The following is a 57671-nucleotide window of genomic DNA, read 5'->3' as shown; positions in this document are numbered from 1 at the left end:
TGGAAAATGAGTGGTTACCAGCAGTAACTGGACTTGTCTCGCTCATCTTCGGTGTGATGTTGATTATCTGGCCTGTCGCTGAAGCATTAGCTATTTTATGGTTGATTGCTGCCTATGCCATTCTATTTGGCACACTGCTGTTGATTCTGGGCTTCAAGTTACGTAGTTGGCACAATCAGCACCAGATTTCTTAGTTTTGCTAAGAGGATGTTTGAAAAGTATGGGGCGAATATAATTCGCTACTACACAGGCAAAGTCTGCCTCCGCAGACTAAGACAAAATCAAGGATTTCCAACCCACGGAGGTGGGTTTTGTCTGTGTAGACGCGATTTCTAATCGCCCATAAGAGTAACATATTAGACTTTTCAAACAACCTCTAAGAACAAGACTGCTGCCAAGTCTGTTTTTTCTCAACAGTTTGCTTTTCCCCTGGTGGAACTGTGCGTTCATCCATAAAGTAAACATCAAAACTCTTGAGACTTTGCTCACCAGGATGTTTAGCATTCCAAGTACGGCAGAGATATTGACCATAGAACGGATAAAGTCGCTGACCGATCGCCCGATTCAAATTGATAAAATAGGTACGCCACTGCATATTGTTGTATATCGTTCCCCGTAATCCCAAGCTAGGCTTATCCCAACTCACAGGATTACCACTCCGGAAAATATCTACTTCACTACCATTTTGCAACCGACCGGGAATTACATACCAACCATCATCTCTAGGGGGGCCAGGAGCAAATATACTCCACGATTGGTCTAGGCGTGTAGCCCTACCCACGAATTCTGTACTTTGCCACACCTTGCGCTTAAAGGCATCGGGAGCATAACTACTCACATTCCAAACAAAGGTGTATAGCAGCAACAATAACGCCAGAATATTTAATAATCGTGATGGACGTACTTGAATGGGGCGAAATTTAAAAGGTTTGGTGAATCTACCAGCAATTTTGCGGTTAGTAGCCACAGCCTCATAAAACTTTGTCCCCGCAGCCATGACAGGTTTCCAGTTCAGCAGGGGAACTAGGAAGAAAAATACCGGTGAGAGGCTAACGATATAGACAATCCCAGCAAACTTAAAATGTCGTTTACCTTGCCAATCTTCCACGACCCAGGAGTTATAAGCCTGCATATCAGCGTAGATATCGGGGTATTCTTGCGCCATCAGTAGCGGCGTTCCGGGCAAAATTAAGAGTGTTCGCAACAGATGCACCACTTTTTTACAAAAGCCACAATCAGCATCAAAGTAGATTTTCAATCCTTGACGGGCTGGAGTTTGCAGGCGTTTGTGCAGCGCATGCCAAAAGGAACTGGGGAGGAAGGCTAACCAACTGAAGATACTTAAAAATGGGAAGATGCCTAAATTCAAAGTCAAGCCAAATCCAGCGTGCAGCATGACAAAGGTAATCACGGCACACATCCGAAAGAAGCTATTACGAACGGGAACGAACAGTAACAAAGGGGCTACCCATTCCAAAACCAGGGTAACGTAGGTAAACAGTGTTAAAAGTGCGGGAAAATTCAGAAGGAAATGACCGATTGGTGTAGCATACTGATCAAAACTCAGGGAATAGTAAACAGCAGTGCCTTCAGTCCAAACTGGGCTTCTGGTTTTGAAGGCGGCAGAGAAAATGTAGATAAAACACTGCTGAAATATCAACGCCACTGTCGCACCAGAAACAACTCTGGCTGGTAGCTTGTGGTTAGCAGAGTTGAGGGCGCTTTCAATCGAGTAACTTGCACCCAAGGGCAGAAACATTGCCCAAAACATCAAGGCACGTAGAACATCATCGGCAGCAAAAATGAGCGACGGATTGCGGTTATGTAGGGAGATCAGCAATACCCAAGAAGCGATGGTAGCGATGCGGGTATGATACCCAACTAACATGGCGATCGCCATCACCGCCGCAATAGTAAATAACAGCACTTGGAAAATCGGCTCACCACTGATAGCATGAAGTGACCAATGCCAAGGTTTACTAATCTGGGCTAGCAAGCTGCGAGGCATCACCCCTGCATCAGTATAATGAGCTACGACATCACCAAAGCGAATCCCCAAATCAGCCAGCAAAACCAAGGCTATACCGATGCGAAACGCCGCTAGCGATCGCAAATCTAATCCAAACACTTCATCTAGTTTTTTTGCCCAAATGCTCTTGGGTATTTGCTCATTAGCAACCATAACAGTATTTATTTAATTAGTTTATTGATTTTCGCTGATGTCTTTGTCGTCGCCAATACGACCGGAGCAACCGTTTTATCCCACTGGGCAATCGTTTAAAAATACCATTGATTAACCAACGCATCGCCACTTGCAATTGATGTTTGAAAGTTGGCAGACGTTGGATATATACTCCTCTGCGGATAATTCGACCGAGATGACCATCAATAGTGATGCCAAAGCTAGAAACTACAGCATTATTTGTCCCTAATGTCAACATCTCACCTAAATGCAGGTAACGGAATGATTTCAGGGGACGACCTCTGAGCATTGCCCAGAGATTACGCGCTGCATGAGGTGCTTGTTGAAAGGCTACTTGGGCGGTTGCGGGGATGGGGTTGCCTCGGTGGTCACGAATATCAGCTAAATCCCCTAAGACCAAGACATTGGGATACTCGACTAGTTGCAAAGTTGGGGAAGTGATTAACAGTCCTTGGGGATTGTGTTGACAATCTAGTTCACAAATCCAAGGAATAGACTGATTCCCAGCCGTCCACAAGACTAAATCTGTTTTCAGTTTGCGAGTGTTGCCTTGGGTATTGAGAGTGATAGCATCAGGAGCGATCGCTTCAATGCTAGTGTCTAATTCTAAATGCACACCGCGTTTTGCCAAAGCTCGATACGCTGCAACTTGACTACCTTGAGAAAAAGTTTTGAGAATTCCATCACCTCGGTCAATCAAGTGAATTTTACCGCGATGTTTCAAGCGATCGGCTAGTTTACAAGCCAGTTCTACACCATTAGGCCCAGCTCCCACAATCCCCACACTGATGACTGAACGATTTGATACTGCCAAAAACCTCAACTTTTCTTTTAAATGTTCCGCATCCGCCAAAGTCCGAAAGGTTTGCGCATACTCCTTTGCACCGGGAACACCATCTAACCAAGTCTGTTTACCAACAGCCAACACCAAATAATCGTAAGTGAGTGTACGATTATCCAACTGGACTAATTGCTGTTTGAGGTCAACACCTTGAATTTCCGTCTGACAAAATTGGACATTGGTGTTTGCCAAGAGTTTTTTATAATCAGGGGCAATTTCCCAAGCTTGCAATTCTCCTGTTACCACTTCGTAGAGTAGGGGCGTAAATAAAAAATGATCCCGTTGTTCTACTAAAGTGATCTCATATTTGACAGACGGCAATTTGCCAAACTTGCTCAATGCCAACGCCGTATATAATCCACCAAACCCACCACCTAAAATACAAATCCGGACTGGATGTGGACTGCTAGATGCGGATTGTCTCAGTCTACCCTGGTTGCGAAATTCGTCGTCTAGCTGATACATGGTTTTCGTAATTCGTAATTCGTAATTCGTAATACCGCTACGCGGAAGCAAGCTACGTAATTCGTAATTGACAACCGAATGGCGAATTATGTGATATTTATATTTTTTATTAGGTATTATAAATTACTCTTGTGATCTCAACATCTTGCCTCTTTCCCTACTCCTTTAAATTCAAGGCTCTGAATTGCTCAACCAGTTCAGTTGTCCGAGTGCGACGACCGGGGGGATTCAAGTGATAATGGGTGTCAGCAAACAAACTAGAGTCGGTTTTCACATTTAAGGTTTGTTTGTCATAAAGCACAGGAGCGATTTCTCCCAGCTTTTCGGCTGTCTTACTGATGTTATCTAGAGTTTTAGAGTCAGTGCTGGCATAAATCCACGACAAGCCTAAAACTAAAGTTCCACCTTTAGCTTCTACCTGCTCTTTAAACTCCTTGATACTGCGTAAAGCATGACGAGAAACTGGGGCTTTAATTTTCAGTTGCCACCAAGGTGTTTTGAGGCGTTGCTTCATGACGGTGGGATCGCCGTTAGCCGTGATGGGGTCAGAGTAATACCCAGTCAAGCGACCCTTTTGTGCAAATTCTACAGAGGACTTAGTAACAGCGCGTAACGTCGGCACACCCAATAACATAATGTCTTGAGCCAGTTGTTTAGCAGGCACACCACCCAACCCAGGCTTACCAATAGCGACACCAAACTGACCAGAGCGATCGCCCAATCCATCATCCTCTAGTAAAATTAAATACTCTGGAATCAGGACAACAATATCGCCTTTTCTAATCACATCATCCATGCTGGCTAAAATGACATCTAAACCGACTGGCCCGTCTGTCGCCATATTAATCGTCGGGATACCCAATTGTTGTTGCATCAATCCAGCGTCCACCGTGTAGTGAGCGCCAGAACCACCAACAATCAAAATCCGTTTGGGCGATTTCACCTCACTAGCAATCGCTTTTTTCTGCTCATACATTATCCTTAACCAGCTCAATTCACCCCCATAGCGAGCATTGTATAAATAACCAACCCCCCAAGCAACAGCAGCGATCATCAACCAACTAGAAAGCTGTAAAAACTTCTTCATAACAAAAAAAGAAAAATATTAAACCAGCAAAATCTCACCAACTCCCAACCTCCGCGTCCCTCCGCGCTAACCTCCTCTTCCCTCTGCGTTCAAAAAAACTCCCTAAAACTCAAAATAAATAAACGGAGAAGGCGTATTTGCCGCCAGCAAAATCGTTAACGCCAACAACACCCGCGACACCCAAGGAGACAGCAACAAATCATATTCACACGCACGCTGCTGCCAAACACCGATATGCTCCATCAACAACACCGCCGAGGCTAATACTAAAGTAAACCCCAAAGCGATCGCCTCATTACCTTGGAAGAAAGTCAAAGCTTCCCCCAGATTAGATAGAGAATATGCCCAAGGCGTAACGATTGTCTGTAACTTTTCCACAAGACGCGGTGTCTTGGTTTCCATAAAGAACAGACAACCCAAAATCACCGAACCAAAAGTCAATGCCCAAGAAATAAACTGCGGCATTAAGAACCGTTGCTGTCCCACAAACTTATAAAAAGGTCGTCCAGCATAACGCAGTACCAGCAACAATAATCCGTGGTAAGCTCCCCAAAGAATAAAATTCCAAGCAGCCCCATGCCAGAAACCAGAGAGAGTGAAAGTAATAAATAAATAAAATGGGGCCCACTTCATGTTTTTACCCATGAGTGGCAAAAAGACATAATCTCGGAACCACGTACTAAGAGTAACGTGCCACCTCCGCCAAAACTCGTTGATGCTTTGGGAGGTGTAAGGCGCAAGGAAATTAATCGTTAAGTTAACACCCAAAAATTTGGCTAAACCCAGAGCAATAAAACTATATCCACCAAAATCAAAGTAAATTTGTAATGTAAATAAGAAGGCAAAAAACCATACCAGCCAAGGATTCTGAGCTTGATCAATTTTGATGTAAGGGGAAATATTATCGGCTAGGACAAACTTCATAAATAGCCCTAGAGATAGCCAACGAAAACCTGCTTCAAAGTTGTCTAGAGTGAATTTAAACCGGAATGATTCAATTTGCGGAAACAAATCTCCCCGGCGTTCAATGGGACCGGCGACAACTTGCGGGAAGAAGGAGACAAAGTTGACATAATCTAATGCACCAATGGCACGTTTTTTCTTACTGGTGTAGGAGTCAACGACAAATGCCACCATTTGGAAGGTGTAAAAAGACAATCCAGGCGGGATGGAACCCATACCAGGAATACTTTTAGATTGCCAACTGGCTGATAATCCTGGGACTATTAGCCCTAAAACATCTTCGACAAAAAAGTTTAAATATTTGAAGTAAGCGAGAATAACGATATCAATGATGATGACAGTAGAGGCGATCGCTTTAGCTTTCCAGCCTTGTTGGCGCAGCATCCACCACACCATAACGTAGTTGAAAATAATTTCACAGACGAAGATGGCAAAGCTAGAACGAGATGCGTTGACAAACAACAGCAAAGACATCGCCGCCAAGCCAATCGCATCAAAGGAGCCGCGCCAAAGTTGCATGGACTTGGCAACATAGCGGACTGTAAAATAAGGGATGCTAAACAGCAACAGCACCCACCAGAAGGAAAACTCTGAGAAATTCAATTAGCCCCCCCAAAATAATTACTAATTGCTAATTCGTAATTCGTAGTTAAAGACTCAATTACGAATTACGAATTACGAATTACTTAACTGCCACTAATTTTGTTCCAAAGACCACCCCAAGCTTTTTCTTTGGGGGCTTCTTGGGGTTTGTTATTCACCGCAGGTGCTTCGGTGGCGCTTGTTTGGGCAGGTGAGATACCTAGCTCATTCACCAAATAATTAGCCGCTTTTTCAATAGTGGGGTAGTCCCAAAGTAAGGTGGGGGGCAGTTCGGCACTCAACCAATCTTCCAATTCACCCACAATTGTGACTGAATCGATGGAATCTAGTCCGTAGCGGGTTAAGGGTTCGGTAACTTTGATTGTTTGGGCATTGATGCCCAATTGTTTAGCAATCTGGTTAATAATCCACCCTTGGATGGTGTCAACAGCGTTGGCAGTATTAGGCTTGGAGTTGGAGTCTTTGAGTTGCATCTGTTGTTGTCTCTTGTTGTTGAGGTTTGGCTAATTGGAAAGGAACGATGGAAAACATCCGACTGTCGTTGTACAATCGGACTAACTCTTGGGCTACTGCCTCGTCGTCGATGCGTCCGGGCAATGCTTTGGCGGGGCGGAAGGTGAGCATCAGCTGGCGCAGGCTTAAGGCTAACCACTCTCCCTTGGCAAAGAAGTCTCCTAGATGGTGGCGATTGTAGAGCCACATATATATACAGCTAGCCGCCGTGTGGATTACGCAATATTGTTTGGCTAAGTCGAAGACTTCTGGTGCTTGCTCATGCCCAAATTGGAAGGTTGATTCTGTGACTTGGCAATCCAGATGATTCAACTCTTCTTGCACCATTTGCGTCAGTGTGATGATTTGCTGTAACACATCAGCATTGAGGCTGGCATCTGCTGGTAAATTTTGCAAGGATGTCAGCGCTAGTTCTAGCCCTTGTAGAACATCATCTCCTCCCCGGTTCACTAGTTCGAGTTTTTTGCCATCAAAGGTGGGCAAAGGTTGAGTTAGGTCAAAGGTGGCTGCAAGTCTTGCTGGCAGTGCATCTTGGTTGCGTCCTGCATTTTTGATCCGCGACTTGGTGAGCTGACGTAGCTGCAACAGCAGGGCATGGAGGTTAACAACTGTACTGCCATCAAACATACTGATGATGGAGTTGTCCCGTAACACCTTTTGAAAAATGCCGTAGTCGTGTTCTTCACGCATATAGAAGCGTGACCCCAAAACGACTGAGACGTTCTGCACGACTGTTTCTAAGGTGGTGGTGACAAAATATTTCACCACTGCTGACCAAACACTGATTTGCTCTGGCATGGTGTTAAACCCACGAGCCACGCCGATGGTGGCACAGTCGCAAATCAAGATATTTAAAAACGCATCTGTTAAGGTGCGTTTGGGTTGGGGCATATCGAAGACTGTCTTGCCGTATAACTGTCGTCCTAAAGCAAACTTCAGGGTAGTACGCAAGGCAGTGTCAGCAGCTCCTTGAGAAAAGGCAGCACAGAGGGCGCGGGTAATTTGGAAACCTTTGAGGGCAAGTTCTAATCCGGCTCCTTCTGCCCCCAATCGCATAGATTCGGGGATGAAGCAGTCCTGAAAACGGATGCCACTCATGTCAGAACCGCGAACTCCGTGGGTGAAAATTTTCGGCAGGTGGCTATAGTTGGCTGGGTCAATTTTGCTTTTTTCTACCATGAATAGGGAGAGGCTACGCGCACCCCCTACTTCGTCTGTTTTGGCGAGAACAAAGGTAACGCCAGAGATGGTAGCGCGGTTAATCGGCCATTTCTCTCCATTGAAGATGTAGCCACCAGGAACTTTCTTGGCGCGGACATCACTAGCCAGTAAGTCACTACCGTGGGCTTTCTCTGAATAGGCAAGGCACATAGCACCGTTAGCATCTTTCATGAAGCTGGCTAGGGTGCGCTTTTGTTCCTCTGTGCCTGCCATCCAGGTGAGGTATGACCAAAACATTGTGGTAAAGGCGATCGCACTCGTTTGATCTCGTCGGGATAGTACCCGCACAAAGGAGATAAACTCATCAAAGCAGGTAAATTCGCCACCGCATTCAGTCGGGATGTAGTAGTGTTGCAGTTTCCAGTTGTAGAGCCAGTTAATGATCTCGTGGGGAAACTCTTCTCGTTCATCTAGGTCGATGACTTGTGGGAACGACATGATATTTTCTGGATTACCTGGGTCGCCTAAAGCTTTTTCTAGTGCTTCCGCAACCCAATATTGCTTTAGTGGCTGCATGATATTCTCCTTAGTGAGTAACTTGCACCTTTTGCAGCAAAGAGTCTACTTCCCCTTGCAGTTGCCGATAACTGGCTGTAAATTTGGGGCTTTCGCTCCAATCTGCTAACACTTCCAATTCACCAGTGAGGAAGCTAGTTTTACAAGCGCGGCGTTGAATTTTGCCACTGGAAGTTTTCAGGACATTTCCTGGCTTCACTAGGGCAACAGCGTAAACTTGCAGTTCGTGGATTTCGGCGATCGCTTGTTTAATACTGGTGAGTATCTCATCTGGATCAAATGCTTCTGGGTTACGTTTCACTTCTTGGACAATCACCAGTTGTTCTACTCCATCCACCTCAATGGAGAACGCCGCACCGTAATCGGGACGGAGGGCAGGATGAATTTGCTGGACTGTCCACTCTAAGTCTTGAGGATAGTGGTTTGTACCCCGGATGATGATTAAGTCTTTAATCCGTCCGGTGATGAACAACTCACCACCCCGCATAAAGCCTAAATCCCCTGTTCGTAGGTAGGTTGTTGTATCTGTTTCCCTGGTAATCTTGGCGCGGAAAGTACTTTCACTTTCTTGGGGACGATGCCAGTAACCGCCTGCTACGCTGGGATCTGCTACCCAAACCTCTCCTACTTCATCAGGGGCGCAACGAACCAGGCTATCAGGGTTGACAATTGCTACTTGAGTGTCACACACTAACTGACCACATCCCGGTATGGCTCTGACTCCTTCATGCCAACTAGTCGCCTCGACAATCTTGTTCTGCTCAATCTGGGACTTTTCTACCAAGCAGAGTACAGGTGATACTTGTCTAGGGCTGGTGGATACTAACAGGGTATTTTCTGCCAATCCATAGGCGGGAGCAAAGCTTTCCCATCGGAAACCACAGTCGGCAAATTTCTCAAAAAATTCTTCTAATACTCTGGGATTAATTGGTTCGGCGGCATTACCTGCCGCTACCCAACTGCTCAGATCCAGGGTAGCTTTTTGCTCCTCAGTGACACGTCGAACGCACTGTTCGTAAGCAAAGTTTGGTGCTTGGCTGTGAGTCCCCCGATAATTAGCGATCGCTTGTAACCAGCGCAACGGCTGTTTAATAAAAGCCATTGGGGACATGACATAACAAGGATGTCCGTTGTAAATGGGTACAGTTAAACCTTCTACCAACCCGTAATCATGGAAGTAAGGCATCCAGGTGACAGAAACACTCTCGGCATCATAACCACAGGCTTTTTGTAGATACCCACAATGATGCATGATGTTGTGGTGGCTGATCATCACACCTTTTGGGGTGGAAGTGGAGCCGGAGGTATATTGCAGATATGCCAGGGTTTCTGGGCTAACTTGCGGATCTTGCCATTGGTCTGCTAGGTCTAGGTCTGTATCTTCAATGGCAAACCAATTCATCTCCTCAAATTCGGGAAAATCTTCTTTGGCTGCTTGCAGTGTACTCAGCAAGTGCTGATTCGTCAGGACAAATTTAGCGTCGGCATCCTTGACAATTGCCCTTAAACGTGGTAATGCACGTTTTAACCTCCCAGCATCAGGGGGTGGGGCGGGTATGGCAATGACTCCAGCGTAGAGACTACCCAGAAATGCTGCCATCACTTCTAAACCTTGGGGATAAAGCAGCAACGCTCTTTCGCCTTTGGCTTTGTGTTGCTGCAATTGTGCGCCAATGGCACGGGCTAGACGATCTAGTTCTCCATAGGTGAGTGTGGGGCCTGGTGTTTTCCCATCAACGAGGAACATATAAGCAAGCTTGTCCGGCTCATGAGTAGCACGAGAGCGTAGTAGTTCGACCAGGGTGGAAACGTTTGTCATTGGTAACTTCTGGGTAGTTAGGCACTGAGTCATTGAACAGACCCGAACACAGTAAGTGATCGGTTCGGCGTGACACATATCTTACTGAGATATGAGCTAGCCAGAGATTTTTTTACCTATTGATCAGTAATCTTGACACACTGATCTATCTAGTGGAATATATTATTCGGTGTTTTCACTAAAAAAATAAATTTAGAGTACAGATGTTATTGGTGTGTTGGGCGTGTTCAAATTAGCGAAAGTACTAATTTTCGTGTGTTCGCGCTACATTTAGGTATGTATGTGTAAGTAATGATTGTGAATTTACTATAAAATTTTTTTGTAGAGAAAAGGCGAGGGGCGATCGCCTACAACTCACTAACAGTTCCCTTCACCAGTATTTTTAGTAGAAAAATTGTTTATCTACACCACGCGCAGGTATTGTGATCATCTTTGTGTCTCCGTGTCTTTGTGGTAAAAAGCAGTATATTTTACCACAAAGATACAAAAGTACACATTTAATTACCAATCAAGGCATTACTGAAAAATTTTGTCCGCTTATGCACAATTACAGCTATCAGGTTACTTGCTAAACAAGTCACTGCTAAACCCAAGAGAATGTACGTAGGAGCCATGATGACACCAATGGCAAACCAGGTGTAAACGTGGAGTATCATCAAAAAAGCAAAAATACTGGCTACGCTGATAGATTGCCACATTTGGTGGATGGGACGATTTAACACAGCCAGAATAATTGTCACCAATGTAGCTAGTAAGTTGGCTGGTATGAGGAACGCACAAATCCCCGCGCAGTTAGTACGGGAGAATTCAAACAAGGTGTGAAAATCGAGCATTAATCTGTAGGGATAAAGTTACTATCTAAAAACTCAATATATTTTTAGATATATCAACTTAACTCAGCATATAGCTAAGGTAAATACTACAACGAATATTTAACATAATTTAAAGAATATAGTTACCTACTTATGTATGTAATCAGTAAGTCTAATAGTGAATTATAAGTCAGGTGAGTATTACCCACCTGATCTAAAATTAACCCATCAAAATCACAGTATCGATCACATGAATGACACCATTATCAGCTTCGATATCTGCCGCTAATACTGTGGCATTTTTGACTTCAAAACCATCAGCACAATCTATTTTAATGGGTGAACCTTCTACAGATATGACTGTGCCAAGTTTGGCTAAGTCGGCTTGTTTGAGCTTTCCCGGAACGACATGATAAGTTAAGATTCTAGTTAACTGGGGAATATTTTGCACCAAAGTTTGTATAGTTCCTGGTGGTAACTTAGCAAAAGCATCATCATTTGGTGCAAAGACGGTAAAGGGGCCTGGACTTTTTAATGTTTCTACTAACCCAGCAGCTTGTACAGCCGTCACTAGAGTTTTAAAAGAATCCGCACCAACTGCAATATCAACAATATCAGCCATCTGTTTATCCTAATCTCTGTCAAAAATTTTAAATTAAAGTAAAACAATTTTAATTTTTATGACAAAAATTGTCTAAAATTTTTGAGGGGGAAGAGGGTATAAGGATGGCAAGCAGAGAAAAATTATCATCACCCATCACTCAGCCCTCTCCACTCGTCACCGACACTCCTCTATGATGATCATCAGAAAATTGTGTGCAAAATACTATGAGCGATGGGATAAGCTCCAGTTTAGGTGTTGATACTTTAGGGGAAAGTAGCGATCGCTTTGTACCCAGCCTCGCTGATCGCAAATACGCTATTTTGGGTACTGGTGCATTAGGGGGATTTTATGGTGCTAAGTTACAAAAAGCTGGCGTAAATGTCCACTTTTTGCTCAAGAGTGATTACGAACAAGTTAGTCAACATGGTTTAATTGTTAAGTCGAAGGACGGCGACTTTACCCTTCCCCAGGTTCATGCTTATAACGATGTGGCAAAAATGCCTCAGTGCGATGTTGTTGTTGTAGCACTGAAGACAACACAAAATCATTTGCTACCAAAGTTATTACCACCAGTTGTTAAAGATGATGGCGTGGTTTTGGTGTTACAGAATGGTTTGGGTGTGGAAGAAGAAGTTGCCCAAATTGTTAGTAGCGCTTATGTGATTGGTGGTTTGTGCTTCCTGTGTTCTAATAAAGTCAGTCCAGGATATATTCATCACTTGGATTATGGACAGATTACCTTGGGTGAGTATAGCTCTGAATATGTTCCGGCAGGAATTACAGAAAGAATGCAGCAAATTGCCTGTGAATTTCAAGCTGCGGGGATCGCAATTGAGTTAGTTGAGGACTTATTACTAGGACGGTGGAAAAAACTGGTGTGGAATATTCCCTATAATGGCTTGTCTGTGATTCTCAATGCTAGAACTGATGAATTAATGGCAAATCCCCATACCCGTACACTAGTGGAACAATTAATGTATGAAGTCCAAGCCGGGGCAAAGATTATGGGACGCATCATTCCAGATAACTTTATTCAAACCATGCTTGATTACACCGTCAAGATGAAGCCTTACCGCACTAGTATGAAAATCGACTATGATCAGTCTCGTCCCTTAGAAATCGAAGCAATATTTGGCAACTCATTACGCAAAGCTCAAGCACTAGGAGTAAACTTACCGCAGATTGGTTGTCTGTACCATCAGCTCAAATTCTTGGCTGCTAGAAATCAGAATTAAAGAGTCATTACACGCCAATCGCACAGATAAATACTTATAAAATTTGTTGTATTTCCTCAACAGAATTTGCTAAAACTACACTCCGTAAAATTCCCTGCAATTGTTGCAAATCTGTAATTTGGGAAATTCGGGACATTAACTCTAGTCCCTGACTCCCAAATTTTGTTTCTAAACTCATTTCAATACTGACAATAATTCCCCTAACTTCGCCGCGTGCTTCCCCGCGTGCTTCCCCGCGTGCTTCGCCCTCTCGGAATATTTCTTGATACCAAGGTGACTCCCTGAGAACTCCCATATCCCACCTCATAATCTCTTGAACAACGGCACTTTCTAAGACAAAGGTAGCAAAAAAGGCTAAAACCGTCTCCAATTGGTTTAAGTCTTCGTCTCGACGCAAAATTTGCAAGGCTTCTCTAATTATAGATTCATCATTTCCTCCTTGGAGAATCGGCACGAATGGTAATAATGATGGTAAGGGTTGTTGAAATGGTATATTCACATCTACTTCCCATAAGTTAATTACCCGGTAATCTTGAACTGCTCTTAAACCATAAACATTTGATGTAAAAGTTGTGGGGATTTCTAAATCAGTTGTCGGTAAAATATTAATTAATACGGGATAGGTTGGTAATTCATACTTTTCTTCTGCCAATGCTGCGTAGGAACGGACTCGTCGAGGCATTTTGTTGGTGTAGCGTAACTGTAATTCATTTAATACTAAAAATTCTCCGAATTCCGGACTTCTAGCCCGAATTAAGACATCAGTTTCTCGACTAATCCATTGAAATTCCCCAGATAAAATTTCCCCGGCTTGAATATTCGGTATATTTGTCACCCATCGTACCCAATTATCCGGTGCCAGACTAATGAGCTTTTTCGTGCTGGTATCTGCGGCTTTTGCCATGATTTATCGACGTTCTTTGATGCGGGAACTTATTGTACTCTGAATAAAGGCTTAGTTGTAGCCCGCCGGAGGCATCACTTAGACACTAAAAGTAGGATAATCATGAAAATAGCGATCTCCCTAATCCCCCAACCCTGTGGCAAAATTTATTAGAGTCCTTCCAAAAGTAAATTTCCCAGAATGACCGCAACTATACCGAATCTTCCCAGTTTGTATGACCCTTTTTCTACTGAAGCAAAGTGGCAAAAATTCTGGGAAGAAAACCAAATTTACAAAGCTGACCCTAATCATGGTGGAGAACCTTATTGTGTGGTGATTCCACCGCCAAATGTGACTGGTAGTTTGCACATGGGTCATGCTTTTGAGAGTGCGTTGATTGATGTGCTGGTACGTTATCACCGAATGCAAGGACGCAATACTCTGTGGCTACCGGGAACTGACCACGCCAGTATTGCAGTCCATACTATCCTGGAAAAACAACTCAAAAGTGAGGGCAAAACTCGCTATGAGTTGGGACGGGAACAATTTATGGCACGTTCTTGGCAATGGAAAGCAGAATCAGGGGGAACGATTGTTAATCAGCTGCGACGCTTGGGTGTGTCGGTAGATTGGTCGCGGGAAAGGTTTACTTTAGATGAGGGCTTATCGAAAGCTGTTTTGGAAGCTTTTGTGAGTCTTTATGATGAAGGGTTGATTTATCGGGGTGAGTATTTAGTTAACTGGTGTCCGGCTACTCAATCGGCTGTATCTGATGTGGAGGTGGAAAATAAAGAGGTTGAGGGAAATCTCTGGCATTTCCGTTATCCTTTGAGTGATGGTTCTGGTGATGTGGAAGTGGCGACGACTCGACCAGAAACTATGCTTGGTGATACTGGGGTAGCAGTTAATCCTCATGATGAAAGATATAAGCATTTAATTGGCAAAACCTTGACTTTGCCAATTATGCAACGAGAAATCCCGATAATTGGTGATGAATTAGTTGACCCCAGTTTTGGTACTGGTTGTGTGAAGGTGACACCAGCCCATGACCTGAATGATTTTGAAATGGGTAAGCGTCACAATCTGCCGTTTATTAATATTCTGAATAAAAATGGTACTCTCAATGCTAATGCTGGGGAGTTTGAGGGACAAGACCGTTTTGTGGCTAGGAAAAATGTGGTATCTCGCCTAGAAGCTGATGGTTTTTTGGTGAAGATAGAAGATTATAAACATACTGTTCCTTATAGCGATCGCGGTAAGGTTCCCATTGAACCTTTATTATCTACTCAGTGGTTCGTGAAAATTCGTCCCCTGGCAAATAAGGCGTTAGAATTTCTCGACCAACAAAATTCTCCAGAGTTTGTTCCCCAACGTTGGACAAAGGTCTACCGTGACTGGTTGGTGAGTCTGCGAGATTGGTGTATTTCTCGACAGTTGTGGTGGGGTCATCAAATCCCCGCTTGGTATGCGGTGAGTGAAACGGGAGGACAAATTACCGATAATACGCCGTTTGTGGTAGCAAAATCGGCTGATGCAGCTTGGGAGAAAGCCAAATCACAATTTGGGGAAAATGTCCAGATAGAACAAGACCCAGATGTCTTAGATACTTGGTTTTCTTCGGGACTGTGGCCGTTTTCGACTTTGGGCTGGCCAGAACAAACCCCGGATTTAGCAACTTATTATCCCACTACTACCCTTGTTACAGGCTTTGATATCATCTTTTTCTGGGTAGCCAGAATGACGATGATGGCTGGTCATTTCACTGGAAAAATGCCCTTCCAAACTGTTTATATTCACGGTTTGGTGCGGGATGAAAATAATAAAAAGATGTCCAAGTCAGCGAATAATGGGATTGATCCACTGTTGCTGATTGCTAAATATGGTACTGATGCCCTACGCTACACCTTGGTTAAAGAAGTCGCCGGTGCTGGGCAAGATATTCGCTTGGAATATGACCGGAAAAAGGATGAATCATCATCAGTAGAAGCATCGCGGAACTTTGCCAATAAGTTGTGGAACGCCGCTAGATTTGTGATGATGAATCTGGATGGATTGGCGACTGGGGACTGGGAACTGGGTACAGAGAAATACCCATCCCTAGAATTGAGCGATCGCTGGATTCTTTCTCGCTATCATCAAGTTGTTAGACAAACCACAAATTCTATTGATAACTATGGTTTAGGGGAAGCAGCAAAGGGATTATACGAGTTTATTTGGGGTGATTTTTGTGACTGGTATATTGAACTGGTTAAATCTCGTCTCCAGCCAAACGCAGACCCCACATCACGAAAAGTAGCACAACAAACTCTCGCCTATGTACTAGAAGGGATTTTAAAGTTACTCCATCCCTTTATGCCTCACATTACAGAGGAGATTTGGCAAACGCTGACTCAACAACCAGCAGATTCTCAAGAAACCCTAGCTTTACAACTTTATCCCCAAGCAGATACAAACTTGATTAATCCCGCCTTGGAGGAACAGTTTGCCCTGCTAATTGGTACTATCCGCACCATTCGCAACTTACGCGCTGAGGCGGAAGTGAAACCAGGGGCAAAAATTACGGCGAACTTGCAAACTGATAGTGAGGCGGAAAAGCAAATCCTCATGGCTGGAAAGTCTTATATTCAAGATTTAGCCAAAGTGGAGACTTTAACTATTGCTAGCGAACCCAAGGCGCAGACAGTTACACAGAAAAAACCACAGAGGGGTTTAAAAGCAATTGGCTTGATTATCGGGGCGATCGTTTTTGCTAGGATAGCTGTGGCTGTAGCAGATACGATTGATGATTTTCCCTGGTTTGCTAGTTTCTTTGAAATTGTGGGCTTTGGTTATAGCTGCTGGTTTATAGCCCGTAATTTATTGTCTACCAAAGCCAGACAAAATTTCTTCGCTCAGTTCTTCGCCACAACCACTGACAAGAATCTCTCAGCAACAGCATCACAGGACACAGAAAAAGCGATCGCTGGCGTGGTAGGAACTGTACAAGTTGTCATTCCCTTGGCTGGAGTGGTAGATACCGCAGCTTTACGTGCCAAACTAGAGAGAAGTATTAGTAAAGTCGAGGCTGAAGCTCAATCTCTCAAAGCTAGATTAAGCAATTCTAAGTTTGTGGATAAAGCCCCAGCAGATGTAGTACAAAGTGCTAGAGAGGCTTTAGCTGAGGCAGAAAAACAAGCAGAGATTTTGCGTCTACGCCTGCGTGATTTAGCATAGTTGCAATAGGTAATGGGAAAATAATCACTTTCTCATTACCGCTTTACAAGCAAAAATTCTTCAAAAATTAAAATTCAAAAATAGTATAGAAATTTAAAATTTAATATGAAAGCACCACAAAAACCATGCTATATCTAGCCCAGGTACATAAAAATGAATTTTTAGATCAGTATCAGTTACGCTTATTAGCGCGTCAAGAGGCTGACAATATCTGGACAATGATCCCAGAAGAAGCGTTTATTCTTTTGGGTAAGAGAAATACTATGAGTGACAATTCACTGGTTTTAGTAGAACTTTCCCCTACAGGTGATATTGAAAAAATCGAAGATGCTAATGTATGGGTATTACATTTGGTGCAAACTTATCTAACTACTGGAATTACACCAGAATTTTTGCAACAAGAAGCAGAACGCGCAGAACAATGGCGACAATCTCTAACTTTGCAAAACCAAGATTTAGCACGTCGCACTCTAGAATTAGAAGCTCGTCGTGAGCAAATCCAAGCTTTAGAAGAAAGTCTCAAACGCGATCGCAATGGCTCTCAAAAAGAGAATAATAGCGATTAATAATTGATTGGTGATATTGAGAATTTTCACACAATTAATAAAATAGAATATTCTTGTCAAACTTATAATTAATTTAGGTTGGGTTTAGCAGCGTAACCCCAAAATTATGTTCGGTTTCACTACGTTACACCAACCTACAAAGAAAAATTTGATGGCTTGATTTTGTGAATATTTATGGAAGATCAAACATTACAAAAGCAGTTTAAAATTCCTCGTTGGTTAGTCATAATTTCTATCTTATCTCTCATATTAGGAATATTTTTACGATTCTACCATCTAGAACAAAAAGTTTATTCTTTTGATGAAACTTTCTCATCAACTTATATTTATGGGCAACAAGTTAAAGCCTATGAGCAATTCGATAGAGATGTTCTTAGTATCAATGAACTAAAACAATATTTATTTATCGACCCCAGTAAAACTTTACAGCGATCGCTTGAGCAAGTTATTGATAAAGTTTATGTTTTTCCACCCTTATATCCAATTCTAACTATTTTTTGGTCATATCTTCTGCAAAATTTCTCTGATAATCCCCTAGTTATTCAAAGAAGTTTATCGGCAATCTTGAGTTTAATTACTTTAGTAGGAGTTTACTGGCTGGGAGTGGAATTATTTGCATCTCCAACTACTGCTTTAGTAGCTGTGATCATTCTAGGTATTTCACCCTTTCATTTACAGTATGCTCAAGTTATCCGTCCTTACAGTATTTTAGCCGCAACTACAGTGATTTCCTGTGCTTGTTTGCTCAAGGCAATGCGTGTAAAAAACTTACTTTGGTGGCTGATTTATGGATTGAGTATTGTCGCTGGTTTATATGCCAATGTACTGTTTGGATTTGTCTTGGTAGCTCATACAGGCTATATAATTTTTCAGGAAAAGTTGCGCGATATCAAAAGTCTAACTTTTTATTTTTTGATATTAGGGATTAGTACTCTCACTTTCTTGCCTTGGTTGTGGTCATTTATCAATTCTGATATGTTGGCACATTCCATTGACCAAGTTTCAGAAAGTTACTCTACTTTGGGATTAATCAATACTTGGTTTAAGGGAATACAAACGCTGTTTATTGATGTATATAACCCTTTTTTCTCTCCCAGTTTTTTCAAGGCGGTACAATGGTTTTTTGTGCCTATTGTCTTTGCGATCTTGGGAATTTCTCTTTATATAGTTTGTCGATATGCACCCAGTAAGGTACGTAATCTACTACTATTGTTAGCGATCGCTGCTGGTGTGAGTCTGATGGTGAAAGACTTACTCACAGGGAGTTCTATTTCTAGCCGGATGCGCTACTTGATTCCTTTTGTCTTGGCTGTGGAGTTAATGGTTGCTTACGTAATAGGGAATTGGTTAACTGCTACTCAATCTTCTCATCGGCGTTGGGGACAGTTTGCTTTATCTTTTCTCATTCTGTGTGGTGTAATATCCTGTCTGACAATTTCTCAAGCAAAATCATGGACTGCTTTCGGGAGTCCCCATTTCCCCAAGGTATCGACAATAATTAGCACTGCAAATCGTCCATTAGTTATGGTGACTAATTTGGATCGAGCATTATCTATGAGTTACTTGGTTGACTCAGATACTAACTTTAAATTGGTTAAGGACAATATATCAATTCCTGATGGTTTTAAAACTGTTTTTGTTCTGGAACCGTCAAAAGCAATACTCAAGAAATTGGAATCTAACTATAAATTAGCCAATATTTACCCGCAAGGTCGATTGTTTGAGATTAGCCGAGAGTGAGTAATGAGTGCTGAGTGCTGAGTGCTGATACCAATTCAAAATTCAAAATTCAAAATTCAAAATGAAGAAATAATGACTCTTGCCTCTGACCAATGACCAATGACTAATGACTATTGACTAATGACTATTGACTAATGACTATTGACTAATGACTATTGACTATTGACTATTGACTATTGACTATTGACAATTTTGCAAATAAGTCGCTAACTGTTCTCCAGCTGTGTCGATGTGTTGTTTGAGTAGACTTACTGCAAGTTTTGCATCTCGTTTTTGGCAGGCTGCTAAAATTTGATAGTGTTGTTTTTGAGAGTGTTCTTGGTAATCCATTTGTGTCATCTGTACACGAACATAGCGATCGCAATTTATGTGTAATGTCTTAATCATCGCTAGTAGCCTTGGACGTTCGGCTGCGGTGTAGAGTGTGGCGTGGAATTCCCAATTGAGTTTTGCTAATAACCCAGCATCATTGGTTTGATTACTGGCTGTCAAAATTTCTGTCGCTTTTTCGATATCTATTTCCCTAATTTTCGGGATTGCTAACTGTATCGCCGTCACTTCTAAGGCGCTGCGAATTTCACAGATTTCTTGGGCTTGTGCAGCAGTCAGTACGGTAACCATCGCCCCTCGATTGAGATGTAGTGTTACCAATCCTTCCGCCTCCAGTTGTCGCAAAGCTTCGCGCACAGGAATGCGACTCACTCCAAACTGGGTGGCAATTTCATCTTGTCTAAGAGATTGTCCTTCCTGAAAAATGCCGCACAGAATCGCTTCTCGCAAAGCATCGGTAATTAAATCGGGGGTGCTGCGTTGTTGTTGCTGCACGTTGGCTGCTAGTTCATTTAAATTCATAATTTATATTGTATACAATCTACTAAAATTGTATACAATATCCAAAGTAATTCCCTTAACCCGTTGGGAGAAATTTATGAGCATGGGATCTCCAGCAGACAGAGTGATTATCTTCGACACCACCCTGAGAGATGGCGAACAGTCGCCAGGTGCAACCTTAAATGTAGAAGAAAAGCTAGCGATCGCTCATCAACTATCCCTCCTGGGTGTAGATGTGATTGAAGCTGGTTTTGCCGTGGCTAGTCCCGGAGATTTTCAAGCCGTCAAAACCATTGCTGAACAAGTGGGAATAGCTGGTGGGCCGATTATTTGCAGTTTGGCGAGGGCTGTACGCCAAGACATTCAAGCCGCAGCTGAAGCCTTACAGAGTGCAGCACGTCCCAGAATTCATACAATGATTTCCACCTCGGATATTCACCTGCAATATCAACTGAAAAAATCCCGCCCTGAAGTATTAGCGATCGTTGAGGAAATGGTAGCTTATGCTAAGTCTTTTGTAGAAGATGTGGAATTTTCCCCAATGGATGCTAGTCGCACTGAACCAGAATTTCTCTATCAAGTATTGGCGAAAGCGATCGCCTTTGGTGCAACGACAATTAACATCCCTGACACCGTTGGTTACTGCACACCCAAAGAAATGGGTAACTTAATCCAAGGTATTCGGCAAAACGTACCTCATATTGAGCAAGTAATTCTCTCAATTCATACTCAAAATGACTTGGGTTTAGCGACAGCCAACGCCTTAGCCGCCATTGAAAACGGTGTCCGTCAGGTAGAGTGTACGATTAATGGCATTGGCGAACGTGCCGGCAATGCAGCCCTAGAAGAAATTGTCATGGCCTTACAGGTACGCAAACACTATTTCAATACATATTTCGGTCGTCCTGTCAACTCTGATGCCCCTTTAACCAACATCAAAACTCAGGAAATTTACAAAACTTCTTCCCTCGTTTCCCAATTGACAGGGATGCTAATTCAACCGAATAAGGCAATAGTTGGTGCTAACGCCTTCGCCCATGAATCAGGTATTCATCAAGATGGTGTGATTAAGCACCGTCAAACATACGAAATCATGGAGGCTACATCGATAGGATTGCCAGAAAATCGGATTGTTTTGGGTAAACACTCTGGGAGAAATGCCTTCCGCACTCGGTTGCAAGAATTGGGATTTGAATTGACAGAAGCTGAGTTAAACAAAGCCTTCAACCGATTTAAAGAAGTGGCAGACAAGAAAAAAGAAATGTCTGACTTAGATTTAGAGGCGATAGTCCGAGATGAAATGCAGATGCAAGCAGATAGTGGCTTCCAAATTGAACACGTCCAAGTCATCTGCGGTGATTGTACTTGCCCGACAGCAACGATTACAATTGTCACCCCAGACGGTAAAATTACTACAGATGCCAGTGTGGGTACAGGGCCAGTAGATGCTGTGTATCAAGCAATTAATCGATTAGTGCAAATTCCTAACCAATTAATCGAGTTTTCTGTCCAATCGGTAACTGGGGGGATTGATGCCCTGGGAACAGTGACAATCCGCGTGGAACATCAAGGGCAAATATTTTCTGGACAAGCATCTGATACAGATATTGTGGTGGCGGCTGCTTATGCTTATGTAAATGCTATCAACCGTCTGTATCGTTATCTGCAAACTCAGAAGTTATTGACATCTGTTGTGTAATTTAACGTGAGTTCGACGACGGGAAAAACCCCTCTCCATAGAGCGAAGCTCTTCTCGTAGAGTACCTCTCACGCCAGTTGCTACAACGGGGGTTACTCCCGCAACGCACTGGCTCCCCTGCAAGGAGAGAGGCTTTGAAACCCTTATTCTCCTGTTCCCCTTCCCTAGTAGGGAAGGGGTTAGGGGTTAGGTTTTTGCGATTTCGGTGTTACGCATGATACTTTTCAAACATCCTCTAAAAGAGGGTTAATCTACCTTTTGCAACTGTGCTACTCTAGGGTCAATAATTTTTTGCCCTAAACTAGCAAATTTCACCGCTACCGATAGCTTATTCCCAGTACCAAAAACATGGGTTATTTCGCCAATCCCAAAGGTTTTGTGTAAAACCTGATCGCCTACTTGCCAGTTTTGGGCTACTTCTGACTTACCATTAGTTGTAGAGGTTATTTTGGGATGACTTTGCCCAATTTTACCCTGGCTAGTTACTAGTTCTGGGGGTAACTCATCGAGAAATTGCGATCGCATGGCGGGTTCACGAGAACCATACAAGCGGCGTTCGCGGGCAAAGGATAAGTATAAGCGTTCTTGTGCGCGGGTAATACCTACGTAACACAGGCGACGTTCTTCCTCTAAAGCGGCGGGATCATTCATGGAACGGTAGTTGGGGAATAATCCCTGTTCCAAACCTACCAAAAAGACGACGGGAAATTCTAACCCTTTGGAAGCATGGAGAGTCATCAAGGAAACAGCTGTTTTTCCTTCCTGCAAGTTATCCAAATCAGAACTGAGGGCTGTACTTTGTAGAAAAGCTGTTAAAGAAACATCCTCATTTTCTTCTTGAAATTGCAACACGGCGTTATAGAGTTCTTGGACGTTTTGGATTCTGTCTTCGGCTTCATCTGTACCTTGACTTTGTAAGTCTTGCACGTAACCAGAATCTTCTAAAATGCCCATGACTATTTCCGTGACTGGGGTTGTAGCGATTTGTTCTTGCCAACGGCTAATCATTTGGGCAAAGTTTTTCACACCTTTGGCAGAACGTCCAGCTAATGTATTGACTGAGGTTTCATCACTTAAGATTTCCCAGAGAGTTGTGCCTAATTGTTGGGAAGCATTAATTAAGTTATCAATAGTGGCTTTACCTATTCCCCGACGGGGAGTGTTAATTACTCGTAATAAGCTAACTGTATCAGATGGGTTAGCGATCGCTCTGAGATAAGCTATAACATCTTTGATTTCTTTGCGATCGTAAAATTTCATCCCCCCAACAACTGTGTAAGGAATTTGATGCCTCACTAACAATTCTTCAAAGGGGCGAGATTGAGCATTGGTACGATAAAGAATAGCAAAACTACCCCAATTTAATTCTGGGTGTTGGTGTTCTGATGTGCGAATTTGTCTAATGACAAACTCTGCTTCTGCTAGTTCATCATCAGCTTTATGACAATAAATTTCTTCACCTGCTCCCCTGGTCGCTTTGAGAATTTTATCAATTCTTTGGGTATTATTCTCTATCAGTTCGTTAGCAGCTTGGAGAATATTTTCACAAGAACGATAATTTTCTTCTAGCTTCACCATTGTCCGAGTATCATCATCTGGCAAACCATCACCAAAATCATTCTGAAACTCTAGTAAGATGGTGAAATCTGCCATTCTAAAACTATATATAGACTGGTCAGCATCACCTACCACAAACACTGAGCGATTTTGCCAATTCCACTCACTTTTGCTCTCTTCGCCATTGGTAACTAATAAGCGAATCAGATCATATTGAGTACGATTAGTATCTTGATATTCATCTACTAGGATATGGCTAAACTTGCGATGCCAGTAACCTAAAACTTGTTCGTTTTGTTGGAATAATCTTGTAGGGATTAAGATTAAATCATCAAAATCGAGAGCATTATTTTCTGCTAATTTATCTTGATAGCGACTATAAACATCAGCAATGACTCTACCCCGATAATTTGGTTGTTCTTGTTCTAATTCTTGGGGAGATAACCCTTGGTTTTTGGCATTGCTAATAGCGTAACGCACAGAACGGGGTTCAAATTTCTTATCATCTAAATTTAATTGTTTAGTGACGATTTCTTTAATTAAAGTTTGCACATCAGATTCATCAAAAATGGAAAAATTGCGATTCCATTTTCGACCTTTTTCATCTTGGTATTTTTCAATATCAAACCGGAGAATGCGAGAAAATAAACTGTGGAAAGTCCCACACCACAAGTCTTTGATGATATTTTTGTAAACGCGCGATCGCAATTTAGTTTGTTCGTATTCTGGCAATAAATCTAAACGCTGTCCCTGTTCTGTCATCGCCAATTGTTCGGCAAACAGCTTTTGAATCCTTTCTTTCATTTCCCGCGCGGCTTTATTTGTAAAAGTAACCGCCAGGATATTTTCTGGGGCGACACGATGCTTGAGAATTAAGTTAGCAATCCGATAAGTTAGCGCGCGTGTTTTACCAGAACCAGCACCAGCTACAACAAGCAAGGGGCCGCAGTAATGTTCGACGGCTTGGCGTTGACTGGGGTTAAGATGGCTGAGAAAGTCAATAGTCATTAGTCATTAGTCATTAGTCATTGGTCAATAGTCAATAGTCAATAGTCAATAGTCATTATTCTTATCTCACTGTCCCCTTGTCCGCTTGTCCCCTTATCCCCTTGTCCCCTTGTCCTTCACTCCCTACTCAGCACTCTCTCACTCATCAATCCTGAACTGTCAGTGGTAAGTGAACGGTAAAAGTAGAACCTACTCCTGGCTGACTTTTCACGAGAATTTCTCCTCCCATCATGTTGCAAAAGTGCCGGCTGATGGCTAACCCTAGTCCCGTACCACCGTATTTTTTCGTAGTTGATGTGTCTCCTTGGGTGAAAGGTTTAAATATCTGTTGCTGTTGACTAGGTGACATTCCTATGCCTGTGTCGCTGACGGTGAAACTAACCATACCAAAAGAAGTTTCTGATAATAAGTCTTGTTTCTCGCTTTGAACTGTGAGGGTGATCCTGCCGTTGTTGGTAAATTTAGCAGCATTGCTCAGTAAGTTCAATAAGACTTGTCGCATCCTCGTTTGATCTGCATACATTTTACCTAGTTGTTCATCACAATATACTTCTAAAATGTTGCCATTTTTTTCTATGGCTGGTTTGACTGTGAGAACAACGTTATTGATGAGTGTCGCAATCTCAAAGGTTTCTGGATACAAAGTCATTTTCCCCGCTTCAATTTTGGATAAGTCGAGGATGTCATTAATTAAATCTAGTAGATGTCTACCAGCCGAGTTGATTGTCTCTAAATCAGTAATGAAGTCTCCTGATAAATTGAGATCGGCTGCATCATCTTGTAATAGTTGGCTTAAACCAATCACAGCGTTTAATGGTGTGCGTAACTCATGGCTGACATTTGCTAAGAAGATACTTTTGGCTTTGCTGGCGGCTTCGGCTAATTCTTTAGCTTGTTCTAGTTCTTTAGTACGTTCCGATACTCTTTCAATCAAGTGATTTAAGGATTTAGCGAGTAAACCGATTTCATCTTCTGTGGTGACAGGGGCGCGTAAATCAAAATTGGATTTGCGGGCTACTTGTTCAGCCACTTGGGTGACAGTAATTACTGGTTCGGCGATCGCTCTGCTGGTACGCCATGCGACAATAGCAGCGATCGCTACAGAAACCAGCATACTCACCATGACAATTAAACGCTCAACCCCTTTGGCTTCTTCGACATCTATTTGTCTGTCTCGTTCTTGTAATTCAGCCGTTCGCAGGATGTTAGCCAACTTATCTGATAGTTGATCTAACTGCATAGCTGTCTCGCCACGCATCACTTCTAGTATCCTTGCTCTCAGTACAATCACTTGTTGTGGTGGTACAGGCTGCTGAATTTCTGCGAGGATTGCGTCTATTTGTTCAATATAGGACTTCAAACTAGATGTATAATCTTGCAGCAAAGTCTGTAGGGTAGCTTCTGCTGCTGCCAGTCTTTTAGGTCTGCTATTGATAAACTTAGCAATTTTCTCTTCTAATCTTTTAGCCCTATCTACATTTTTAGAAAACTCAGCTTTTTTCTCTGGCAGTCGTTGAGGATCTTCCAAAAACGCAGCTATGCTGGAGCTATGCAATTGCGCTCCCAGTACTGCATCTTTATAATCACTCAGTAGCTGTCTTTGTTCTTGAGCTTGATTAAACTGCCTAATCTCTCTGCCTCGGTAGTAGTTGGCAATAACTAAACCAGTAAGTGAGCCGAAAAAGCCTATGCCAATCGCCACAAAGTAACCGTAACCAATTTTTTGATGTATTCGCCAGGAACTAGCCTTGAGTTTCCCTCGTGAGGGAAATTCTATAGTTGGGAGTTCGTCTGTCGATGGTTCTTCTAATGGCACTTCTTTGCTATCTGAACTGCTGTCAATAGGGATCGGCTGTTGAGTCGTTTGCATCCCCCAATTCTCCTTACCCTCCCGCAAAATCACCAAATCAGCGTCATTTGTATAACTACTACAAATAGTATTCAACAAGCACCCTATCTTTTCAGATAAAAAACATAATAATTACCCTTTAGATAATTCGCATGACTTGATTACCTTGGAGTAGTTTTGATATGAATATTTACATCGAGACTTAATAGCACTAAACAAGCAGCAATGTGTTGATTAGTTAGTAGTTTCCCTGATTAAAGATGTTTTCTGGGAGTGTCTCCGCCTCTCCCTATGTCGATCTGGTCAGTTAGTTGTTACCGTCAAATGTAGCATCGTGACGCGACAATTTATCTCATTGTACTTTTTGGGAATGCTGGAGGCAAATATTTTCAGCAATCGGATTCTATTCTAAAGTACAAATCAGCCTGATAACCAGTAATAAAGGAAATAGTCACTGATAGCGGTTAAGAGTCAGATGAGATACAGTCTACGCTCTAATTGCCTCAACCAAAAATTTATTGCACCACAAAGGCACGGAGGCACAGAGGTGTCAATTATGATGATGCTCGAAAATTTTCTGGCATCCCAACAGGAGAAGATCCAGCGATCGCTCGTAAGTTTTGGCAACGAATTAAGGTGCTAAAATCTAATCCAGAATTGCCGGACATCTTGGCTATCGTTTCTATGGCTGATAATAAATGTTGAGCTGCTTCTACTTCCCCGTAACCCCGGCGTTGTGCTACTCGCAGTGCAGCTGCATCAGCATTCAGTTCAGCCTCTGAAGATTGGTTACTGCGCCAAATCCGCAACATAGCGATCGCACTTAATCCTCCAGCAATAGCTACACCCACCACATCTGACTGTGCTGATTCCACCAAACCACCCAATAATCCCACCAATACAACACCTTGGTAAATATCTGGTTTGAACCAACGCACACCCGTCAACCACGCTACTTTTTGCAACAGCAACAAATCCCGTTGTGCTTTTGTCAACTGTCCCCACAAATCGAAGTTAATACATATTAATCTTTCTCGATCCCAGGGTAAGGGAAAAGCAGCGTCGATGACTTGTGGTTGTTGTGGTTTACTGACAATTTTGATTGTCATTCTGCCAGAAGCCGGCATCACCTCAAATAACCGGCGAATTTCCACGTTTGGTTCCATAGGAATATTTCGTAATTAGAACGCAAAACTAATTGCTCCCTCTCAAGTTAATTACGAGAAAGTATTGCTTATAATTTCTGACTTTCCTGAATAAACTTGCGGATATCTCCAGCCACAACTCCAGCACAAGATTCTGGTAAATTGTTGCTAACATGAGCAATCATATTTAACTCAGCTTGGGAAATTAGTTTACTATATATCTGAGTTCTAGCTAAAGCATCTGGTGTGTCTTTACCACCTTGCAAAATTAAAACTGGAACTGCCAATGAAGACAAGCGATTTTCTAATAACTCTGCCTCAATTTCTGATTGCTGGCGTTGAAACAGTAATTGAGCAGATGTAGGATATTGCTGTAATGTTTGGCGTTTTTGCCAATCTTGAGCAATTTTCTCCTCTAGACGCAAAATTTTAGTGAAGAACCGGAGCGATCGCAGTACCTTAAATAATAAAGGCGATCGCTTGATCAATTGCCGCATTTTTTGACATTTTTGCTCTTGTCCCGCTATTTTCACCCCTTCTGGCGATAGCAACACTAAACCACGCACTTGTTCTCCATATTTGAGAGCATAACTAGCAGCAATCCAAGCCCCCAGGGAATCCCCGACTAGATATACCTGTTCTAACCGCAAAGCTTGTAAAAACTCAGCAACACACTCAACTTGTAAATCAATGGAATAGTGAATATTCGGGTTTTCTGATTCACCAAACCCCAACAAATCTGGTGCAAAGCAATGAAAGTGCAAAGAAAGCGACTCCATCACACTTACCCATTGTCCACTATCATGCCAAGCACCATGTAACAAAATCAGAGGCATCCCCTCACCAGCCTCACGCCAGAATAATAGCCCTTGAGATAGTTTTCTCCGGGCGTTCCGTAACAACGTATCCATATTAAATTTGATCAATAACCTTCTACGGATTTTAAGTTTTAAACTAGAGTTTTTAGACTACATTTAAAGCTTTTAATCTTAACTTAAGATTTTACATATTTTTACGCCAGAGTTGTCAAACCATTTAAATAGTCTTGTAGCTGCCGATAATGGTCATGAGACATTGGTTCTTGAGGGATAGAACTGGGAGCAAAAGCTTGGATTTCTATTACCTCTAAGGCATCCTGAACTTCCATTTTTCCTTCCACTTCTGCCTCAACGACAACACAAATTGAATGAATTCTGGGATCTCGATCTGGTGAAGAATAAACTCCCACCAAACGCCGAATTTTTGTTAACTCCAGCCCAGTCTCCTCCATCAACTCACGGCGGACTGTACTGGGAATATCTTCGCCCCAGTCTACCATACCCCCAGGCAAAGCCCATAGTCCATCATCACGCCGCCGAATTAGTACAATTCTGCCATCAGATAATATAGGGATGATACTGGTTCCCGCAATTGGATGACGGAAGATAATTCCCAGTATCGTTTGTCCAATGCGCCACAAGCCTCGTGTGGTTTGGACTGTTGCCGTAAAAAAAGCAAGAACGTTCAAGCTAAAATATCTCTAGAATATCTATGTTGTATTTTTTTAATTCCCACCACTCACACAATCTCAACCACTCAAGAGTTGAATTTTGCATCATTATACAGATGTGTTGGTGTTTAGATACTATATTTTAACGATTTTCAGATGACATAGCAATCCAATTTGATTCTTGTTACCGCAGTCTGACTGATCCCAATTATTTTATTGCCTGAGATAGGAAGCAGATAACAATCTAGAGATAACCGCAAATAAAGCAGGCAAAAGCTTACTGGATTTTAGCAAAAATTAAATACTAGTTTTAACATACATCAATTTTTACTTTGAATTATTAAATAATTTTTTATATTGAGATATACACAGATATTGTTTTAGAGAGAAAAATAAAATAGGCTAAATCCTTTTTTAATATGCAGTCATCAACTCTATTAAAACTTATACCTATTATAAAAAAACTCTGGCAATGCTTATCAAAGCAGAGTTCATCACTAGCACAGCTAAATTATTTCTAGCTCATTACTAAATGACAACGTAAAATATATTTTTTACCGTACCAAACTGTATTGCTTGGCGAATGTTTGAGCCTTATGCCCCGTCCCCGTCTTGAAAAGTTAGAGCGCCAGCTTCCAGCCATCTAACTGTTTGCTCAATCGGCAGCACATGAATCTGTCTTTGCTACTGACTGTATCTTTAGTATTAACTATTGACATAACTAAATTAAGTGCGATAGTATAGTATGCTGTTCAAAGTATTTACAATTCAGACTAGGCATAAGCTTTATCAATAACATCAGTAGCTGATATTGTCTACAAAAAGCCTAGTTGCTCTTTTTGTTGTTTATTTAATGAGGTGAACATGGCAAAGCGCCGCAATCCGAAAAAAGAAAAGGCGCTACGGAACCAGGCGTATGCCAGAAAGTTTCGTAAACGGACTACTACAGGCAGAATGCAAAGAAGATTCCAACAAAGACCACCCAAAAATGAGGAAGACGAAGGCGCAGCAGCAATTGATGCTGAATAATTTGCCTACTTAAATTCTGATTTTTTAAGTGTTTTCTTTTTCAGGGCGTACTTTTGTACGCCCTAGTTTTGTTTTTAGGGTAGGGATAATGAGTGCTGAGTGCTGAGTAAGTGAGGGAGTGGGGGAGTGAGGGAGTGAGGGAGTGAGGGAGTGAGGGAGTGAGGGAATAAGAATTGCTATTGGTAATGACTAATGACTAATAACTAATGACTATTGACTAATGACTATTGACTATTGACCATTGACTATTCCCCAATTTGCCTCCTAGCTACTAAGAGTGCTTTGCTGATTTGAGCAAAACCTGTACCACCGTGACTGTTGCGGGCGGCTACGACTTGGCGAGGTGAGATGGCTTCGTAGATATCATTAGTAAATGCTGGGTGGATTTGTTGCCATTCTTCTATTGTCAAATCTTTGAGGAGTTTACCGGCAGCAATGCTAGTTTTGACGACTTTACCTACAAGGTTATAAGCTTCGCGGAAAGGGACACCCCGCGCTGCGAGATAATCAGCCACATCTGTGGCGTTAGAAAAGTCTTCTGTGACTGCTTGTGCTAAACGCTGGGTGCGAAATTCTAAACCCTGTTCCAACAAAATTGTCATTGCTTCCAGACAAGCTTTGACTGTGTTAACGCTGTCAAATAAACCTTCTTTGTCTTCTTGCAAGTCTTTGTTATACGCCAGGGGTAATCCTTTCATGATTACCAATATTGCCTGGAGATGACCAAACACCCGCCCAGTTTTGCCTCTGACTAATTCGGGTACATCAGGGTTTTTCTTTTGAGGCATAATGCTAGAACCAGTTGCACAGCTATCTTTGAGGGTGACAAATCGAAATTCTTCAGAAGCCCAAAGAATAATTTCCTCAGATAAGCGACTGAGGTGAACCATGATGATACTAGCTGCCGACAAAAATTCGATCGCAAAATCGCGATCGCTCACACCATCTAAGCTATTCTCGTAAATACTGGCAAAATCTAACAACTGGGCTGTGTAATGACGATCAATCGGGAAGGTAGTACCCGCTAAAGCACCACAACCCAAGGGGGAAATATTTACTCGGCGAGAAACATCTCCTAAACGTTCCCAATCCCGTTGTGCCATTTGGAAGTAAGCTAACAAATGATGAGCTAAACTCACAGGTTGAGCGCGTTGTAAATGGGTGTAACCAGGAATTAATGTTTCTACGTTTTTTTCAGCTATATCTAATAATGCCCGTTGAAAATCCCGTAGGTAATTCTGAATTTGCTGGATTTGATCACGTAGATAAAGTCTAGTATCTGTACCTACTTGGTCATTACGCGATCGCGCTGTGTGCAGTTTTTTCCCTACATCACCAACAATTTCTGTCAAGCGCCGTTCTACAGCAAAGTGAACATCTTCTGCATCAACACCTGGTTGAAATTCACCTTGGCGATATTCTTGACGGATTTGTTCTAAACCTGTGACTAATTGTTCTCCCTCAGCTGGCGAAATTATCCCCGTATGCGCCAACATCTTGGCATGAGCTTGAGAACCTGTAATGTCATACTCGATTAATTCTATATCAAAATTTATACTGGCATTAAAACGAGCGATCGCCGGATGTAACGCCGATTCAAATCGCTGACTCCAAGTTGGTTTTTCGGTCATAGATAATAAGGGGATTGGGTACTGGGGATTGGGGATTGGGTACTGGGGATTGGGGATTGGGTGCTAGATTTAATTTCTCCCCCTGCTCCCCTTGCTTCCCCTGGTCTCTTTCTCCCCACTCCCTACTCCGTACCCCCTACTCCCTCCCCTTGTCAACCGTACTTAGTCAGATTCCGAAATATATAACCAATGACTAAACCAATCAACAGCGCCCAGATTTGGCCTGTCTGAACAAAGTGATTCCACGTTTTAGCCATCTGACCAACAACGTCAGGGTTGGTGATATTCTGTGCTAAGACGATTGAATTCACAGGTAAATTTCCCAAAGCCTGAGATATCAAATCATTAAAGTAGTTCATCTTGAGTCATGAATTAAGTGAGAGGCTAGAGGCTAGAGACTAGAAAAGAGTTTTCCTAATACCCAATCCCCAATACCCAATCCCCAGTCCCCTTGATGTCATAACCCAATATTTTCGTTATGCCATCCGCAATTTCTCGGCTGTACGCAAAATTTGCCCCGCCAAGACTGCTGCACCAAAACCGTTATCAATATTTACTACTCCCACCCCAGCAGCACAAGAGTTCAACATTGTCAATAGTGGTGCTAACCCACCAAAACTTGCCCCATAACCGACGCTGGTAGGGACAGCAATCACAGGACAATCAGCCAAACCAGCCACAACACTAGGTAAAGCACCTTCCATCCCAGCCACAACAATCAACACTGATGCTGACTCAATCAGATGGCGATTACTCAACAAACGATGAATCCCAGCAACACCGACATCCCAGAGACGCTGCACCCGAAAACCAGATAGTTCGGCTGTGACTGCGGCTTCCTCCGCAACTGGTAAGTCAGCCGTACCGGCAGAAACAATACTAATAATTCCTGTAAACTGTGGGTCAATTTCTGAGGGTCTAATAGCACAAATTCGTGCCATTTCGTAGTAATGCAAACCTCTAACTTTTGATTGCAGTAAAGCATAGACTGCTGGTTCGATGCGGGTAGCCATCACCACCGAATTACGCTGACGCATGACCTCCATGATTTGCTGAATCTGTTCGGGTGTTTTACCCTGTCCCCAAATCACTTCCGGGAAACCAGTTCTTAACTGGCGATGGTGATCAATTTTGGCAAAATCACCCACAGATTCATAAGCTAAGTCTTTGAGTGAGTCTAATGCCACTTCTGGGCTAACTTTACCATTGGCGACCGCTTCTAGGAGCGATCGCAAAACTTCAGGTTGAGTCACAGTATTGTAGGGAGTGAAGGAGTGCTGAGTGAGGGAGTGATGAGTAGTGACCAATGACCAATGACTATTGACTATTGACCAATGACTACTTCACAATTTTGATTTCATACAAATTCCAGAATGCGCCGCCTAATGCTGAAAATCTGATACCCTCAAAGCGATCGCGTACAGCCGATAAGGCATAAGGATTCACCAAATAGATAAATGGTAAATTTTCCTGCGTGATGCGTTGAGTTTCCGCGTAAATTGCTTTGCGTTTAGCCTCATCTAATTCTCTGGCCGCTTGAATATAAAGTTGACCAATTTTTGCTTCCCAAGGTGCTACTTCCCAACCTTCAATAGGTTTTTGTCCTGCTTGGGGTTTTTGATTAAACATATGTAATCCACCTTCAGGATTCCACACGTTAGCACCATCATTTGGTTCCAAACCACCAGTCAAACCTAACATAGAAGCTTCCCAATCTAAAGTGTTAGAAAGCTTGTCTGTATAAGTATTCCATGCCAAAGGTGTAAAATCAACTTGAATGCCAATTTTACTCAAGTCTTGTTTAACTTGTGAACCTATAGCTTCCCTAATCTTGTTACCAGCATTCGTTAACAAAGTAAACCGAACACGATTACCGTCAGAGTCTAATAACTGATTCTGAGCATTATATTTAAAGCCAGCCTTGAGTAATAATTGCTTGGCTTTTTCCAGATTATAATCGTATACTTTTAATCCTTCCTTGGGTGAAAGATAATAAGGACTTTGCACAGAAATGGGGGAATTTTGCGTTTGACCCAAACCACGATAAGTATTATTAATCATCGTTTGCCTGTCAATAGCATAAGCTACAGCTTGGCGAAATTCTAAAGTATTAAACCAACGAGATTTAACTGGATTAATCAGTGGCTTACCGTCTCTTCGACCCTTATTTAAATTAAACAGTATAAAAGTCGTACCCGCAGCCGGCCCACCATTGTATATTTTGAAATTACCTTGCTTTTCTTGCACCTTCAATAAAGAGAAATAGTCTGGTGATACTGCAATAGTATCTAAACCAGTAGAACGGAATTGTAGTAAAGCTGTATCTGTAGATTCGACAATTTGCCAAACTATTCTTTCAATATAAGGTTGAGCTTCGCCTTTTGGCCCTTTACGCCAGTAATAGGGATTACGCCGAAATACTACCCGTTCACTGGTGTCATAACGCTCTAATTTATATAAACCATTAACAACAATTTGCTCTGGTGGTGTATCAACACCCCATTTTTGTAAAAACTTCGGTTTACCTTCAGAATCTTTCGTGGTGATTGATTCCCGTAATGTATGGGCTGGTAAAATTGGGTATCCTGTAGCACTGCGTAAAAATGGCGCAAATGGTTCTGGTACAGTAAACTCAACCCGGCGATTATCAACTTTTCTCACAGTTGGCAATTTACCACTCTCACCAATTCGCATCACATCTCGAACATCTGTAGGAATGTCTTTATTAAAGTAAATGTCATTGTAAGTAAAGACTACATCATCTACTGTTAATGGTTGTCCATCAGACCATTTCAAACCATCACGCAAAGTAAAAACAATTTTTAATTTATCATCAGAAATTTCCCAAGATTCTGCCAAAGCTGGATCAATACCGCCAGTGTCATAATTTTCAGTAATTAAACCTTCATAAATCAACCCAAAAACATTAGGAGATTCTGAATTAAGCGGAAAATTAAAAGTCTTAGGATCGCTGAGGATACTTGTAACTACTTGGGGGACTTGTGCAGCCGAGCTTTTAAAATTGTCTGGATTACAAGCCGCAACAGTCACTGCTGTTATTAGCAATGCGATTAACAACCAAATATGCTTGATTTTTGCAAAAGTTTTCATGATAGATTGTATATTTTCAATACATGACTAGTAAATTTAATTTGGCTGAGAATTGAGCCAGCCAAGGAAGTTTTGAGTTTTATGGAAGTATTGAATATTATGATCTTGTAATACTTCTGATACTTCTCGTTTACGAAACTCATGAGAATTACTACTTAAAAAGCATTTTATTTCATGAGGATGTAAGCGTGCATGATGAATTATGCACTCTAAAATTAATTTATCCATCAGATGCTTTTCCAGAATACTTCTTCCAAAGCTTTCTTGAAATATTTCAGGCGTGAATGTAATCATTTTCGCTTTCTCTATAAGTTGATTAAATGTTATGTAAAAACGCTCCTTAACTTCATTATTTCGTTCCAAAAAGCAAGTTCTTGATTGCTCTAGTTGATAAAGTAATAGCCGAGACTTAACTGAATTATCTCGTTCTGATTCATTAATCTGTATATCTAACTTATGTAGAAAATCAAGATTATATTTTTCTCCTTGATCTAATGTTATTAATGATTCGACAAAACAAATACTTGGTACTACTAAATGTAAGGATAAAGGTAAGTTTTGCAATAACTGTTGTCCTTGCGTATCTTGCCCTTTAGCAATACCTATTAAGAAATTAGTTTCAACATAAATTATCACTATTTATCATGAATAAATATGAGTTGTGCCATTTTCTAAGAGTTGCAATAAACCAATTATTGCCATTTCTTTCTTGAATGGAGGGAATTCAGATTTCCAATGATACGCTAAATCCCGTAACCAAGCTTCTGTTAGACCTATCAAATAAAGATTATATATGGGTGTATTGCTAAATTCTGGTTCATACTCCCTGAGTACATTGGCAGTATTCAAGCTAATAACTGGTTGTGACAAATCTTTACCATCCCATTTAAAAATTAAGATATTTTCTACGTCAATCAGCATAACAAATGGGATCAGCGTTTTTGCTGTTTGTAAATAATCAATAAGCCGCAAAATGGCATACTCTTTTGTTTTATTGTCTTGGAAAGTGAATGGAAACCCTTTAACTTCAGCTGCAAGAATAATTTGCCCTTCTTTATCTAAGGCGATAAAATCAGGAAGCTCTACATTCTGTAAATTATTAGCTAACATAGCTTTATTTACTTAGTTAAAGATATTGTTAATTTCTATCATAACTATTGACGAATGAAAGCTAGGAAGCAAGTTGGTTAATAGTCAATAGTCATTAGTCATTAGTCACTACTCAGCACGCGGCTCATCGCCCCGCTACCGCTAACAGCACTCCCTCACTCCCCAAATCAGTTACCAGTTATCAGTTATCAGTTACCAGTTAATAAACGTTCACTGTTCACTGTTCACACCCCTCACTCAGCACTCAGCACGGGCTAAACGCCCCGCTTCCGCTAACAGCACTCATCACTAACAAGACAACAGCATAAGCACAGATACCTTCTTCCCTCCCCACTGGCCCTAGTTTTTCGTTGGTGGTGGCTTTGATCCCAATTTGATTTGGTTGTAATCCTAAAACAGTTGCTAATTTATCACGCATTGTTTTAATATGCGGTTTCAATTTGGGACGTTCTGCTACTACTACCGAGTCAATATTACCTATCTGCCAACCTTGGGCAAGAATTAACTGGTGTACTTGATTTAACAAAACTAAACTATCTGCTCCTGCCCATTGGGGATCAGTAGGGGGAAAATAATGACCAATATCACCCAGAGATAATGCCCCTAGCATGGCATCCATGATGGCGTGTGTTAGTACATCTGCATCACTATGTCCCAATAAACCGAGTTCATGGGGAATTTGAACGCCACCCAAAATCAAAGCGCGATCGCTCACCAATCGATGTATGTCGTAGCCGTTACCAATTCTGATGTTCATAGTCAATAGTCATTAGTCATTAGTCAATGGTCAATAGTCAATAGTCATTGGTCATTGGTCAGCACTTTCCAACTTCCACTCAGCACGGGCTAAACGCCCCGCTTCCGCTAACAGCACTCAGCACTCAGCACTCAGCACCCCCTCACTCCTCCTTATCCTCTTGCCATTTTTGCCATAAATCAGGACGGCGATCGCTGGTTTTTTTGATTTGTTGTTCGTAACGCCATTTAGCGATCGCGGCGTGATTACCACTGAGTAAGACATCAGGGACTTTCCAACCGCGAAAGTCTGCTGGACGAGTGTATTGGGGATAGTCGAGTAATCCCTCCTCAAAACTTTCGGCGGTGAGGGAAGCTGTTTTGGCGACAGTTCCGGGAATTAGCCGCACGACCCCATTAATTAAAGCCATTGCGGGAATTTCTCCACCAGTGAGAATAAAATCTCCTAAAGATACTTCACGAGTAACTAAATTTAAGACTCTTTCGTCTACACCTTCGTAATGCCCACAGATTACAACTAATTGGTCATAATTACTGACTAATTCGCGTAAAAGAGGCTGATTGATTGTTTGTCCTTGAGGACTCATCAAAATCACCTCTCGACGGGCTAAAATTGGCAACGACTCTACTGCACGAAAAATTGGTTCTGGCTTCATCAGCATCCCTACACCACCACCATAAGGTTCGTCATCTACCTTGCGATGTTTATCTGTAGTGAAGTCTCTAGGATTCACCAAATTGACTTGGGCAATTTGTTTGGCGAGGGCTTTACCCAGCAGCCCAGAGTTAAGAACTGAGGTAAAACAGTCAGGAAAAAGCGTAACTATATCAAAGCGCACAGTAATTCGTATTCGAGAACACTAATCTTAAAGTTGAATGTCTATCCAACACAAGATGCAAATGTAGGGTCAAACTACAGATCAGCTTTATCAATAGTATCTAAAAGTACTAGAACTATCTGATTTATCTTGGGATCAAAAGTTTTTCTAAGTTACTTAATTTATGTTTAAATATTGTCACAACTACCATTTGCAGAAATAATCTAACCAGGTTAACAACTTCCAGGATGCGTCGAGCCAGCCTCAGAAAATGTGTCTAAAGACCTGCTCCCTCCAAGCCCAGATGGGAAAACTAGTTCCTAATGCCAGAGGGGAACCTGAACCCCAAGCACTATTGAGCCAGTCTGGAGAAGTGGACAGGTGAAAAACAAGGCGCTGGCTTTGAGGGACGGCACAGGACACATGAATTATGAGGCTTTATGTGAGTCTGTGGCAGTGTCCTCAGTAAAAAAGCAAAGTGCAAAAATCATCAGGCTCCCAAACCTTGTTAAATTCACCTGAAGTTGTTGACAGGAGAAACACAATGCCGCAACTAAAAGCTAAAACGCTGGAAATGAGGACACCCCAAGCAACTAAGACCGCCGTTCTCGTCATCGGAGGCGCAGAAGATAAAGTTCATGGACGCGAAATCCTGAGAACTTTTTTTGGACGTTCAGGTGCAAGTAAGGCATATATTACAATTATTCCATCCGCCTCCCGCGAACCCGCGATTATTGGTGGTCGGTATATCCGTATTTTTGAAGAAATGGGTGCTGAAAAGGTCGAAATTTTAGACATTCGTGAACGGGAACAGTGCGAATCTTCCCAGGTCAAAGAATCCCTAGAAGCCTGTAGTGGAGTCTTTTTGACCGGAGGAGATCAACTACGCCTGTGTGGTGTATTGGCAGATACACCAGCGATGGAAATTATTCGGCAACGAGTGAGAGGGGGACAACTTACTCTGGCAGGAACAAGTGCTGGGGCGGCAGTGATGGGGCATCACATGATTGCAGGTGGCGGTAGTGGCGAAACCCCTAATCGCTCCCTGGTAGACATGGCAACTGGTTTGGGGTTAATACCCGAAGTCATTGTTGACCAACACTTTCACAACCGCAATCGCATGGGTCGGCTCATGAGCGCGATCGCATCTCACCCAGATCGGTTAGGCATTGGCATTGATGAAGATACTTGTGCTGTATTTGAACGTGATGGTTGGTTACAAGTCATGGGTAAAGGCAGTGTCACAATTATCGATCCCACCGAACTCACCCACACCAATGAACCCCACGTTGGTGCAAATGAACCATTAACCCTGCATAACTTACGTCTGCATATCCTCAGCTATGGCGATCGCTTCCACCTGTACCAGCGCACCGTATTGCCTGCTGTACACCGCATCTCCAGCTGACGGAATAGAGTAACTGAGGTTAGACTGAATTGATCGCCAATTTGTTTCTTGCTGTAGAAAAATCAGAGGAATACCATGTAAAAAGAAAAAACTGTTTTTAATGAACAGTTTAGCGATCAATTCCAGTTAGAAACTAGAATTTTGGTTCCGAATCTCCATCTACCTATTCCCATGAGAATCCTCAAGATCCAGACCTTACGCGGCCCAAACTACTGGAGCATTCGACGCCACAAACTGATCGTCATGCGCCTCGATTTAGAGAACCTTGCCGAGACGCCCTCAAATGAAATCCCCGGATTTTATGAAGGATTAGTAGAGGCTTTGCCAAGTCTAGAGGGTCACTATTGCTCGCCTGGCTGTCATGGTGGTTTTTTGATGAGAGTGCGAGAAGGCACCATGATGGGTCATATCGTGGAACACGTAGCCCTAGAACTGCAAGAATTGGCGGGAATGCACGTGGGCTTTGGTCGTACCCGTGAAACTGCCACACCTGGTATTTATCAGGTAGTCATTGAGTATCTCAACGAGGAAGCAGGACGCTATGCTGGAAGGGCAGCTGTCAGGTTGTGCCAAAGCATTGTCGATCGCGGCCGCTATCCCAAGGCAGAACTAGAGCAAGATATACAAGACCTGAAAGATTTATGGCGTGATGCTTCTTTGGGCCCCTCCACAGAAGCAATAGTCAAAGAAGCAGAAAAACGTGGTATCCCCTGGATGCAACTGAGCGCTCGTTTTTTGATTCAACTAGGCTACGGCGTGAATCAAAAGCGAATGCAAGCCACAATGACCGATAAAACCGGCATTTTGGGAGTGGAACTAGCTTGCGATAAAGAAGCAACCAAGCGCATCTTAGCCGCAACTGGTGTACCAGTACCCAGGGGTACAGTGATTAATTTCTTGGATGATTTGGAAGAAGCGATCGAATATGTCGGTGGTTATCCGATTGTGATTAAGCCCTTAGATGGCAATCATGGACGCGGTATTACTATCGATATCAGAACTTGGGAAGAAGCTGAAGCCGCCTACGAGGCAGCTAGACAGGTTTCCCGATCAATCATTATTGAGCGATATTACGTTGGGCGCGACCACAGAGTACTCGTGGTAGATGGAAAGGTGGTAGCAGTCGCAGAACGTGTACCAGCTCATGTGATTGGTAATGGCAGATCAACGATCGCCGATTTGGTTGAGGAAACCAACCTTGACCCAAACCGGGGTGAAGGACACGATAAAGTCCTCACCAAGATAGAACTCGACCGCACCAGTTACCAACTCCTAGAAAGGCAAGGCTACACACTCAACAGTGTGCCACCCAAAGGCACAATTTGTTATTTAAGAGCAACTGCTAATCTCAGTACTGGTGGTGTTGCTGTAGACCGGACAGACGAAATTCATCCCGAAAACATCTGGTTAGCTCAAAGAGTAGTCAAAATTATCGGTTTGGATATTGCCGGACTAGATATCGTTACTACCGATATTAGCCGTCCCTTGCGGGAAGTAGATGGGGTAATTGTGGAAGTTAACGCTGCTCCTGGTTTTAGGATGCACGTTGCCCCCAGCCAAGGTATCCCTCGCAACGTTGCTGGTGCAGTCATGGATATGCTGTTCCCCAATGAACAGTCCGGACGTATTCCTGTTCTCAGCATCACGGGAACCAATGGTAAAACTACAACTACTCGCCTGCTAGCTCATATTTATAAGCAAACAGGGAAAGTAGTAGGATATACAACTACAGATGGCACATATATCGGTGATTACTTAGTTGAATCAGGCGATAACACTGGCCCTCAGAGCGCTCATGTCATCTTACAAGACCCAACAGTAGAAGTTGCCGTCTTAGAAACAGCCCGTGGTGGCATTTTACGGTCTGGATTGGGCTTTGAATCCGCTAATGTAGGTGTAGTATTAAATGTGGCATCTGACCATTTAGGGATAGGTGACATCGATACCATTGACCAATTAGCCAACCTCAAGAGTGTGGTGGCTGAGTCTGTATACCCTGATGGCTATGCAGTCCTCAACGCCGACGACCGTCGTGTAGCGGCGATGGCAGAAAAAACCAAAGCTAATATTGCCTACTTCACCATGAATCCCGACTCGGAACTAGTGCGTAAGCACATCCAAAAGGGAGGCGTAGCAGCTGTATATGAAAACGGCTATTTATCTATAGTCAAAGGTGATTGGACACACCGCATAGAAAGAGCAGAAAACATCCCCTTAACAATGGGTGGACGCGCACCATTCATGATTGCCAACGCCTTAGCGGCAAGTTTGGCAGCCTTTGTGCAGAATGTCACCATTGAGCAAATTCGTGCTGGTTTAAAGACTTTCCGTGCCTCTGTGAGTCAAACACCAGGACGGATGAATTTATTTAACTTGGGTAACTACCACGCTTTAGTTGATTATGCTCACAACCCAGCTAGCTACGAAGCTTTGGGTGCGTTCGTGCGTAACTGGACAACAGGACAACGTATAGGTGTCGTGGGTGGACCAGGCGATCGCCGAGACGAAGATTTTGTCACTTTGGGCAAATTAGCTGCCGAAATTTTTGATTATGTCATCGTCAAAGAAGACGATGAAACCAGAGGAAGACCAAGGGGATCAGCCTCCGATTTGATCACTAAAGGTATCAGGCAAGTCAAGCCAGATGCCCGGTTTGAATCAATTTTGGATGAAACCCAAGCAATTAACAAAGGCTTGGATATGGCTCCTGATCACGGTCTAGTAGTGATTCTACCAGAAAGCGTCAGCCGTGCTATCAAGTTAATTAAGCTGCGGGGATTGGTCAAAGAGGAGATACAGCAACAAAATCCCGCAAATCCTGTTGCTGAAAATCTCAATGGTATCGCATCTTCTTCAGTAATTAATACTTTGCTTTAGTCGATAGTAGAGATGCGATAATTCTCATCTCTACTATTGACCTTTGCTTTGATCGTCTTCTTCCGGGTTGGTATCTTCACTAGGAGTTTTTAGTTCCTCCTTAAAACCCCGTAGGGTTTTACCAAGTGCGTTTCCCAATTCGGGAATTTTTTTCGGGCCGAAAATTACCACAGCCACGACAATAATTATCGCTACTTCTGGCCATCCTAATCCGAATAACATATACAGTTCCTCTCAAGTATGCTTCATTAACTATAGTTAACTACTATGTATTTTTGACAATAAAAAATTTCCCTAGAAAATCTTTTGAGGGAAATTTAATTTTTCACAAGCTGATTGTGATTTATTTCAAGCTAATAATTAGTTTTGGTCTTTGCTAAGTATCAACAAAACTGTTAGTAAGCACCACTATTTCTATTAAAGAGAATTGCCACGGTTTTGAAAATTAATTTCAAATCGTAAAATAGACTCCAGTTCTTTTGATAGAGCAAATCCAGACGAATCACATCTTCAAAACTACGTACTGTCGAACGTCCGTTTACTTGCCATTCTCCAGTCATCCCTGGCTTCACATCCAAGCGCTGCCATTCTGGGACTTCATAGCGTTCTACTTCATCGGGTGTGGGTGGTCTAGTCCCGACTAAACTCATATCTCCTTTTAAGACATTCCAAAATTGCGGGATTTCATCAATGCTAGTACGGCGGATAAATCTACCTACACGTGTGATTCGGGGATCATGTTCATTCTTGAAAAAAGCCCCCTGGACTTGATTTTTGACTTGGGATTTTTTCGCTTCTGCATCTACACACATCGAGCGAAATTTCCAAATTTTAAACCGCTTGCCCATCCAACCACAACGAATTTGACCAAAGAGAATGGGTCCTGGATCGTCAATTTGAATAGCGATCGCAATCGGAATCAACAAAATTCCTGTAATTACTAATCCTACCAAAGCACCAATAATATCGATCAATCGTTTAGTCCAGGATGCCACAGACCGATGAGTCGTTGGTAGTTGCTCAATTTTGCGGGGAGAAATTTTTTGATGATCTGCACCATCGTCAGTTTCTGTAGGCAATTTTTCACTGCTAGGCTCGATAGAAAAAACTTTATCCAGTCCTGTCAGGTTTAATACTGCCATCACTTGCGGAGTGACATTCCGCAAGCTCAGAGTAATTCCTTTTTCTTGGGTAGTTTTAAAGTTACTTACCAAGGCTCCTAAACCACTACTATCCATAAAAGTGGTGTGTTGAAAATCAATAATGATTTCCTGGGGATGGGAGTCTTGTTGAGTTAGTTCTTGGCAGGTTTGCTTAAAGCCTACTGCTTCCAGCACGCTCATTCGAGCCGGAACCTGAACTATTACGGTTTCATTTAAGGTAATAACTGGAAAATTTACTTCTGTGGGTTGGCTAGTCATGAAGCTCTGCACTTTCGTTCCCATATGAATTTAATCTGCCAAACATGATTTTGTCCTAGAAAATTACCTAACCTCATGTGAAATTAGTAGAAATATAGTTAGTGGCTCAGGATAAGATCACAGACTGCCTTCAAAGATTCACAATAGAACAAGAAGCTAAAAACATAACTTATTGTTGGATTGACGCAGTGCGATCGCGTTACTACTATACCCATGACTGCTAAAACTACAGCTGAACCTACTGCACGCCTGATTGAGGTCTTTTCTGCTATTCAAGGGGAAGGACTGAATGTCGGGACACGTCAAATTTTTATTCGTTTTGCTTTTTGTGACTTGCGCTGTCACTTTTGCGATAGCGCTCACACATGGAATGCACCCACTACCTGTAAGATCGAAAAATCGCCTGGATTACGAGATTTTGAACTGCACTCAAATCCTGTTCCCTTAGCCACTCTCATCGAATGGATTGAAAGGCAAAATTTACCTTGTCTACACGATAGCATTAGCTTAACCGGAGGAGAACCACTTCTTCATGCTCATTTTTTACAAGAATTTTTGCCCAGGGTGCGATCGCTTATTAGTCTACCCATATACTTAGAGACTGGCGGACATCGCCCAGAACAACTGGCCATGGTTTTGCCCTATTTAGACTCTGTAGGTATGGATTTAAAACTTCCCAGCGTTAGCGGCGAGTCTCACTGGCCAGAGCATACAGAGTTTTTGCAACTGTGTTATCCACATTTGGATACGTTTGTGAAAATCATTGTTTCTCATAATACAAACTCAGTTGAGTTAGAGCGTGCTGCTTTGTTAGTGGCAGATGTTAGTCTCGATATTCCCGTGTTTTTACAACCTGTTACGCCTTTAAGTGCGTCTGCACAATTCACCAACACACCAGCCCTTGCTCCGTCTCCAGAACAAGTTTTAACTTGGCAAGCCTTGATGAAGCAGTTTTTAAAACACGTTCGTGTCGTACCCCAGACTCACAAAATGTTAGATCAGCTCTAGCCTCAGAGAATAATAAATTTAGGTAAATTTGAGCGATAAAATTAAAAATTTTGTAATGTTATTAGTCAATGGTCAATGGTCAATGGTCATTAGTCATTAGTCAATGGTCAATGGTCATTAGTCAATGGTCAATGGTCATTAGTCATTAGTCAATGGTCAATGGTCAATGGTCATTAGTCATTAGTCATTAGTCATTAGTCATTAGGCAACAGATTCTTTTCTTCTCCCTCACTCCCTCACTCCCTCACTCTCTCACTCTCTCACTCCCTACTCAGCACTCTCTGAGGTAAAACTTTGATGAAGATGCTGTTTGATAGAACGGAATTCTATGAAATATCCATGTGACAATAACTACCTTAACCTCTGATTAACTTTTTATTAATTAAATAACCCAAAGCTTGTAAAAGTGAGCATTTTGGGATTTTTTAGATGATTGCGGTCAAGCAGTGGTTTTCTGGATTCAGCTTTTCCATAGCAACTACCTTAGTTACTATTACGGGTTCTGTGACTTCCGCCCATGCTATTTCCTTTGTGAACGAGATTGTGATCCCCAATGATGGCAAAGATTTGTCTGTTGTTGAGGTCAATAGCGCCAATACTAACCGATTGGGTGGTGTGTTCTCGGATCTTTACTACGATCGCTACAATAATGTCTATTATGGTTTAGGCGATCGCGGCCCTGGTGGTGGTGTTTTGTCTTACAATACGCGAGTACAAAAGTTTTCTTTAGATGTTAACTCTAACACCGGAGCCATCAGTAACTTCACCTTACTAGACACAATTCTCTTCACTAAAAATGGTAGTAACTTTAACGGGTTAAATCCAGAGTTACTGAACGGTAACAAGGGAGTGCTGGGTTTGAGTTTTGACCCAGAAGGATTTGCAGTGGCTCCCAATGGTAACTACTACGTTTCTGATGAATACGGGCCATCTGTGTATGAGTTCAGCCCCAATGGTAATTTTATTCGCGCATTTGCCACACCAAGTAATTTAATTCCTCAATCTGGCAGCGATCTTAACTATGTTGACGGTCGTCCAACTATTACCAGTGGTCGCCAAGATAACCGAGGTTTTGAAGGTGTAACACTCAGTCCAGATGGTAGTAAATTATATGCTCTTTTGCAAGACCCCTTAGTTAATGAGGGTGCTTCTAATGAGGGACGGCGGAGTCGTAATTTACGGCTAGTGGAATTTGATACTAAAACAGGTGAAAGTACTGCTCAGTATATCTATCAGGTAGAAAGTCGTTCAGATATCAACGATCGCATTCCCGGAACAGCAAATGATTTCTCTGCTACTCAACAGGGACGTAACATTGGTATCAGCGCCATTATCGCCTTGAATGACAAGGAATTTTTAGTTTTGGAACGGGATAACCGAGGTATCGGTGTAGACGATCCGACTGGTGAAAATCCTGTTGGCAGTAAACGAGTTTATAAAATTGATTTAACTGGTGCTACAGATGTGAGCAGTATTAGCTTGGCTGGTAGTAATGACTTACCGTCTGGTGTACAACCTGTCACCAAGTCTCTATTCTTGGATATAGCTAATGCTTTGACAAGCAACGGGTTGAAAATTCCCGAAAAATTGGAAGGTTTAGCGATCGGCCCTAAACTAGCTGATGGTTCCTACTCTGTTCTTGTGGGTACAGATAATGATTTCAGTGTGACTCAGACTGGTGGTGGTACTCAGTTTGATGTTTGTACTGATGGCACTACCAGCACTCAAGTAGCTATCGATACACCTTGTCCAGAAGGGCAATTCCTAATTCCCACTTATCTTTACGGATTTAAAGCTAGTGGTGAAGAATTACAAGGATTTGTACCCCCAAAACAAGTTCCCGAACCCACAGCCACTGCTGGGTTGATGCTGCTGGGTTTAGGTGCTTTTTGCCTGAAGCGTAAATTTTAGGTAGTCAAAAGAGCCACAGACATGATTATCCTACGGGCAAGCCAAAAACGGGCTTCCCGTAGGATATCTGGCGTTTTTACAACCCATCTTCATCTGTAGTACGAGACTTAGCTTTTGCTTTGTTAGCACTGCGTTTAAGTGCTGAAAGTCTAGCTTCATATCGAGAACGTTGACGCTTACTAGGAGTTGTATCAATCAGGGTTTTTAAAGCGCTACCAAGACTCTTATAGGCATTAGGGAGACTATAACCGAAACGGGTTGCTAAAGCGATCGCTTTCTCATCCGCATCCAGTAATTCTCTCTGTTGCTTTTCCCCATTATTCTTTTGATAAAGTCGCCAGCCAGAAACGCCACATAGCGCCACAGCTAACACTAACAACAATCCATCCTGTACCCACAATTCACCTACAGCACCACCTAAACCAATAGCTAATGCTGCCATTTCCCAACCATCTTTGGGAATAGTGTCATTTTGAATGCGAGCAACTTCATGCCAGAACAGCAGATTACGCTGATCCATTGCGAGAGCATCCCATTTCACCAAGTCAATTTGAATTTCTACCTGGTCTTTGCCAATTTCTTCGCTACGGATCAGGGGTGGATTGACTTCAGTTGTGCCTTCAACAGTGACCCAACTCTGCAATTCTGGCGGTAGTAAGCCTTTTAACCGCCGGAGTTCACTCATTTCCGCTTTGGCAGAGGAGGTTGCATAGGATGTCATAAAATCCAGCCCTAGAAAATTTCAGTATATAGTGAGGGTATCACTTTGGAGTATAGCTGACTTGAAAGAGTAATGAGTAATGAGTAGTGAGTGCAAAATCAATTCAAAATTCAAAATGAAGAAATAATGACCAATGACCAATGACTATTGACTATTGACCAATGACTAATGACTAATGACTATCGATAAATATAATTATTAGTTTAAAAACAAGGATTATCCTAGAAATCTATGAAAAGGTCAGTTTTCTGCTTGGCTGCATCTTTCTTTGTTGCTACTACTGCTTGTAGCGGAAACTCAGCACCAACAGCAAATACAACTGGAGCAAGTACAACAACAGCACCAACAGTACGCGATCGCTGGAATACTGTCAAAAATCGCGGTCAGTTAATTTGCGGTGTCAGTGGCGAAGTCCCAGGATTCAGCTTTGTGGGAACTGACGGTAAATATAGCGGTATTGATGTAGATGTCTGTCGCGCTGTCGCATCTGCTTTATTTGACAACCCAGATGCAGTAGAATTCCGCAACCTCAACGCCAAAGAAAGATTTACAGCCTTGCAAACTGGTGAAGTTGATATTCTCAGCCGCAACACTACCTGGACACTCAGCCGCGCTACCTCGGTTGGTTTGGCATTTGCACCCGTTGTCTTTTACGACGGCCAAGCCATCATGGTTCGCAAAAATAGTGGGATTAAATCTTTAACAGACCTCAAAGACAAAGCAATCTGTGTACAAACTGGAACCACCACTGAGCAAAATTTAGCAGACCAAATGCGGAAACGGAATATTACCTATAAACCAGTGGTATTTGAAGACGTTAACATTACATTTGCTACTTACGCTGAGGGGCGATGTGACGCTATTACAGCCGACCGTTCAGCTTTGGTTTCACGCGGTGCGCTTTTACCCAAACCAGAAGACAATTTGATTTTAGATGAAGCTATTTCTTCAGAACCACTTGCCCCAGCCGTTGCCAAAGGGGACACCAAATGGAGTGATACTGTAAGTTGGGTAATTTATGCCTTACTCAAAGGTGAGGAGTTGGGGATCAACTCCCAAAATATAGGTCAATTTGCTAATAGTAACGACCCAGATATTAAACGCTTTTTAGGCACTGAAGGTAAATTAGGCGAAGGACTTGGTTTAACTAATGACTTCGCTGCTAGAGTAATCAAACACGTCGGTAATTACGCCGAAGTTTACGATCGCAATCTCGGCCCCAAAACCAAACTAAACCTAGCCCGTGGTCAAAATCAACTCTGGACAAAAGGCGGACTTTTATATTCTCCACCTTTTCGCTAAGAAAAGAGGAGTCAGAGAGTACTGAGTGCTGTTAGCGGAAGCGGGGCGTTTAGCCCGTGCTGAGTAGGGAGTGAGCGAGTGAGGGAGTGAGAGAATAAGAATTGCTAATGACCACTGACTAATGACTATTGACTATTGACCAATGACCAATGACTAAACCCCCTTTTTGGCGAGATCAACGCTTTTGGTACATTGCTGGACAACTGATTGCTGTGTTTGTAGTCGCAATTGTGGTGACTATACTTTTGAGTAACCTTAGTCGCAATTTACAGCAATTGGGTCTTCAGTTTGGTTTTGATTTCCTCAATCAGCAAGCATCTTTTGATATTGGCGAAACAGTAGTTTCTTATCAACCATCTGACACTTATAGCCGCGCCTTGTGGGTGGGACTTGTTAATTCATTGCGAATAGCAATTACAGGTATTATCCTGACAACAATTGTTGGAGTTTTTGCTGGAGTTGCTAGATTATCTGATAATTGGCTAGTGCGAAATATTGCACTAATTTATGTAGAAATTTTCCGGAATACGCCTTTACTTTTACAGTTGCTATTTTGGTACTTTGCAGTTTTTCTTACTTTCCCTAAAACAGAGAACAAAATTTCTATTTGGGGATTGGTTGGCTTTAGTCAAAATGGAATACAACTACCTTGGTTTACTTTATCTCCAGAGTTTTCCACTTTACTTTTAGGGTTGACTTTATATACTGGTGCTTTCATTACCGAAATTGTTAGAGGTGGGATTCAATCAGTATCTAGGGGTCAATGGGAAGCAGCGCGATCGCTCGGTTTAAAACCAGTCCTAATTATGCGTCTAGTCATTTTTCCCCAAGCCTTGCGCGTAATTATTCCCCCACTGACAAGCCAATATCTTAACCTCACCAAAAACTCCAGTTTAGCGATCGCTGTCGGCTATCCTGATCTCTATTTTGTCGCCTCTACCACCTTTAATCAAACTGGCAAAGCTGTAGAAGTCATGTTACTACTAACACTAACTTATCTCATCCTCAGTTTGACTATCTCCCTAGTCATGAATTGGTTTAATCGTACAGTGCAAATTAAGGAGAGATAACAATTCAAAATTCAAAATGACGCGACGCTCCTGCGTCGCTAACGCTGCGCTATCGCGGACTCGCTAACGCTGCGCTAACAAAATTCAAAAGTTGCTGGAGATTGGGTAATGGGTAATAGGTAATGGGTAGGAATTTTAGCAATGACTATTGACAATTGACTAATGACTAAACAATTAATTTGGCTGCGTAAAAATTTATTTAGTACTTGGTATAACAGCATATTAACTGTTATCTGTTTGGTATTACTGTTTTGGGTGGTGCGAGGATTGCTTATTTGGGCAACTACTCAAGCACAATGGGCAGTAATTCAGGTCAATTTACGTTTATTTTTAGTTGGTAGATATCCACAAAATGAGTATTGGCGGATTTGGATTGTACTGGCGATCGCTTCTATTTTAGGAGCGATAACGGCAGGTGTTTTCTTAGGTACACAAAGACTGACACGGCGGATAGTTAGCATATTTGCTGTCATCTTTGGTTTATTAATAATTGTTTTTCCTGTAGATTTAATATCTCGTCTTTGGTTGTTTTTAATTGCAGCTTTACTCATTCCTGGTTACTGGCTAGGTGCAAAGTTGACAAAATTAGTTAGTCCTTGGCTTTCTCTGATATGGCTATTGTCTTTCCCTGTGATTTTGTGGTTAATCGGCGGTGGATTTGGTTTACAATCTGTCTCTAGTAATTTATGGAATGGTTTGCTACTAACTCTACTTATGGCAGCAGTAAGTATTGTACTTTCTTTTCCGATTGGGATTTTACTCGCTTTAGGAAGGACTAGCAATTTACCCGTAATACGCTGGTTTAGTATTTTTTATATTGAAATTATCAGAGGAGTTCCCTTAATTGGAATTCTATTTCTCGCTCAGGTCATGTTACCGTTGTTTCTCTCATCTGATGTTCGATTAGATCGAGTTTTGCGAGCGATCGCTGGATTAGTATTATTCAGTGCTGCTTATATGGCAGAAAACATCCGTGGTGGACTACAAAATGTTTCTCGTGGACAAGTGGAAGCGGCAAAAGCATTAGGATTAAATACACCATTTCTAGTTATATTAATTGTATTGCCACAAGCTTTACGGGCAGTTATTCCCGCAATTGTTGGGCAATTTATTGGTTTATTTAAAGATACTTCATTATTATCTCTTGTTGGCTTAGTAGAATTGACGGGTATTGCTCGTTCAATTTTGGCACAGCCCCAGTTTATCGGCCGTTATCCAGAAGTTTATCTATTTATTGGTTTGATTTATTGGGTATTTTGTTATTCAATGTCTTTGGCTTCTCGGAGATTGGAAAGGCAGTTAAATAATAATTAGTTAGTTTTTAAAAATGAGGATAAATCTGTGACAGAACAAACATCAATAATTATTGCTGAAGATGTTCACAAGTGGTATGGAAAATTTCATGTTCTCCAAGGTGTAAGTTTAACAGTAAATCGAGGGGAAGTTGTTGTTTTAATGGGGCCTTCAGGCTCAGGTAAGTCAACATTTATCCGTACATTCAATGCTTTAGAAGAATACCAACAAGGGAAAATTACAATTGATGGCATTACCCTCAGCCACGACTTGCGAAATATTGAAGCTATCCGTCGAGAAGTGGGAATGGTATTTCAACAGTTTAATTTATTTCCCCATTTGACAGTACTGCAAAATATCACCCTAGCGCCTATTTGGGTAAGACGTGCGAAGAAAGCTAAAGCTGAAGAATTAGCTATGCAGTTATTAGAAAGAGTAGGAATTTTAGAACAAGCGCACAAATACCCAGGACAATTATCTGGGGGACAGCAACAACGAGTAGCGATCGCTCGTGCTTTGGCGATGCAGCCTAAAATCATGTTATTTGATGAACCCACATCGGCTTTAGATCCAGAAATGGTAAGAGAAGTTCTAGACGTGATGCGAAATCTAGCTCGTGATGGGATGACAATGGTAGTAGTTACTCACGAGGTTGGGTTTGCTCGTGAGGTTGCAGATCGAGTCGTTTTAATGGATGGTGGAAACCTGATCGAATCAGCTACCCCAGATAAATTCTTCACCCAACCCCAGGAAGAACGCACTCGTAAATTCTTATCTCAAATTCTTTAAATTACTTAGAGATATGTCTCATTAATTCTGATTGAAAACCTCAAATTCTTGAACAAGCCCAGGATCTTACAATCCAGCAAAATTAATGTGATGAACCATTAGCATATCTATTCATTAAATTTATAAATTAACTAAATCTTCAAACTTATCAACTGATTTTTCCGAAGATCCAGTTAGATTACCCTCATAGAAAAATTTCAACTCCCAGTCTGTACAGAGAATATTTTCTACTCGACACAGGTATTTACTCTGTCACAAATACTGCTGCTCTCAGATATAAGAGTGATAAATTACCCTAATTTTACTTACCCTTAACAAAGTTTTGCTAGATATTGCTAGAAACTTTAATCACTTGTCATGGAGATTACCCTTATACTAGCTACTTAAGTCATAAATCACATCTCATTAATCAGCAGTATTGAATATGCCACGCCATACTTAAGAAGTTAGTAATAAATTTCACTGAATCTTCAATTAAGCCTACTGACAAAGAAGATAATCTAAAGTCAGAATCAAATACAGGTGCTTTATTACGAAAAAGCAATCTCAACACTTGTTTTATTATTTAAACCAGCCAGGGAACTCTGACTAATTTGTTATGCGGATTCTGATTTACTCCTACAACTACTATCCAGAACCAATTGGTATTGCCCCGTTAATGACGGAATTAGCAGAGGGATTAGCCAAGCGCGGACATCAAGTGCGTGTAGTCACAGCTATGCCTAATTACCCTGAGCGACAAATTTACGAAGCTTACCGTGGTAAGTGGTACGTTAAGGAATACAAAAATGGTGTCCAAATACAACGTAGTTTCGTCTGGATTCGTCCGCAACCGAAATTAATAGACAGAGTATTACTAGATGCTAGCTTCGTCGTTACTAGTTTTTTGCCTGCTCTTTTCGGTTGGCGACCTGATGTAATTTTGTCAACATCTCCATCATTACCTGTTTGTGTACCTGCATCTCTACTGGGATGGTTACGAGCTTGTCCGGTAGTTTTGAATCTCCAAGATATATTGCCAGAAGCAGCTATCCATGTGGGATTGCTGAAAAATAAGTGGCTAATTAAAGTATTTTCCATATTAGAAAAATTTGCCTATCGCAGTGCTACGAAAATTAGCGTGATTGCTGATGGGTTTGTGGACAATTTAGTTTCTAAAGGTGTATCACCTGACAAAATTGAGCAGATACCTAACTGGGTTGATGTGAATTTTATTCGTCCTCTACCAAAAGACAATAATTCTTTCCGTGCTGCACATAACCTGAATGACAAGTTTGTAGTTTTGTATTCAGGCAATATTGCTCTGACTCAAGGCTTGGAAACTGTCATTCAATCTGCCGCACAACTACGTCATATCCCAGAAATTAGCTTTGTAATTGCTGGTGAAGCTAAAGGTTTAAAGCGGTTACAACAATATTGTCTGGACTGCGGTGCTGATAATGTCTTGTTGCTACCTTTTCAACCACGAGAACATTTACCAGAAATGCTGGCTGCGGCAGATGTTGGTTTAGTTGTGCAAAAGAAAAATGTAATTTCCTTTAATATGCCGTCCAAAATTCAAGTCTTACTGGCTAGTGGCAGAGCTTTAATCGCATCTGTACCTGATAATGGTACAGCTGCTAAAGCGGTAAGACAGAGTGGTGGTGGTGTTGTAGTTGCGCCAGAAAATCCCCAAGCTTTAACAACAGCCATTTTAGACTTGTATGAACACCCAGAAAAAACCAAAACACTGGGTTATAACAGTCGAAAATATGCTATTGAGCAATATGCTTTTGAGCAAGCATTAAATCAATACGAAGATTTGTTTGACTCACTCACTACAGTTAGTCAAACAGTTGATACTAAGGTTGTGTCTAAGCAAGAAGTATAAGCTTCGTCCATAGCTCACCAGTAAATCAAAACGCTTTGAAAATGCAGGGTATGGGATTTCAAATTTCCCATGCCCTAACTATTTAGGAATAAGGTTTTGACACCCTGACACTCTCAAAATATCATCTTTCTGCATCAGTCAAGTCTCTAGGCTCCCCAACTGAGTTTGAGAGGACGCTGGACTAAAACTTCACTGTATAGTTCTTCTAGCTGAGTAATATTTTTCTTGAGAGTATAAAGCTCTTCTACTCGTTTTCTGGCTTTTTGTCCCAAAACAGTTGTTAATTCGGGATGATCTTGGAATAATGGCAAGAGGGTTCTGAGTTGCGATCGCACGGTTTTCGTACTCATCACTACCCCTGCACCTTTCTCTAATACTTCTCCATCTGCACCGACATCTGTTGCTAGGCAAGCTAATCCACAAGCCATTGCTTCTAATAATGATAAAGATAATCCTTCTACTAAAGAAGGTAAAATAAATACATCTGCACCACGGAGAATTTCGACTCGACGGTCTTCATCAGCGACAAATCCTAACCAGATGATGCCGTAATCTAAACCATAAAACGGTTCTAGAGAAGCCCTGAGAGGGCCATCACCCACAATTAATAACTTACTACTAGAACCCATATCTGCCTGCTTCCAAGCTCTCAACAGGGATTCTACATTTTTTTCCGGGGCTATCCGGCCTTGATAGACAAACAAGCGTTCTGCTTGGAATTCGGTTTTGATTTGCGAATAACCTGGTGAATATTTATTCGTGTTTACACCATTGGGAATAACAGCAATATTTTTTTCTTGTACACCCATACGTGCTAGTAGTTCTCGCTGGATTTGCGAAAATACAATCACGCGATCGTAGTTACCTAAAAAGGGTGCGTAGAGTTGATAGGCTAGGAGTTGTGTGCCAGATATGAGTTTTGCCCCTTTACCTGCAAAGGGTGTGTGAAAGGTGGCAATCAGGGGTAAATTTAACTGTTCACAAATTTCTGGTAAAACAAAGTCGAGAGGGGACAAAGTCAAAGAAGCATGGACTACGTCTGGCTTGATTTCCCGGAGTGAATCAGTTAAAACCTTGGTTGCTTTGAAGGTGGGAATGGTATAAACCTGCGATTTATATATAAAAGGTAGAGAAACCTCTTGGAAATTTGGCCAATTATCTGTTTCCGATTCTTCTTGGGCAAAGTGGAGAAAGCTAACTTGATGTCCTCTATCTAATAAGGCATTGGTAACTTCTCGACTGTAAGTGACGTTGCCACAAAAGGGTGATTTTTTTCCAATCCAGGCTATACGCATTCTTTATCAGCTATCAGAAGAGCGTGGTTAATTATTTATTTTGATGTTTTTGTGGTGTCGTTTATCTTGTTTGACTTGCTGGCTATTTACTTAATTAATTTATACCAGCTAAGAAACCTCATATAAGGTTCGTTAAACCAGATAATTTTTAGGCTTATTTGTTTTGTTTTTTATTTGTACATAGATGTACTTTTCCCCCAAATTTGACTGGCTGACATCAGATTGCTCACCAGCAAGTTTGGGATAAATTTTTCTGAGATCAGTTTACCATGAAAGCAAAAGCTTTCAGTCTGTTAATAATTGGATACAAATAGCACTAAATTCGCCAATTAATCACGAGAGTTATACCAAGTTAATATCCCTCCAGAAAAGACGATCGCTGCTAGTCCTAAAAACACAGCTTTTAATCCCACAAAGGTTTCGGCTACACCTGCTAAAGCCAAGGGTAGAGAAAGGGCAATATTGATGACGTTGTTTTGTAAGCCAAATACTTTACCACGCATTTCTGGCAAGGTTTCGGTTTGGATGGCTGTCTGCATAGGGATACCCACCAGTGAACCAAAAATACCTAGTAGGGTTACTAGTAGTAAGATTAACCATAGTTGTGTGGTAAATACTGCTAAACCTACTAAAGATGCTGCCATGCCCAAACAACCACAAAGGCTGAGTTGAGTATAAGAGAAACGTTGACCAAACTGACCGAGAATTGTGGCTCCTGCCGCAATCCCTACACCACCAGCCGCCAGTAAAAAGCCGAACTGAGAGGCTTTTAAGTGAGGAATAATTTCTGCCATGCGGACTGCCAAAACAGTTAAGGCGGCAAAGACAGAAAATAAAATTGTCAGTTGTAATAAAGCATTGCGGACGCGATAATTTTCTTTGAGGTAACGTAACCCGTCCTTTAAGTCAGAAAATACGTGAGGAAATTCAGTTTCTGGGGCATGAGTTTTTTCATTAGTAATCAGCAATAACAAGATGATACTAGCGATCGCATAACTACCACCAACTAAAATTTCTTTGCCAAGTCCACCATGACCTCCTAGTTGTAACCAAACACTATCAGCTATTGCCAATAGTGGTTCTCCCACAGCAAACCCGACAATGACTGATGCCATCATCGTCGTTGTATAGAGAGAATTAGCCGATAGTAAATCCTGTTCTTTCACAACTAAGGGAATTGCCGCCTGTTCTGCTGGGGCAAAAAACTGTGTTAAGGTGGACACCAAAAAAGTCACACCCAAAATGATGGCAAAACCTACAGGTATCACGCCGATGGGTTGCCAATCATGAGTTAACCACAAAAGAAAAGGAATCGCTAAAACTAAAATCCCGCGCCAAGCATTTGTTGCCACTAACACGGTTTTTTTCGACCACCTATCGACAAACACACCAGCCACAGAACCAAATAACACAGCTGGGATAGTAAAAGCCATCATTAAGGCTGATACCCAACCACTGATGCTTTGATTACTGGCTTGAAACTGGGTGTTAATCAAGGCAATCATCAGCACTAAATAAACTTTGTCTGCCAGTTGACAAAAAACTTGACCACCCCAAAGAGCAAGAAAATTGGGATTTTTGAATACAGGTAAAAACCCCTGTTGTTGCATATTACCTGGTGTTGCTTCTCCACCAGAACCAGAATTATTGGATGATTGTGGTTCTTTTTCTGGTGGTGTGACTAATGGTACTGTTCGCCCATTGCCATTCACTTGATGATTAGTTAATGACTCTGGGGATGTTTTTTCTGAGTCATGGGGGACATCTGTCTTGGGAATTTCCGATGTCCAATTTTGATTTTGGCGAGAAACATCTGCTGGAGACATTTCTGGGCTATCTGTGTGACTAGAAGGAGGCACAGCACTCAAGTGGTTTGGGACTGGAGAATCTGATGCTCTATTCTGTTTTCTGGCTTGAGTTGGTGACAACGGCAGTACTTTTCTATCCAATTCAGACGGTTGCATCATGGTTGGCAGCAAAATAAGAATCTATCAAAGTGGCAGAGCGAATGGGGCGACCCAGATGATACTGAGTATACTGGCGCAAAATTTGCTCCACAGATAACCAGCTTTCATTTTTAGTGGTGCTATTTTGCATTATCTCTGGTTGTGAGAGCTGTTGGAGCATACTAAATTCTGTAGCATTCAATCGAGCAGAAATTGTGGGTATTTCTTGCCGATGGCGGACTGTTTGATAAGGGGCTATTTCGGAATGGGCAGAATTTAGCTCTAAAGTCTCTTTGGCTACTTTATGCACCTCTTTTCGCAGGTTTTCCCAAGCATTTAAGCAAACTACTCCACCAGCCCCAATGCTAAATCCAACTTGCCAATGGGGATTTGTTAAGTCTGGGATGAGAGTGCGTTGAGTTAGACAACAGATTTGTACTTGTGGGGCGAGTCCAGCTAAGGCTAAGAGATGAAAAACCGCATGAGATAAGTAGCCAAGAACACCTGCTGACTCTATTTTGGGCAATACTTCTAAGCGATAAAGGTGTTCATTGAGTAACTCGTATAGTTCCTCTTGTGGTTGTTCGCTCAAGGCTTGACAAAGAACTATTTCTGCTAAATACTGACTTGCTGCCAATTTGCCCAAATCTTTTGTCAGACCTGGGTAAGTTTTTAAGGTTTGGGCTTGAGTAATTTTATCAAGCGATCGCCCTTTGGCAATCAACAATTCATTAACGACAAACATCCCGCTTCTACCACCAAGGCTGGAGTTATGCTTACGTGAACCTGGAGCAACTGCTCGAATCAAACCAAATTCTCTTGTCAAGATGGTGACTATTCTGTCTGATTCTCCCAGTGCCTGAGTTTTGAGATTAATACCAGTTGCTTTATAAGTTTTACTCATTAGTTATTAGTCATTGGTCATTAGTCATTAGTCATTAGTCAAAGACAGAGGACGAATGACCAACAACTCAGAACAATCAAATAAATGACTATTCGTTTTTTTCTGGGTGATTACGCTGGTGGATTAAATCGATACCGCGAGATGTGCCGATTCTACTAGCACCCGCTAATATTAAGTCTAATGCTTGATGGAGAGTCCGAATCCCCCCAGAGGCTTTGATTCCCACCCTTTCTCGTGCCACCTCTTTCAAAAGTCGCACATCTGCCACTGTCACACCACCATGCCAACCAGTGTTGGTTTTCAAGAATGCTGCACCTGCGTCCATCGCAATTTCGGCGGCCAGTTTTTTTTCTGCATCCGTAAGTAAGTTTGTTTCCAAAATTACCTTAACTACTTGCCCAGTTTCTTCACAAATTTCGGCAATTTCTCGATGGACTGCCTCAGTGTTACCAACCTTCAACCAGCCTAAATTTATAACTACATCTAACTCCGTAGCTCCATTTTCCACTGCTTCTTGAGCCTCATATAACTTGACTGCG

47 protein-coding genes (2 of these 47 only partly in view) are annotated in these 57671 nt (G+C 42.0%); 16 read left to right on the top strand and 31 right to left on the bottom strand.

Annotation, left to right across the window (positions count from 1 at the left end; genetic code table 11):
• On the top strand, window positions 1-194 hold the 3' end of the coding sequence (locus FD725_RS12415) for an HdeD family acid-resistance protein (RefSeq protein WP_179048439.1). It extends 385 nt beyond the left edge of the window; the window shows 194 of its 579 coding nt (coding positions 386-579); its start codon lies off the left edge, out of view; the stop codon is at window positions 192-194.
• A 182-nt stretch (window positions 195-376) separates the two neighbouring features.
• Here FD725_RS12415 and FD725_RS12410 read toward each other — a convergent pair whose 3' ends face one another.
• The 9 genes from FD725_RS12410 to FD725_RS12370 all read right to left on the bottom strand — a co-directional run bounded on the left by FD725_RS12410 (window position 377) and on the right by FD725_RS12370 (window position 11665).
• Window positions 377-2182 carry an HTTM domain-containing protein gene (locus FD725_RS12410; RefSeq protein ID WP_179048438.1) on the bottom strand — a complete coding sequence of 602 codons (1806 nt, stop codon included), beginning with the start codon at window positions 2180-2182 and terminating at the stop codon, window positions 377-379.
• 16 nt (window positions 2183-2198) lie between these two features.
• Window positions 2199-3509 (bottom strand): NAD(P)/FAD-dependent oxidoreductase, encoded by a 1311-nt coding sequence (locus FD725_RS12405; protein ID WP_179048437.1) that lies wholly within the window; start codon window positions 3507-3509, stop codon window positions 2199-2201.
• 157 nt (window positions 3510-3666) lie between these two features.
• Complete coding sequence (locus FD725_RS12400) at window positions 3667-4596, bottom strand: hypothetical protein (RefSeq protein WP_179048436.1); 930 nt, start codon at window positions 4594-4596, stop codon at window positions 3667-3669.
• 102 nt (window positions 4597-4698) lie between these two features.
• Window positions 4699-6162 (bottom strand): MBOAT family protein, encoded by a 1464-nt coding sequence (locus FD725_RS12395; RefSeq protein ID WP_179048435.1) that lies wholly within the window; start codon window positions 6160-6162, stop codon window positions 4699-4701.
• Between the two features lie 83 nt (window positions 6163-6245).
• Complete coding sequence (locus FD725_RS12390) at window positions 6246-6635, bottom strand: acyl carrier protein (protein WP_179048434.1); 390 nt, start codon at window positions 6633-6635, stop codon at window positions 6246-6248.
• On the bottom strand, window positions 6604-8412 hold the full coding sequence (locus tag FD725_RS12385; RefSeq protein ID WP_179048433.1) for an acyl-CoA dehydrogenase family protein: 1809 nt from the start codon (window positions 8410-8412) through the stop codon (window positions 6604-6606). Before FD725_RS12385 ends, FD725_RS12390 begins: the two co-directional genes overlap by 32 nt.
• Window positions 8413-8422: 10 nt before the next feature.
• The gene (locus tag FD725_RS12380) at window positions 8423-10231 is read right to left on the bottom strand and encodes a fatty acyl-AMP ligase (RefSeq protein WP_218653163.1); all 1809 of its coding nucleotides are present in this window, start codon (window positions 10229-10231) and stop codon (window positions 8423-8425) included.
• A gap of 497 nt (window positions 10232-10728) precedes the next feature.
• Complete coding sequence (locus FD725_RS12375) at window positions 10729-11064, bottom strand: hypothetical protein (RefSeq protein WP_179048431.1); 336 nt, start codon at window positions 11062-11064, stop codon at window positions 10729-10731.
• Window positions 11065-11263: 199 nt separating this feature from the next.
• Entirely contained in the window at window positions 11264-11665 is a 402-nt protein-coding gene (locus FD725_RS12370; protein WP_179048430.1) for a fasciclin domain-containing protein, read from the bottom strand.
• Window positions 11666-11871: 206 nt separating this feature from the next.
• Here FD725_RS12370 and FD725_RS12365 point away from each other — a divergent pair, with 206 nt between their 5' ends.
• Complete coding sequence (locus FD725_RS12365; RefSeq protein WP_179048429.1) at window positions 11872-12882, top strand: putative 2-dehydropantoate 2-reductase; 1011 nt, start codon at window positions 11872-11874, stop codon at window positions 12880-12882.
• Between the two features lie 34 nt (window positions 12883-12916).
• Here the strand turns inward: FD725_RS12365 and FD725_RS12360 are convergent, their stop codons facing one another.
• Window positions 12917-13786, bottom strand: coding sequence for an Rpn family recombination-promoting nuclease/putative transposase (locus FD725_RS12360; protein WP_179048428.1), 870 nt, complete (start codon window positions 13784-13786; stop codon window positions 12917-12919).
• Between the two features lie 180 nt (window positions 13787-13966).
• On the opposite strand from FD725_RS12360, the gene FD725_RS12355 reads away from it, so the two are divergent.
• The 3 genes from FD725_RS12355 to FD725_RS12345 all read left to right on the top strand — a co-directional run bounded on the left by FD725_RS12355 (window position 13967) and on the right by FD725_RS12345 (window position 19284).
• Entirely contained in the window at window positions 13967-16978 is a 3012-nt protein-coding gene (locus tag FD725_RS12355) for a valine--tRNA ligase (protein ID WP_179048427.1), read from the top strand.
• Between the two features lie 125 nt (window positions 16979-17103).
• Window positions 17104-17544, top strand: coding sequence for a hypothetical protein (locus FD725_RS12350; RefSeq protein ID WP_179048426.1), 441 nt, complete (start codon window positions 17104-17106; stop codon window positions 17542-17544).
• 174 nt (window positions 17545-17718) lie between these two features.
• Window positions 17719-19284, top strand: a complete 1566-nt coding sequence (locus FD725_RS12345; protein WP_179048425.1) for a glycosyltransferase family 39 protein — start codon at window positions 17719-17721, stop codon at window positions 19282-19284.
• Window positions 19285-19464: 180 nt separating this feature from the next.
• On the opposite strand, the gene FD725_RS12340 is transcribed toward FD725_RS12345, so the two are convergent.
• Window positions 19465-20136 (bottom strand): GntR family transcriptional regulator, encoded by a 672-nt coding sequence (locus FD725_RS12340; RefSeq protein WP_179048424.1) that lies wholly within the window; start codon window positions 20134-20136, stop codon window positions 19465-19467.
• Window positions 20137-20212: 76 nt separating this feature from the next.
• Between FD725_RS12340 and FD725_RS12335 the strand changes: the two genes are divergently transcribed.
• Entirely contained in the window at window positions 20213-21814 is a 1602-nt protein-coding gene (locus FD725_RS12335) for a 2-isopropylmalate synthase (RefSeq protein ID WP_179048423.1), read from the top strand.
• 246 nt (window positions 21815-22060) lie between these two features.
• Here the strand turns inward: FD725_RS12335 and pcrA are convergent, their stop codons facing one another.
• The 5 genes from pcrA to FD725_RS12310 form a co-directional block, all read right to left on the bottom strand.
• Window positions 22061-24379, bottom strand: a complete 2319-nt coding sequence (gene pcrA, locus FD725_RS12330) for a DNA helicase PcrA (protein ID WP_179048422.1) — start codon at window positions 24377-24379, stop codon at window positions 22061-22063.
• A 145-nt stretch (window positions 24380-24524) separates the two neighbouring features.
• Window positions 24525-26249, bottom strand: a complete 1725-nt coding sequence (locus FD725_RS12325; protein WP_179048421.1) for an ATP-binding protein — start codon at window positions 26247-26249, stop codon at window positions 24525-24527.
• A gap of 533 nt (window positions 26250-26782) precedes the next feature.
• Complete coding sequence (locus tag FD725_RS12320; RefSeq protein ID WP_179048420.1) at window positions 26783-27394, bottom strand: DUF3318 domain-containing protein; 612 nt, start codon at window positions 27392-27394, stop codon at window positions 26783-26785.
• Window positions 27395-27462: 68 nt separating this feature from the next.
• Window positions 27463-28284, bottom strand: coding sequence for an alpha/beta fold hydrolase (locus FD725_RS12315; protein ID WP_179048419.1), 822 nt, complete (start codon window positions 28282-28284; stop codon window positions 27463-27465).
• 101 nt (window positions 28285-28385) lie between these two features.
• Window positions 28386-28880, bottom strand: a complete 495-nt coding sequence (locus FD725_RS12310) for an NUDIX hydrolase (protein WP_179048418.1) — start codon at window positions 28878-28880, stop codon at window positions 28386-28388.
• 846 nt (window positions 28881-29726) lie between these two features.
• Between FD725_RS12310 and FD725_RS12305 the strand changes: the two genes are divergently transcribed.
• Complete coding sequence (locus FD725_RS12305; RefSeq protein WP_179048417.1) at window positions 29727-29891, top strand: hypothetical protein; 165 nt, start codon at window positions 29727-29729, stop codon at window positions 29889-29891.
• A 245-nt stretch (window positions 29892-30136) separates the two neighbouring features.
• On the opposite strand, the gene argH is transcribed toward FD725_RS12305, so the two are convergent.
• The 8 genes from argH to trmD form a co-directional block, all read right to left on the bottom strand.
• Window positions 30137-31522: an argininosuccinate lyase gene (gene argH, locus FD725_RS12300; protein ID WP_179048416.1), complete on the bottom strand. Its 1386-nt coding sequence runs from the start codon at window positions 31520-31522 to the stop codon at window positions 30137-30139.
• 152 nt (window positions 31523-31674) lie between these two features.
• A complete protein-coding gene (locus FD725_RS12295; protein ID WP_179048415.1) occupies window positions 31675-31881 on the bottom strand; it encodes a hypothetical protein in 207 nt (68 codons plus the stop codon).
• A 117-nt stretch (window positions 31882-31998) separates the two neighbouring features.
• Window positions 31999-32775 carry a nickel pincer cofactor biosynthesis protein LarB gene (gene larB / locus FD725_RS12290; protein ID WP_179048414.1) on the bottom strand — a complete coding sequence of 259 codons (777 nt, stop codon included), beginning with the start codon at window positions 32773-32775 and terminating at the stop codon, window positions 31999-32001.
• An 85-nt stretch (window positions 32776-32860) separates the two neighbouring features.
• On the bottom strand, window positions 32861-34633 hold the full coding sequence (locus FD725_RS12285; protein WP_179048413.1) for an ABC transporter substrate-binding protein: 1773 nt from the start codon (window positions 34631-34633) through the stop codon (window positions 32861-32863).
• 36 nt (window positions 34634-34669) lie between these two features.
• Window positions 34670-35269 (bottom strand): PIN domain-containing protein, encoded by a 600-nt coding sequence (locus FD725_RS12280; RefSeq protein ID WP_179048412.1) that lies wholly within the window; start codon window positions 35267-35269, stop codon window positions 34670-34672.
• Between the two features lie 6 nt (window positions 35270-35275).
• Entirely contained in the window at window positions 35276-35743 is a 468-nt protein-coding gene (locus FD725_RS12275; protein ID WP_179048411.1) for a hypothetical protein, read from the bottom strand.
• A gap of 244 nt (window positions 35744-35987) precedes the next feature.
• Window positions 35988-36500 carry a 2-C-methyl-D-erythritol 2,4-cyclodiphosphate synthase gene (ispF, locus tag FD725_RS12270; protein ID WP_179051512.1) on the bottom strand — a complete coding sequence of 171 codons (513 nt, stop codon included), beginning with the start codon at window positions 36498-36500 and terminating at the stop codon, window positions 35988-35990.
• A gap of 142 nt (window positions 36501-36642) precedes the next feature.
• Window positions 36643-37338, bottom strand: coding sequence for a tRNA (guanosine(37)-N1)-methyltransferase TrmD (gene trmD / locus FD725_RS12265; RefSeq protein WP_179048410.1), 696 nt, complete (start codon window positions 37336-37338; stop codon window positions 36643-36645).
• Window positions 37339-37861: 523 nt separating this feature from the next.
• Between trmD and FD725_RS12260 the strand changes: the two genes are divergently transcribed.
• The gene (locus tag FD725_RS12260; protein ID WP_179048409.1) at window positions 37862-38725 is read left to right on the top strand and encodes a cyanophycinase; all 864 of its coding nucleotides are present in this window, start codon (window positions 37862-37864) and stop codon (window positions 38723-38725) included.
• Window positions 38726-38896: 171 nt separating this feature from the next.
• On the top strand, window positions 38897-41602 hold the full coding sequence (cphA, locus tag FD725_RS12255) for a cyanophycin synthetase (protein WP_179048408.1): 2706 nt from the start codon (window positions 38897-38899) through the stop codon (window positions 41600-41602).
• Window positions 41603-41635: 33 nt separating this feature from the next.
• On the opposite strand, the gene tatA is transcribed toward cphA, so the two are convergent.
• Together tatA and FD725_RS12245 are read right to left on the bottom strand one after the other, a co-directional pair.
• The gene (gene tatA, locus FD725_RS12250) at window positions 41636-41824 is read right to left on the bottom strand and encodes a twin-arginine translocase TatA/TatE family subunit (protein ID WP_179048407.1); all 189 of its coding nucleotides are present in this window, start codon (window positions 41822-41824) and stop codon (window positions 41636-41638) included.
• Window positions 41825-41997: 173 nt separating this feature from the next.
• Window positions 41998-43047, bottom strand: a complete 1050-nt coding sequence (locus tag FD725_RS12245) for an anti-sigma factor antagonist (RefSeq protein WP_179048406.1) — start codon at window positions 43045-43047, stop codon at window positions 41998-42000.
• A gap of 189 nt (window positions 43048-43236) precedes the next feature.
• Between FD725_RS12245 and FD725_RS12240 the strand changes: the two genes are divergently transcribed.
• The gene (locus FD725_RS12240; RefSeq protein ID WP_179048405.1) at window positions 43237-44031 is read left to right on the top strand and encodes a 7-carboxy-7-deazaguanine synthase QueE; all 795 of its coding nucleotides are present in this window, start codon (window positions 43237-43239) and stop codon (window positions 44029-44031) included.
• Between the two features lie 429 nt (window positions 44032-44460).
• On the top strand, window positions 44461-45942 hold the full coding sequence (locus tag FD725_RS12235; RefSeq protein ID WP_179048404.1) for an esterase-like activity of phytase family protein: 1482 nt from the start codon (window positions 44461-44463) through the stop codon (window positions 45940-45942).
• Window positions 45943-46018: 76 nt separating this feature from the next.
• Here the strand turns inward: FD725_RS12235 and FD725_RS12230 are convergent, their stop codons facing one another.
• Window positions 46019-46663 (bottom strand): DUF3318 domain-containing protein, encoded by a 645-nt coding sequence (locus FD725_RS12230; protein ID WP_179048403.1) that lies wholly within the window; start codon window positions 46661-46663, stop codon window positions 46019-46021.
• Between the two features lie 231 nt (window positions 46664-46894).
• Here FD725_RS12230 and FD725_RS12225 point away from each other — a divergent pair, with 231 nt between their 5' ends.
• The 5 genes from FD725_RS12225 (at window position 46895) to FD725_RS12205 (ending at window position 52987) form a co-directional block, all read left to right on the top strand.
• Window positions 46895-47965, top strand: a complete 1071-nt coding sequence (locus FD725_RS12225) for an amino acid ABC transporter substrate-binding protein (RefSeq protein WP_179048402.1) — start codon at window positions 46895-46897, stop codon at window positions 47963-47965.
• Between the two features lie 149 nt (window positions 47966-48114).
• Complete coding sequence (locus FD725_RS12220; RefSeq protein ID WP_179048401.1) at window positions 48115-49035, top strand: amino acid ABC transporter permease; 921 nt, start codon at window positions 48115-48117, stop codon at window positions 49033-49035.
• Between the two features lie 162 nt (window positions 49036-49197).
• A complete protein-coding gene (locus FD725_RS12215; RefSeq protein WP_179048400.1) occupies window positions 49198-50349 on the top strand; it encodes an amino acid ABC transporter permease in 1152 nt (383 codons plus the stop codon).
• A 27-nt stretch (window positions 50350-50376) separates the two neighbouring features.
• Window positions 50377-51117, top strand: a complete 741-nt coding sequence (locus FD725_RS12210; protein WP_306296899.1) for an amino acid ABC transporter ATP-binding protein — start codon at window positions 50377-50379, stop codon at window positions 51115-51117.
• 598 nt (window positions 51118-51715) lie between these two features.
• The gene (locus FD725_RS12205) at window positions 51716-52987 is read left to right on the top strand and encodes a glycosyltransferase family 4 protein (RefSeq protein ID WP_179048399.1); all 1272 of its coding nucleotides are present in this window, start codon (window positions 51716-51718) and stop codon (window positions 52985-52987) included.
• A 146-nt stretch (window positions 52988-53133) separates the two neighbouring features.
• On the opposite strand, the gene FD725_RS12200 is transcribed toward FD725_RS12205, so the two are convergent.
• The 4 genes from FD725_RS12200 to deoC form a co-directional block, all read right to left on the bottom strand.
• Window positions 53134-54282: a glycosyltransferase family 4 protein gene (locus FD725_RS12200; RefSeq protein ID WP_179048398.1), complete on the bottom strand. Its 1149-nt coding sequence runs from the start codon at window positions 54280-54282 to the stop codon at window positions 53134-53136.
• Window positions 54283-54611: 329 nt separating this feature from the next.
• Window positions 54612-56246: an MFS transporter gene (locus tag FD725_RS12195; protein ID WP_179051510.1), complete on the bottom strand. Its 1635-nt coding sequence runs from the start codon at window positions 56244-56246 to the stop codon at window positions 54612-54614.
• Window positions 56233-57132: a DNA repair protein RecO gene (gene recO, locus FD725_RS12190; RefSeq protein ID WP_179048397.1), complete on the bottom strand. Its 900-nt coding sequence runs from the start codon at window positions 57130-57132 to the stop codon at window positions 56233-56235. Before recO ends, FD725_RS12195 begins: the two co-directional genes overlap by 14 nt.
• A gap of 88 nt (window positions 57133-57220) precedes the next feature.
• Window positions 57221-57671, bottom strand: partial view of a deoxyribose-phosphate aldolase gene (deoC, locus tag FD725_RS12185; RefSeq protein ID WP_179048396.1) — the 3' portion only. 230 nt of this gene lie beyond the right edge of the window; the window shows 451 of its 681 coding nt (coding positions 231-681); its start codon lies off the right edge, out of view — the gene reads right to left on this strand; the stop codon is at window positions 57221-57223.

The sequence above is a fragment of the Nostoc sp. TCL26-01 genome, from assembly GCF_013393945.1.
In the GTDB taxonomy this organism is placed as follows: domain Bacteria; phylum Cyanobacteriota; class Cyanobacteriia; order Cyanobacteriales; family Nostocaceae; genus Trichormus.
The sequence above is the reverse complement of the archived record's forward strand: the minus strand, read 5'-3'. Positions and strand labels throughout refer to the sequence as shown.

Excerpts from the sequence above, each read along its gene's own strand:
- FD725_RS12410 (WP_179048438.1), bottom strand. The coding sequence starts at position 2,182 with ATGGTTGCTAATGAGCAAATACCCAAGAGCATTTGGGCAAAAAAACTA.
- FD725_RS12405 (WP_179048437.1), bottom strand. The coding sequence starts at position 3,509 with ATGTATCAGCTAGACGACGAATTTCGCAACCAGGGTAGACTGAGACAA.
- FD725_RS12400 (WP_179048436.1), bottom strand. The coding sequence starts at position 4,596 with ATGAAGAAGTTTTTACAGCTTTCTAGTTGGTTGATGATCGCTGCTGTT.
- FD725_RS12390 (WP_179048434.1), bottom strand. The coding sequence starts at position 6,635 with ATGCAACTCAAAGACTCCAACTCCAAGCCTAATACTGCCAACGCTGTT.
- FD725_RS12385 (WP_179048433.1), bottom strand. The coding sequence starts at position 8,412 with ATGCAGCCACTAAAGCAATATTGGGTTGCGGAAGCACTAGAAAAAGCT.
- FD725_RS12380 (WP_218653163.1), bottom strand. The coding sequence starts at position 10,231 with ATGACAAACGTTTCCACCCTGGTCGAACTACTACGCTCTCGTGCTACT.
- FD725_RS12375 (WP_179048431.1), bottom strand. The coding sequence starts at position 11,064 with ATGCTCGATTTTCACACCTTGTTTGAATTCTCCCGTACTAACTGCGCG.
- FD725_RS12370 (WP_179048430.1), bottom strand. The coding sequence starts at position 11,665 with ATGGCTGATATTGTTGATATTGCAGTTGGTGCGGATTCTTTTAAAACT.
- FD725_RS12365 (WP_179048429.1), top strand. The coding sequence starts at position 11,872 with ATGAGCGATGGGATAAGCTCCAGTTTAGGTGTTGATACTTTAGGGGAA.
- FD725_RS12360 (WP_179048428.1), bottom strand. The coding sequence starts at position 13,786 with ATGGCAAAAGCCGCAGATACCAGCACGAAAAAGCTCATTAGTCTGGCA.
- FD725_RS12355 (WP_179048427.1), top strand. The coding sequence starts at position 13,967 with ATGACCGCAACTATACCGAATCTTCCCAGTTTGTATGACCCTTTTTCT.
- FD725_RS12350 (WP_179048426.1), top strand. The coding sequence starts at position 17,104 with ATGCTATATCTAGCCCAGGTACATAAAAATGAATTTTTAGATCAGTAT.
- FD725_RS12345 (WP_179048425.1), top strand. The coding sequence starts at position 17,719 with ATGGAAGATCAAACATTACAAAAGCAGTTTAAAATTCCTCGTTGGTTA.
- FD725_RS12340 (WP_179048424.1), bottom strand. The coding sequence starts at position 20,136 with ATGAATTTAAATGAACTAGCAGCCAACGTGCAGCAACAACAACGCAGC.
- FD725_RS12335 (WP_179048423.1), top strand. The coding sequence starts at position 20,213 with ATGAGCATGGGATCTCCAGCAGACAGAGTGATTATCTTCGACACCACC.
- pcrA (WP_179048422.1), bottom strand. The coding sequence starts at position 24,379 with ATGACTATTGACTTTCTCAGCCATCTTAACCCCAGTCAACGCCAAGCC.
- FD725_RS12325 (WP_179048421.1), bottom strand. The coding sequence starts at position 26,249 with ATGCAAACGACTCAACAGCCGATCCCTATTGACAGCAGTTCAGATAGC.
- FD725_RS12320 (WP_179048420.1), bottom strand. The coding sequence starts at position 27,394 with ATGGAACCAAACGTGGAAATTCGCCGGTTATTTGAGGTGATGCCGGCT.
- FD725_RS12315 (WP_179048419.1), bottom strand. The coding sequence starts at position 28,284 with ATGGATACGTTGTTACGGAACGCCCGGAGAAAACTATCTCAAGGGCTA.
- FD725_RS12305 (WP_179048417.1), top strand. The coding sequence starts at position 29,727 with ATGGCAAAGCGCCGCAATCCGAAAAAAGAAAAGGCGCTACGGAACCAG.
- argH (WP_179048416.1), bottom strand. The coding sequence starts at position 31,522 with ATGACCGAAAAACCAACTTGGAGTCAGCGATTTGAATCGGCGTTACAT.
- FD725_RS12295 (WP_179048415.1), bottom strand. The coding sequence starts at position 31,881 with ATGAACTACTTTAATGATTTGATATCTCAGGCTTTGGGAAATTTACCT.
- FD725_RS12285 (WP_179048413.1), bottom strand. The coding sequence starts at position 34,633 with ATGAAAACTTTTGCAAAAATCAAGCATATTTGGTTGTTAATCGCATTG.
- FD725_RS12275 (WP_179048411.1), bottom strand. The coding sequence starts at position 35,743 with ATGTTAGCTAATAATTTACAGAATGTAGAGCTTCCTGATTTTATCGCC.
- ispF (WP_179051512.1), bottom strand. The coding sequence starts at position 36,500 with ATGAACATCAGAATTGGTAACGGCTACGACATACATCGATTGGTGAGC.
- FD725_RS12260 (WP_179048409.1), top strand. The coding sequence starts at position 37,862 with ATGCCGCAACTAAAAGCTAAAACGCTGGAAATGAGGACACCCCAAGCA.
- cphA (WP_179048408.1), top strand. The coding sequence starts at position 38,897 with ATGAGAATCCTCAAGATCCAGACCTTACGCGGCCCAAACTACTGGAGC.
- tatA (WP_179048407.1), bottom strand. The coding sequence starts at position 41,824 with ATGTTATTCGGATTAGGATGGCCAGAAGTAGCGATAATTATTGTCGTG.
- FD725_RS12245 (WP_179048406.1), bottom strand. The coding sequence starts at position 43,047 with ATGGGAACGAAAGTGCAGAGCTTCATGACTAGCCAACCCACAGAAGTA.
- FD725_RS12240 (WP_179048405.1), top strand. The coding sequence starts at position 43,237 with ATGACTGCTAAAACTACAGCTGAACCTACTGCACGCCTGATTGAGGTC.
- FD725_RS12235 (WP_179048404.1), top strand. The coding sequence starts at position 44,461 with ATGATTGCGGTCAAGCAGTGGTTTTCTGGATTCAGCTTTTCCATAGCA.
- FD725_RS12230 (WP_179048403.1), bottom strand. The coding sequence starts at position 46,663 with ATGACATCCTATGCAACCTCCTCTGCCAAAGCGGAAATGAGTGAACTC.
- FD725_RS12225 (WP_179048402.1), top strand. The coding sequence starts at position 46,895 with ATGAAAAGGTCAGTTTTCTGCTTGGCTGCATCTTTCTTTGTTGCTACT.
- FD725_RS12220 (WP_179048401.1), top strand. The coding sequence starts at position 48,115 with ATGACTAAACCCCCTTTTTGGCGAGATCAACGCTTTTGGTACATTGCT.
- FD725_RS12215 (WP_179048400.1), top strand. The coding sequence starts at position 49,198 with ATGACTAAACAATTAATTTGGCTGCGTAAAAATTTATTTAGTACTTGG.
- FD725_RS12205 (WP_179048399.1), top strand. The coding sequence starts at position 51,716 with ATGCGGATTCTGATTTACTCCTACAACTACTATCCAGAACCAATTGGT.
- FD725_RS12200 (WP_179048398.1), bottom strand. The coding sequence starts at position 54,282 with ATGCGTATAGCCTGGATTGGAAAAAAATCACCCTTTTGTGGCAACGTC.
- FD725_RS12195 (WP_179051510.1), bottom strand. The coding sequence starts at position 56,246 with ATGCAACCGTCTGAATTGGATAGAAAAGTACTGCCGTTGTCACCAACT.
- recO (WP_179048397.1), bottom strand. The coding sequence starts at position 57,132 with ATGAGTAAAACTTATAAAGCAACTGGTATTAATCTCAAAACTCAGGCA.